Source organism: Pilimelia columellifera subsp. columellifera, from assembly GCF_039532605.1.
GTDB lineage: Bacteria > Actinomycetota > Actinomycetes > Mycobacteriales > Micromonosporaceae > Pilimelia > Pilimelia columellifera.
The window spans coordinates 282,432-338,094 of sequence record NZ_BAAARY010000005.1; the positions used below are offsets into that span (position 1 = coordinate 282,432).

The window sequence follows — 55,663 nt, forward strand, 5'->3', positions numbered from 1 at the left end:
CCCGCGACGGACCCCGCGAACCCGCAGCCGGGCGCCGCCTCGCATAATTCTGTAGAGGAGTTCGCGGCATGAGCACGCGCGACGGTCTGCCCATCGAGGTCCTGCTGGTCGAGGACGACCCGGGCGACGCGCTCATGACGCAGGAGGCGTTCGAGCACAACAAGGTCAACAATCGGCTGACGGTGGTCGCCGACGGCGCCGAGGCGCTGGCGTACCTGCGCCGGGAGGGCGAGTACGCGGACGCCGCCCGGCCGGATCTGGTGCTGCTCGACCTCAACCTGCCCCGCCGCGACGGCCGCGAGGTGTTAGCCAGCATCAAGGAGGACCCCGCGTTGCGCAGCATCCCGGTGGTGGTGCTGACGACCTCGCAGGCCGACGAGGACATCGTGCGCAGCTACCAGTTGCACGCCAACGCGTATGTGACCAAGCCGGTGGATTTCGAGCGGTTCATCGAGGTGGTCCGCCAGATCGACGAGTTCTTCGTCAGCGTGGTGAAACTGCCGCCGAAGGCGTGAGCGTGCTCGCCGAGGTCGCCCCCCTCATCAGACGCACCGCCCAGGCGGTCGTGCTGCCGTACTACCGGCGGCTGGCCGCCGCCGACATCCGGGCCAAGGGCGTCGGGGACATCGTGACGGTCGCCGACCATCTCGCCGAGCGCATGCTCACCGACGGGCTGCGCGAGATCCTGCCGGGGTCGCGGGTGGTTGGCGAGGAAGCTGTGTCGGACGATCCGACCGTCCTGGACGCCCTGCGCGGCGCCGGCCCGGTGTGGTTGGTGGACCCGGTGGACGGCACCGCGAACTTCGCCGCCGGCGCGGGCGCGTTCATGATGCTCATCGCCCTCCTGCGGGCGGGCGCGCCGGAGCAGGCGTGGCTTTTCGACCCGCTGACGGATGCCATGGCGACGGCCAGCCGCGGCGGCGGCGCGTTCGTGGATGAGGCCCCGGCGCGGGTGGCCCCGGTGTCCGCGTCCAGCCTGCGGGGCGCGGTGTCGGCGCGGTCGTTGCCGTCCCGGATCGTGGCCCGGGCACGGGCCGGGGGCCTGGGCGAGCTGCTGCCGGGGCTGCGCTGCACCGGGCGCGAGTACCCGGACATCGTCAGCGGCGCGCAGGACTTCGCGATGTTCTGGTGGACCCAGCCGTGGGACCACGCGGCCGGTTCGCTGTTCCTGGCCGAGGCGGGCGGGGTGGCCCGGCGCCTGGACGGCGCCCCGTACGACCCGACTGACAACCGGCAGGGGCTGTTGGCCGCGGCGGACGAGACGGTGTGGCGGAGGGTGCGGGACGTCGTCGCCGACGAGGTGGGTCAGGGCCGTCCGAAGCCGTAGATCGGGGCGTAGCTCATCGGGTCGGTGCGCACGTTCTGGCCGAAGGTCGGGGCGTGGACGATCCGTCCGCCGCCGACGTACATGCCGACGTGCGAGATGCCGTCGTAGTAGAAGACCAGGTCCCCGGGGCGTAGCTGGGCGCGGCTGATCCGGGTGACGCTGTTCCACTGCCGGGCTGAGTTGTGCGGCAGTCCCCGCCCGCCACGGCGCCAGGCGGAGCTGGTGAGACCAGAGCAGTCGTACTGGTGGGGGCCGGCGCCGCCCCAGCCGTACGGCTTGCCGATCTGGCTCAAGGCGAAGCGGACGGCCGCCCCGGCGGCGCCGGCGGCGTGGACGCGCATGACGGCCGGGGCCGACTCGGCACGCTGGGCGCGGGGCGCCCGCCGTTCGGCCGCGACGACGGCCGGGGTGAGCCTCTGGATCTCCTGCTCGATGTGCCGACGCTTGGCGGCGAGTTGGGCGCGTTGCTTGTTCTGGGTGGCGGCCAGCGTGGCGAGCTGCCGCTGGGCCTGGAGGAAGTCGCGTTGGGAGCGGGCCAGCGCGTCGATGGCGCGTTCGCGTTTGTCGGTGAGGTGTTGGACCATGATGAGCCGCTCGGTGAGCTGGCCGGGCTCGGGGTCCGACAGCAGCGCGCCGACCCGGTAGCTGGCGGCGGATCGGTAGGTGCTGGCGGCGAGCTGGCCGACCTGGAGTCGGCGTTGGTCGATGGCGGCGCGCATCGGGGCCAGTTGTGGCGCGAGCGCGGCCAGCCGGGCGCGGGTGGCCGCCAGGTCCTCGCGGACCTCGTTGTGTTCCTCGACGACGACCTCGAGCCGGTGTCGGGCCCGGGTGAGCTGCTCTTCGGGAGTGGCCTGGGCGGCGAGTGCCGGAGTAAGAGTGGCGCAGGCCAGCGCTGATCCGGCGGCTACGGCGAGAAGGGGGCGTAGGCGGCGCGCGGCGTCAGTCATAGGCACACCTGTTCAACGACCTAAAATAGGAAATAGTTACTGAATTAGGGCATTTGTATCATGACGTCGGCGGTCCACCCACGGCGCGACACACCGGCCTCGGACCACGCCGATCACGCGGCTACGCTCGTCAGGTGGCGCAGAACGTGACGCAGGACCCGACCGACCCGTCGCCGCAGGCGCCGACGGGGCCGCCGACGCCTGCCCAGACCCGAGCCGCCGACCGCACCGCGCTCCGCACCGCCGGCATCATCGGCGGGCTCATCGCCGCGCTGCTCCTGGGCTTCACGCTCGGTCGCACCGCGGCCGTCCCGGCCGCCGCACCGGCGAGCCTCCCCGACGACCACCCGCACGCCCTCGGCGCGCCCTCCCACGGGCACGGCGGCACCGCCGGCGTCAACGGGGAGGCTGTCGTCGGCGGCGTCGCCGTGGGGATGGCCGCTACCGCGGTCGGGTTCCGGATGGCGCCGGCCAGCACCGAGCTGCCCGCCGGGCGGGACGCGACCTTCCGGTTCCAGATCCGCGGCGCCGCCGGCGCCCCGGTCACCAGCTTCGTCACCGTCCACGAGAAGCCGCTGCACCTCATCGTGGTGCGCCGCGACCTCACCGGCTACCAGCACCTGCACCCCACCATGGCCGCGGACGGGACGTGGAGCGTGCCGCTGCGGCTGCCCCAGCCCGGCGTCTGGCACGCCTACGCCGACTTCACCGCGACCGACCCGGCCGGCCAGCAGGTCCCGCTCACCCTCGGCGTCGACATCACGGCCGCGGGCGCCTACCGACCGGAGCCGTTGCCGGCCCCGACCAACGCCGTCGCCATCGACGGATACCAGGTCAGCCAGGAGGGCACGCCCCGCGCGGGGACGATCCAACCGTTACGGTTCCGGGTCACCCGGGCCGGGTCACCGGCCTTCCTCGACCGCTATCTCGGGGCGTACGGGCACCTGGTGGTCATCCGGGAGAACGACCTCGGCTACGTGCATGTCCACGCCGACGTCACCATGGCCGCCGACTCCGTCCAGTTCTGGCTGTCGCCCCCCAGCCCGGGCCGGTACCGGATGTTCCTGGACTTCCAGACCGGCGGCAAGGTCCGCACGGCGGCGTTCACGCTCGTGGTGGGCTGACCGCCAGCAACCCCGCCAAGGCCGGCACGACCCGCCACGCGGCCACCAGCTCCTCATACTCGGCCGCCGCGGCGGCCGAAGCCTCGGGCCCGGCGTCCGCCGCCGGACCCCGTCGCGCCCGCAGCAGCGTGTTACGCGGAGTGTGGGCGGAGTCGATGAAGTCCACGACCTCCACCTGGTACCCGGCGCGGCGTAGCAGCGCCGCGCGCATAGCGTCGGTCAAGGTGTCCGCCAGCCGTTCGCGCAGGATGCCGTGGCGGGTCAGCGGCGTGGCGGGCAGCGCCCGCAACTGGCTCGCCAGGTCGTGGTGGCAGCACGGCGCCGCCAGCACCCAACGGGCCCGCCAGCCCAGCGCCCGCGCCAACGCCTCGTCGGTGGCGGTGTCGCAGGCGTGCAGCGCCAGCGCCACCTGCGGCGCCGGGTCGACGACCGCGTCGGCGATCGAGGCGGCGACGAAACGGACCTGATCGGCCACGCCCAGCCGCTGGGCCAGCGCCGTGTTCCGGTCCCGCTGATCCTCCCGGACCTCCACCCCGGTCACCAGGACGGTGTGGCCGCGCCCGGTGAGGTAGCGGTGCGCGGCGAACGTCAGGTACGCGTTGCCGCAGCCGAGATCGACCACCCGGAGCGGGTCCGGCAGGCCGTCGGCGGGCAGCGTCGCGGCGAGGGCGCGCAGGAACGCGTCCACCTGACGGCGTTTGGCCGCTCCACCGCCGATGACGTCGAATAGCGGGTCGCCGGGGTCGAGCAGGTGCTGCCTGGGGCGGTCGTGGCTGGTGTCGACCGCCGCCACCGCCGCCCGGCCCGCCCGGTGCAGCTGGGCCAGACCCCGCTTGGTCACCCGGACCTGTAGGACCGTGTCGACGGTCTCGACGTGCCAGTTGCCGTGCGGCCTGGCCAGCAGCCCGTCGACGGCCGACGGCAGCTCGTCGGCGGACAGGTTCCTGGTGGTGGGTCGGACGCCGTCGGTGGTGACGAGCTGGACGAGCCGGCCGCCGCGGCCGACGACCGGCCGCAGCTCCGCCCGATCCGGCGTGTCCTGGCCCCGCCGCCGGCCGGCTGCCACCGCACGCACCAGATCAGGACACAACAACAGCGCCCGCACCTCGGCGAGCGCCTCGGTGAGGGTGAGCGGCACGGTCAGCCCGCGTTCGGCGGCGTGGCCGACTCGCCCTGCCCGCCTCCGCCGCTGCGGCGCCGGCGACGGCGCGGCTTGCGGGTCGCGTCCCCGCCGGTGTTCGGGTCGCTCGGGGTGGCCGGGCCGCCCGTCGGCGCCGGGCCGCCCTCGGCGGCGACGACCTCGCCAGCCCTGCGCCGGCGCCGGGGCCGCGACGTGCGGGAGCTGTCGGCGTCCGGGATCTCGGTCTCGGCGGTGTCGCTGCGCCGGGCGTCGCCGGAACGTGCGCCACGGCCCTCCGAGCGTCCGCTGTCGCGACCGCCCCGGCCTTCGGGGCGTCCACCGGAACGGCCGCCGTCACGGTCGCGCCGGGGGCGATCGGAGCGTCCGCCGCTGGAGCGTCCGCCGAGGTCCTCCTCGACCTCCGCGCCCAGGCCGGCGCGGGTCCGCTCGGCCGAGGGCAGGGTGCTGCTCACGTCGGTGGGGATGTCGAGGTCGGTGAACAGGTACGGCGAGGTGTGGTAGGTCTCCGGAGGTACGGGCAGCTCAAGACCCATGTGCTTGTTGATGATCGCCCAGCGGGGCATGTCCTCCCAGTCGACGAAGGTCACCGCCACCCCGGTGGCGCCAGCGCGACCGGTGCGGCCGATCCGGTGGGTGTAGGTGTCCTGGTCCTCCGGGCAGTCGTAGTTGATCACATGCGTGACGCCGGAGACGTCCAGACCTCGGGCGGCGACGTCGGTGGCGACCAGCACGTCGATCTTGCCGTTGCGGAAGGCGCGCAGCGCCCGTTCCCGGGCGCCCTGGTTGAGATCCCCGTGGACGGCGGCGACGGCGAAGCCCCGGAAGTCCAGATCCTCGGCGACCCGGTCGGCGGCCCGCTTGGTCCGCGTGAAGATCATCGTCAGGCCACGGTCGTTGGCCTGCAGGATCCGCGACACCACCTCGATCTTGTTGAGCGGGTGGGTGCGGTAGATGACCTGCTTGGTCAGCGGCGACGGGCCCGTCTCGGCGCTGTGCCCGGCGTGGATCGTCACCGGGTGCTTCTGGAACCGGCGGGCCAGGCCGACGATCGGGTCGGGCATGGTGGCCGAGAAGAGCATCGTCTGACGCTCCTCCGGCAGCATCGCCAGGATCCGCTCGACATCGTCAAGGAAGCCCAGGTCGAGCATCCGGTCCGCCTCGTCCAGCACCAGAGCCCGGACCTCGGTCAGCTTGATCTTCTTCTGCTTGGCCAGGTCAAGCAGTCGACCCGGCGTGCTGACCAGGATCTCGACGCCAGCGGCTAAAGCTTCGACCTGCGGCTCATAGGCCACGCCGCCGTACAGCGCCAACACCCGCACCCCGCGCAGCCGGCCGGCCAGCGCGAGGTCCTTGGCGACCTGGATGCCAAGCTCACGGGTCGGAACGATGACCAGCGCCTGGGGCAGACCGGTGCCGCCCTCGGATGGCGCCAGCGACCGGTCGACCAGCGGCAGGCCGAAGCCGAACGTCTTACCCGTGCCGGTGGGCGCCTGACCGATGAGGTCGGTTCCGCGCAGCGCGATCGGCAGCGCGTACTCCTGGATGGCGAAAGCGTGGACGATGCCCGCCTCGGCCAGCGCCGCCACCGTCTCCGGCCGGGCGCCAAGCTCCGCGAAGGTCGGCGAGTCGGTCCGGGCTGGCGGGCGCTGGCCGATCTCGGCGGGCGCGGCTGAAGTGTTGTGCAAGTCGCTCATGGGGTTGTCAGGGGTGCCTCTCGTGGGTGCGCCCCGTCACCAGCAGAGGGCGCGATCGGTGTCGCGGGCCGCACGCGGATATCGTTCCGCGGGCCGCGCGTGCGCGGTAGCACGTCCTCCGCCCCACGCTCCGGATCTCCTCGGGGAGAGCGGGCCATCGAGTGGGTTGCTACCAGCAGCTTCTTGCTGGCCATCGTACCTGACAGGCCAGCGCCGACAGCTCGGCGTGTCGCGTGCGCGCTCGCGCGTGACGTTCCGCCGGGTACATTCCGAGCCGTGCCTGACCAGTCCCGATTCCAGCCCGCCGCGCCGCCCGACGGGAACCGCTCCGCCGACCCGACCCGCGCGGAGGGATTCGCCGATCTGCTCGGCCTGCTGGCGATGGGCGCGCTGTTGGCGTTCGACCGGATCGCCGCCGACGCCCGGCTCGCCCCGGACCTGGCCCGCCGGGCCGCTCTCAGCGAGATGGCCGCCGCGGAGGTCGAGGTCTACCGGCGGCTCGCCGGGCAGCTCGAAGCCCTGGGCGTCGAGCCGGAGGCGGTCATGGCCCCCTACCTGCCGGCGCTTGAGGCGTACCACGCCCGCACCGTCCCCACCGACTGGTGGGAGGCGTTGACGAAGGCGTACGTCGGCAACGGCATCGCCGACGATTTCCACCGGGTGGCCGCCGGGCGGCTCGACCCTGCCGGCCGGGATGCCGTCCTGTCGGCTCTGCACGCGTCGGCGTACCAGCAGTACGCCGCGGTCGAGATCAGAACGGCCATCGACGGGTCCCCGGAGCTGGGCAGCCGGCTGTCGATGTGGGCGCGTCGGCTCGTCGGGGAAGGGCTCTCGCAGGCGCAGAGCGTCGCCGCCGGGCAGCCCGCGCTGGCCCGCCTGGTCCTCGACGGCGACCCGACCCGCCTCGTTGAGCTGCACCGGCGCCTGGTGGCCCGGCACAGCGACCGCATGGCGGCGGTCGGTCTGAGCAACTGAAACGGCCCCGGGGCGAGTGCCCGGGGCCGTTTCAACGGCTATCGGCCGAAGCCCACCGCGCGGACGCTCGCCTCGGCGATCTCCACGTAGGCGAGCTTGCCGACCGGGACGAGGACCCGGCGGCCCTTCTCGTCGGTGAGGGCGAGCACGCCGGTGTCACCGCTCATGGCTTCGGTGACGGCACGCTCCACCTCGTCCGGCGACTGGACGCTGTCCACGACGAGTTCCCGCGGCGCGTACTGGACGCCGATCTTGACCTCCACGTTGCCTCCCTTGGCGGTGACGCTGGCTCGGCGAAAGCCTACCGGGCCGACCGGTCCGAGACCGACAAGCGGCGTAGGCGGCTTCAGCTCACCGCGCTCCCTGCTCGCCCTGGGGCGGGAAGCTGGCGATGCCCCGCCACGCCAACGCCGCCAGCAACGCCTCGGCCTGCTCCTTCGGCACGGCGCGCCCGCCCGCCAGCCAGAACTGCGCGGCCGTCTCGGCGGCGCCGACCAGGCCGGAGGCCAGCAGCTCGGCGCGGGGGCGGTCGACCCCGGTGTTGCCGATGATGGTGTCGGTGATCGCCGCCACGCAGCCCGCCTCGACCCGGTCGACCCGTTCGCGGACCGCCGGATCGTTACGCAGGTCCGAGTCGAAGACGAGCCGGAACGCCCCGCTCTCGTGGTCCACGAAGTCGAAGTATGCCCGTACCGCGCCCCGGACCCGGTCCTTGTTGTCGTCGGCGACGTCCATGGCGGACCGGACCGCCGCCACGATCGCATCGCAGTGGGTGTCCAGCAACGCCAGATAGAGGTCGAGTTTGCCGGGGAAGTGCTGGTAGAGCACGGGTTTGGAGACCCCGGCGCGTTCGGCGATGTCATCCATGGCCGCGGCGTGGTACCCCTGGGCCACGAAAACGTCCTGCGCCGCGGCGAGCAGCTGCTGACGTCTCGCTGACCGGGGCAGTCGGGTGGACCGACCGGCCGCCCGCGCCTCGTCGACAGAATCCATCGGGTACCTCCATGCCCTGGGCCGCTCGCTGGACGGCGGCGTCGCGCCGGTGGCTCCGCGATTGGCGCGTGTCGCCATCCTGACCCACGCACACGGTAGCCTCAACGCAGGTGACCGAGGAGCGCACGGTGGACGAATCAGGTCAGCCCGCAGCGGGCCGCGCCCGGGCGGGCCACGTTGGCTGGGACCCGTCCGAGGACGGGCGGTCCGGCGTGCCTGGCGCCGGCGAGGTCATGGAGGTCAACGGCTACTGGCCGCCGTCGGACGGCCGCCCCCGCAACGGCAACACCCGGCCGGTCGACAATGGGCGGCCGTTGTCGACCGACCCCACCCGGTGGTGCGCGCCCCCGCCGTTCGGAGCGTCCAGCGCCCGGTCGTCCCACTCGACCGATAGCGCCGCCCGTCCGTCACCCAGCGGCGCGGCGCTCAACGGCAGCGTCGTGACGCCGGCCCCCGCCGCGGCGGTTCTCGTCGCGCCGGACGGATCGGCGGTGGTCCGTCCGGTTCTCCCGCACCGGGTACCGGCCTCGGCCGAGCCGGCCACCGCGCTCGCCGTCCCAGCCTCCCCGGCGCAGACCCCGGAGCTGGCCAGAATCGCCACCCACCTGCGTCGCGACGAGTTCCCCGCCACGCCCGGCGAGCGCCCTGAGGGGTTCGACGTCGACGCGGTCCTCACCGCCGTCCGCGGGGTCGCCGGGGTCCAGGACGCCTCGCTGCGCAGCACCGCCGCCGGAGCGCACAACCTGCGACTGGACCTCGCCGAGGGCGCCGACGCCGCTCACGTGAGCCGCGAGGTGGCCCGGTTGCTGCAGGAACGGTTGGGCCTGGCCGCGGCCCCCCGGTCGACCCTGCCACGGACGGCCGAGACGGGGCCCCCGGCACAGGCGTGGATTCCGCAACAGGCCACGCCCGGCCGCCGCCCGGCCCACGCCGCCGCCGACACTGTGACCGCTGTGGACACCGTGGTCGCCGCCGATCCGGTCGCGGACGCCGTCGGGCCGGTGGCCAGAGTCGGCGCGGATAACGCCGCCGCGACGGCCCGCGCCGGGACCGACGAGCGCGGACGGCGCGGACGGCGCCGCGCCAACGACGACCCCGAGCCGCCGCCGGTCCTCGTCCGTCCGCCCGCGGAAGATGTGGCCGGGAGGCGGCAGAAGTCCGCCTGGTGCGCCGACGAGCGTCCGGGGCGGGTGCTCATCGAGCATGTGCGCGTCAGCTCGGCCGGGCAGGAAGCCACCGTGGAGGTGCGCCTGGGCGTCGGCCCCCGGACGGCTACCGGGGTGGCCACCGGTCCGGCCGTCGACTCCTACATTCTGCGGCTGTGCGCCGTGGCCGCCGCGTCCGCCATCGGGGACCTGGTCGCCGAGGCACGTCCCGGCTCGGACCCTGGCCGTTGCTTTGTTGAGCACGTCACCACCGTCACCTTCGGCGCCTGCGAGGTTGCCGTCGTCGTGGTCCTGCTCGTCTGCGACGGCTGGGTGGAACAGCTCGCCGGCTCCGCGTTGGTCCTGGGCGACCCGCACCACGCCGCGGTTCGGGCCACCATGGCCGCGGTCAACCGCCTGCTGGACGCCCTCCTCTGACCCAGGGCAGCCGGGGCTTCCGGACCCGCGGCGGCACGTAGCCTGGAACCGCCGGCGGATCATCACCCGATGGCGGTACGCCGTTCGGGGCTCGGCGCCCCGCCGATCGTGGAAGGCTGAGTCAGCGATGGTCACGCCCGCCCGCCCCCGCTCCCGCCCGGACTCGGTCGACCGACCGGTCCGACAAGGCGCCGAGCCGCCGGACTGGCACGGCCCGACGCCGGCCGGCGGCGTCCCGCTCAGCGGGCGTCGCGAACATCAGCGGCCCCGGGCGTTGCGGGGCCGGCTCACCCCAGCGGGCCGGGCCGCCCTGGACGCGGCGGAGGCCGTCGAACATGTGGTCCGCCCGGGGGCGGGTGGCTCGTCGGCGATGCGCGACGCGCGCCGTCGGTTCGCGCTCCGCCGCCGGATGCTGACCCGCCGGCGGCGCTCACTTCTACTGCTGCTTCTGGTCCTGGCCGCCGGTCTCATCGTCGTCGATGTGGTGCGGGGGCCGGCGGAGAAGCCAGCCGGGCCGGGCGCCGGGACGGCGCCGGCGCCCGACCCGGTCAGCGAGCCGCCGTCGCCGGCCCAGACGGCCCCACGGGCGGCGGCTTTCCCCGGGAGCGGATCAGGACGTTTCGGCTGGGTCGGCCGCACCGGTCCGGTCCACGGTCGGGCTGGTCAACTGCTGCGGTACCGGGTGGCGGTGGAGCTCGGCGCGGGTCAGAACGGTCCGGAGTTCGCCGCCGAGGTCGGGCAGATCCTGGGCGACGCCCGCGGCTGGAGCGCCTCGCGCGTCTTCCGGTTCCAGCAGGTCAGCGCCGCTGTGCCGGCACAGTTCACGGTGTACCTGGCCACGCCGGCGACCTCGGAGCGGATGTGCGCCGCCGCTGGCCTGCGCACCCAGCGGTACACCAACTGCCGCCTCGCTGGAAAGGTCATCATCAACATGGCCCGGTGGTGGCAGTCGGTGCCCGGCTACGGCGCACCGCTGGCGGAGTACCGCGCCTACGCGGTCAACCACGAGGTGGGTCACCAGCTTGGCCGGGGCCACGAACGCTGCCCCGGCCGGGATCGACTCGCGCCGGTGATGCAGCAACAGACGCTCGGCCTGGCCGGCTGCAAGGCCAACGCCTGGCCGTACTACCGGGGACGCCGGTACGCGGGCCCAGCGGTCGGCTGACCGGGCCCGCAGGCGGAGCTGCCCGAACCGTGGACCCGGACGAGTACGTCGAGGCGGTGCTGTCGTTGGTGGAGCGCGTCCCCCCGGGATGCGTCGTCACCTACGGGGCGGTAGCGGACGCGCTCGCCGAGGCGTCCGGCCGTTGTTCAGCCCGGCAGGTCGGCACGATCATGGCCCGGCACGGCGGTGGCGTGCCGTGGCACCGGGTCGTCAACGCCGCCGGACGGGTGGCGCCCAGTCAGCCCGCCGAGGCCCGTCGCCGGCTGCTGGCCGAAGGCGTTCCGATGCGCGGCGAGGCCGTGGACCTGCGCCGCTGCGCCTGGCCGCCGTCGTAGCAGCGTTGGGCGTCGGGGCCGGTAGGGTGGCCGGCATGGCGGGCTTGCCGGGCGTTCTGGGGGAGCCGATCCGGTTCGTGCTGAACTGGGGTCGGCGCTACTCGCTGTGGGTCTTCAACTTCGGGTTGGCCTGCTGCGCGATCGAGTTCATCGCCAGCAGCATGGGCCGGCACGATTTCATGCGCCTCGGCGTCATTCCGTTCGCCCACGGGCCCCGGCAGGCCGACCTCATGGTCGTCTCGGGCACCGTCACCGACAAGATGGCCCCGGCCATCAAACGGCTGTACGACCAGATGCCGGAGCCCAAGTACGTCATCTCGTTCGGCTCGTGCTCCAACTGCGGCGGTCCCTACTGGGACTCGTACTCGGTCACCAAGGGTGTTGACCAGCTCATTCCCGTTGACGTCTACGTCCCTGGCTGCCCGCCGCGGCCTGAGGCCCTGCTCCACGGCATCCTGCGGCTCCAGGAGAAGATCGCCGCCGAGCAGGCCGGTCTGGGCGGCGTCGACCGGACCGACCCGCTCGCCGCGCCCGACGTCGCCGCCCTGACCGCCCCGCCGGTCCGGCCCCCGGCCGCCGATCGCTAACGCCGCAGCCCGGCTCCCGCCCGGGCGTTACGCTGCGCGCATGACTGACGCCCGGCGGCGCTCCGGCGCCATCATCGAGGCCCTCACCACGGAGTTCGGCGAGCACATGGCCGCCGACCCCGCGGCGTTCCGCCGCAAGTTCCGCAAGATGGCGGCCTCGCCGTTCGCGTTCTACCGGGGCAGCGCCTGCCTGTTCTACGCCGACCTCACCAGCGAGCACGCCGACGAGGCCTACCTCGACGAGCGCACCAGCCGGGTCTGGATCCACGGTGATCTGCACGCCGAGAACTTCGGCACGTACATGAACGATTCCGGCCAGCTCGTGTTCAACGTCAACGACTTCGACGAGGCGTATGTCGGCCCGTTCACCTGGGATCTCAAACGCTTCGCCGCCAGCGTCGCCCTGCTGGGGTTCGCCAAAGCGCTGTCGGACGACATCATCAGCGACCTCATCCGGCGGTTCGCCCGCGCCTACCTGTCCGAACTGCGGGCCATCGCGGCCGGCGGCGACGACGCGATCGGCTCGATCACCCTCGAAACGGCCACCGGTGTGCTGCGCCGGGTGCTCCAGAAGGCCCGACTCAACACCCGGGTATCGCTGCTGGCCGAGCAGACCACGATCGACAACTACGACCGACGGTTCTCGCTCAGCGACGGTGTCTTCGAGGTCGACGCCGGGGACCGCAAGAGGGTCATCGACTCATTCGGCGGGTACCTGGGGACGCTGCCGCCCGGCTCGGCGCACCTGCGCCCGTTGTCAGCGCAGGTCAAGGATGTGGTGCTCCGTAAGGGCGTCGGGATCGGCTCGGCCGGGCTGCCGTCGTACAACCTGCTGCTGGAGGGCCACACCCAGGCGTTGGAGAACGACGTCGTCATCTACATGAAGCAGGCCCAGTCGCCGGCCGTCGCCCGGCATATCGTCGACTCCCGGGTCCGTGGCTACTTCCGGCACCAGGGGCACCGGACGGCGGAGTCGCAGCGGGCGTTGCAGGCGCACGCCGACCCGTGGTGCGGTTTCACGGAGTTCGACGGCGTCGGCCAGGTCGTCGCCGAGGTTTCCCCGTACGCGGCGGACCTGGACTGGTCGGACGTCAACGAGCCGGCCGATCTGGCCGGCGTCACCACTGACCTTGGTCGGGCGGTGGCCCGGATGCACTCCGTGGCGGACGACGAGTCCGCCCACGACCTCGTCGACTTCTCTACTGAGGAGGCGATCGCCACCGCCGTCGGCGGGGACGACGCCCGGTTCGTGGGCATGCTCGTCGACTTCTCGCACCGTTACGGGGCCCGCGCCCGCGACGACCACCAGCTGTTCGTCGATCTGTTCCGCAACAACCGCCTGCCCGGGCTCTGAGCACCCACAGCCTCGGCGGCCATGTCGGTGGCCGGCCGACCGGGCGCCCATACTCACGTCGCTCCGCTCAGGCGCTGCTCGCCGCCGCGCGGGGAGACCACGCCGCGGAGTTGGCGCTCGGTGTCTCCGGCGCCGACACTGCGTTGCGGCGTCTCCAGGCAGCCATCAACCGCGCGTCGTAGGAGGACCGATGCCTCAGGCGCGGGCGCCGTGACGTTGGCGGGCAGGCAGCCGGGGCAGGTGAAGCAGCGCGAATCCGGACAGGGTGATCGCGACGGCGCCCAGGGCCGTGATCCTCACCCCGAGGAGGATCGCGGTGTGTCCGGAGACCGGCCCCGCCAGGCCGACCACGGACAGGCCGAGCACACCGACGGCGCCGAACGCCATGCCGATCGCGGCGGCAACGCCCGCACCCTGTCCGGCCAGGCCCCCGCCGGGCGCCCGCAGGGCGTCGAACCGTCGGAAGAGCAGCGTGAAGAGCGCGGTGACGACCAGTAGAGCGACGATCCAGACGGGTCGGGACAACCACCACGTCAGTGAGCCCACCGGGGGGAGCAGATCGAACCGGATCGCCAGCCCCGCGACGACGAACAGCGCGGTGAGATGCCACAGGAACACCGTCATCGCCAGCCCGTTCGCCACGATTACGGCGGTCCAGACCCGCGGCCGGTCCAGCCAGCGTTTCACCGGCGCGCGTAGCAGCAGCACCAGACCGATCAGCCACACGCCGTGGACGAACAGCGCCACCGTGGGCGGCGACATGTTCGACACCTTCGCCCCGGGCATTCCGACCATCGACACCGGGTACGGCCCGAACACCGTCAACCCCAGCACCGCCGTCAGGCCGCCGGCGGCCATGAGCGCGGCTGCGCGGCGGCCACCCCGCGTCAGGGTGCCGTCGGCGTAGGCGAAACCCAGCTGGTGCAGGGCCAGCCAGACGAGCAGCAGGTTCAGGCTGCCGACCGCGGGCAGGCCGAACCCCAGTCGCAGCACGTCGACCAGACCGGCCGCGCCGACCAGTCCCGCTGTCGCCCACAGCCCCCACCGCTGGTGGAGCAGACGCATCGGCGGCGCCAGGGCCACGACGGCCAGGTAGACCCCGACGAACCACAGCGGCTGCGCCACCGTGCGCGCGGCCATCCGCAGCGCGCCCGTGTTCTGGCCGGCCAGGTCAATGGCGACCGCCGCCAGCAGCCACACGGCGACGAAGGCCGCCGTCGGCCGCAGCAGCCGGGTGGCCCGGCTCCGCACGAACGCTGTGTAGCCGTCATAACGGGAGGAACCCAGCGCGACGGCGTGCCCGAAGCCCCCGACGAAGAAGAACACCGGCATCACCTGTAACAGCCAGGTCACCGGCTGGAGCGCCGGAAGCGCTGCCAGCAGGTTGGTCGCCGTCACCGTGCCTCGGGCGTCGACCTCGATCACCGCCATGATCCAGTGGCCGAGCACCACGACGGCGAGCGAGGCGACCCGCAGCAGGTCCAGGTAGCGGTCCCGGCTCGCGGGCGTGGCGGCGGCCAGGGCGGTTGCGGTCATAGCCTCTACCTTCGGGAATCCCTGCCAGAACCGCATGAGCCCCGGTACTCACCACGTCGACTACGGGAGAGCGCAGAAGCGATGGATCACCAGGCCCGGTGACCCCGGCGGCCCGGCCCGGCCCAGCGGGCGCCGCGGCCCGGTCCCGCCCAGCGGGCGGCAGGAGTGGTGAGCCGCGGGGTGGGCACAGTGTCGAGTCGGTATGGCACAGTTGTCCTCTCGTCGTCCTGATAGGTCTGACCGGGCGCGCCCGGCGCCAGGCGCGCACAGCAAAGCTTTGGAACCGCTCTGGGCGGGGCCGCCCGGGTGCTGCCCGGACGTCCCCGACTGGTGTTGATTCTTCCGTCCCGGTACGACATTCCGGCCGTCCCCGGTCACGGAGAATGACGCGTCAGCGCGGCGGAAGGTTGCGCCGCGAACGCCCCGGACCTTCCGCTGCTTAGGATCAGGCCCATGACTGCCCAGGAGATCGGCGAACGGCTGGCGTCCCTCATCGAGGGCGCCTCGACGAGCGTCTCCGGAGGGCAGACGTTCGCTCGCGCCGTCGTCGACGTGCCCGCCGAGCGTTGGGCGGACGCGCTGCGCGCGGTCCGCGATGACCCCGAGCTGTCCGGTGACTTCTTCGACTGGCTCAGCGCCGTCGATGAGGGCGCCGAGGGGCTCGCCCTGGTCGCGCACCTGTGGTCCACCCGCCGCCGGCACGGCCTGCTGGTGCGGACCACGACGCCGGTCGGCTCACCGGTCGTCGACTCGGTGGTGACGATCTACCCGGGCGCCGCCTGGCACGAGCGGGAGACCCACGAGATGTTCGGGTTCGACTTCCGCGGGCACCCGGGCGGGCTGCGGCCGTTGCTGCTGCCGCCGGAGTTCGAGGGGCAGCCGATGCGCAAGGACTTCGTGTTGGCCTCGCGGGTCGTCAAGACATGGCCCGGCGCCAAGGAGCCGGGCGAGTCCGAGGGCGGGGCGCCGTCCCGCCGGGCCCCGGCCCGCCCGCCGGGCGTCCCCGACCCGGCGCTGTGGGGGCCGGCGGCCCGACCGGCCGGGGAGAGCTGATGCCGACCTGGGCCGAGCTGGCGTTACGGGTCGGCGCGGTGTTCGTGGCGTTCCTGACTCTGCCGCTGATCGTCGGGCAGACCGAACACAAGGTCATGGCGCACATGCAGGCCCGGCTCGGGCCGATGTACGCCGGCGGGTTCCACGGCTGGGCGCAGCTCCTCGCCGACGGCGTGAAGTTCGCGCAGAAGGAGGACCTCACCCCACGCGGGGCGGACCGTCCGGTGTTCCGGCTCGCGCCCGCGGTTGCCCTGCTGCCGTACCTGCTGGTCCTGCTCGTGATCCCGCTGGGCCCGGGCGACCTGGTGGCCCAGCCGCTGGACATCGGACTGTTCTTCGTCCTGGCCGTCCTCGGCCTCGGCGTGGTGTCGCTGCTCATGGCCGCGTGGTCGTCGGCGAACAAGTACAGCCTCATCGGCGGGCTGCGCGGCGCGGCGCAGCTGCTCGGGTACGAGCTGCCGCTGGTCCTGGCGGCCGCGTCCGTGGCGATGGCCGCCGGCACCCTTTCCCTGACCGGGATCATCGAGGCGTGGCGCCCCTGGTGGCTGCTGTGGCAGCTGCCCGCGCTGGCGGTGTTCTTCGTCGCCGGGCTGGCCGAGATCCGCCGCCCGCCGTTCGACATGCCGATCGCCGACTCCGAGCTGGTGTTCGGCTACCTCACCGAGTACACCGGGCTTCGGTTCGCGCTGTTCCTGTTGGCCGAGTACGTGGGAATCGTGGTCATCGCGGCGCTGACGGTGGTGCTGTTCCTCGGGGGCTGGAAGGGCCCGTTCGCGGATGCCGAGCTGGGGTGGCTGTGGACGTTGCTCAAGGTGTTCGCCGTCAGCTTCGTGATCATCTGGGTGCGGGTGGCCTTCCCGCGCCTGCGCGAGGACCAGCTCCAGCGACTGTGCTGGCTGGGTCTGGTCCCGGTCGCGCTCGGCCAGCTCGTGCTGACCGCCGGCGTCGTGGTGGCCTGACCGCCGCCCGCCCCCCGGGCCGCGCCGATCGGACGGGGGCGCTCGCGCTGGACCCCGCCGACACGGCAGGATGCCACCATGGGCACCTTCCCCGGGTCCGGGCTGGCCAAGGGTCTGGCGATCACCGCCAAGACCCTGACCCGCCGCGCGGACACCCAGCAGTACCCGGACGTCGCTCCGCAGTTGCCGCCCCGCTCCCGCGGGGTGATCGCGCTGCGGGAGGAGAACTGCACCGTCTGCATGCTGTGCGCGCGCGAGTGCCCCGACTGGTGCATCTACATCGACTCCCACAAGGAGGAGGTGGTGACGCCCGGGGCCGCCCGGACCCGCCAGCGCAACGTGCTGGACCGGTTCGCCATCGACTTCTCGCTGTGCATGTACTGCGCGATCTGCATCGAGGTGTGCCCGTTCGACGCCCTGTACTGGACGCCGGAGTTCGAGTACGCCGAGCACGACCTGCGCGACCTGCTGCACGAACGCGACCGGCTCGGCGAGTGGATGGCGACCGTCCCGCCGCCGCCGGCGCACGACCCCAACGGCGAGCCGGCCAAGGAGGAACAGGCCGCCGCCCGGCGGGCCACCCAGGACCTGCGAAGTCCTGGCGGGACGGACGGGTGAACGCCGCCGACTGGTTGCTCGCCGCCCTCGGCGTGGTCGCCCTCGGGGCGGCCTGGCGGGTCGTCACGACCACCCACCTGGTCCGGGCCGGGCTGCACCTGGTGCTGTGCCTGGCGTCGGTCGCCGGAATGTTCCTGGTGCTCACCGCCGAGCTGCTGGCATGGGTACAGGTGCTCATCTACGTCGGCGCGGTCGTGGTGCTGCTGCTGTTCGCGGTCATGCTGACCCGGGCGCCGATCGGCCCGTCCGACGACCTGGACCGCGCCGGTCCGGCCGCAGTCCTGGTCGGCGGCGGCGCCGGGCTCGGCCTGGCCGCGCTGCTCATCGACGCCTACCGCTGGTCGTCCGTGCCGCTGCCGCAGGCCGGCGACGCCACCAGGCTGGGGGAGCAGCTCTTCCGCTCCTGGGTGCTGCCGTTCGAGCTGGTGTCGGTGCTGCTGCTGGCGGCTCTGGTGGGCGCCATCGTGGTGTCCCGGCCGGTCGGGGAGCGCGGCTGATGCGACCGGTCATCCCGTACCTGGTGTCCGCCGGGCTGTTCGGTCTCGGCGTTTTCGGTCTGCTGCGGCGCCGGAACGCCGTGTTGCTGCTCATGGCCGTCGAGCTGATGCTCAACGCGGTGAACCTGCTGCTGGTCACCGCCGACACGACGGTGCGGGCCGCGTTGCCGCACAGCGGGCAGGTCTTCGCGCTGTTCGTCATCGTCCTGGCGGCCGCGGAGGTCGGTGTGGGGTTGGCGATCGTGCTGCGCCTGTTTCGGCTGCGCGCGGACATCGACGTGGACGCCATCGCCCTGACCGGGCCCGACGCGACTGTCGCCCTGGCAGCTACCAGCCCGAGTTTGACCAGCCCGACCTGTGGGACGCCGTCGGCCACGCCCGGGGCGGCCCAGTGATCGCGGCCGTGGCGTTGCCGGTGGTTCCGGCGGCCGCCGGTCTGCTGGGGCTGCTCGTCCCGGCGTGCCGCCGGCGGGTCGCCGCCGCCTTGGCGGTGGGCGCCACCGCGGCGGCTTTGGCGCTCGCCAGCTGGCTCGTCGCCGCTGACCGTCAGGTCGGATGGTCGACGTCCTGGTTGGACGTCGGCGGCGTCGACATCACGGCCGGGGTGTGGGTGACGCCCACGGCGGCGCTGTTGGCTGTCGTGGTCGCCGCGGTGGCGCTGGCCGTGCAGGTCTACTCACCGGGCTACCTGCGCGGGGACGACCGCTACGGCCCGTACGCCGCCCAGGTGAGCCTGTTCACCGGCGCGATGCTGCTGGTCGTGGTCGCCAGCGACCTGTTCCTGCTCCTGGTCGGCTGGGAGGTGATGGGGCTGTGCTCGTATGTGCTCATCGCCCACGACCGCCGGCTGGCCGAAGCGCCGCGGGCTGCGGTGAAGGCGTTCCTGGTTACCCGGATCGGCGACGTGGGTTTCCTGCTCGGCGTGGTCCTGTTGGGGGTCGGCGCCGGTAGCTTCCGCATCGCCGACGTCCTGGCCCACACCTACGATCCGGCGACCCTCACCGCGGCCGGGCTCCTGCTGCTCGCGGGCGTCGCCGGCAAGAGCGCCCAGTTTCCGCTGCACACCTGGCTCCCGGACGCGATGGCCGGCCCGACCCCGATCTCCGCGCTCATCCACGCCGCGACGATGGTCGCCGCCGGCGTGTACGTGCTGGCCAGGTTGTTCCCGCTGTTGGCCGGCTCGGCGACGACGATGGCGGCGTTGGCCGTGGTCGCGGCGGCGACGCTGCTGCTCGGCGCGTTCGCGGCGACCGCACAGGACGACATCAAGCGGGTGTTGGCCTGGTCGACAGTCTCCCAGCTCGGCTACATGACCGGGGCGTTGGCGGTGGCCGCGCCGGCGGCGGCGATGTTCCACCTGGTGACCCACGCCGCGTTCAAGGCGCTGCTGTTCCTGGCCGCCGGCGCGGTGATCCACGCAGTCGGCGGCAACCTGATGCCGGGCGGGCTCCGCAGGGCGATGCCGGTGACGTTCGCGGTGTCGGCGGTGGGCCTGGGCGCGTTGGCGGGCGTGCCACCGCTGTCAGGATTCTTCAGCAAGGAGGGCGTGCTGGTCGCCGCCGCGGCCGCCCCCGGCTGGACGGGTTGGTTGGTGTGGTCGGCGATGCTGCTCGGTGTTCCGGTGACCGCCTGGTACGCCACGCGCCTGCTGCTCCTGACGTTCTTCGGACCAGCCAGAACAGACCCACCGGGGCCTGAGACGACGCCACCTACGGCCACGGTCGGCCGGACCGCCAACGATCCTCCGTGGTCGATGCGGGGGCCGATGCTGGCGCTGGCGGCGCCGGCGGCCGTCCTGGGTCTGGCGGTGTTTGCCGCGCCGTGGCGCTCGCTCCTGGGTCTGGCGCCCCCGCACCTGGACGCTGCCGTGGCGCTCCCGACCCTCCTCACCGTGCTCGGCGCCGCCGGGGCGTGGTGGGGTTGGCGGCGGTCGCGGGCGGGCGACCCGGCGGTGGCGCTGGGCCGGCTGCGGCCCTGGCTGGCCGTCGGGTTCGGTGTCGACGCCGTCCAGTCCGCTGTTGTCGTCCGCCCGGTGACGGCGTTGGCCCGGGCGACCCGGAACGCCGACGCTGTCCTCGTCGGCGGCACGGTCGCCGGGGTGGGCCGGGCGGTGTCCCGGCTCGGCGTCGGCCTGCTCGCCGCGCACCGGGCGTCCCTGCCCCGGGCCACGACCTTCGCCCTGGCCGGTGTGCTGCTGCTGACGTTGGCGCTGGCCGTCGGCGGCGTCCGGTGACCGCCGGCCAGGAACACTCCCGAGGGGAGTCCCGCTGATGCTGGGACCGGTCTTGCTCGTCGCGCTGCTCGCCGTTCCGGCCGTCGGCGCGGCGCTCGTCGCGTTGCTCCCGGCCCGGCACGACCGGGCCGGCGGGGCCGTGGCGACGGGCTTCGCGGCAGTGGCCCTGCTGGTCAGCGTCCTGCTGTGGTGGGGACGTGATCCAGGTTCGGCTCACGCCGACACCGCGGCGTTGACGGCCGGGCAGCCGCCAGCCGCGGCGTGGCACCGCGTCGACGTGGCCTGGGCGCCCGACCTGCACCTGCGGTTCACCCTCTCCCTGGACGGTTTGTCGTACCCGTTGGTGCTGCTCACCACCGTGTTGACGCTGCTGTGTTGCCTGCACGCCTGGCGCCGGCCGCCCGGCGACCGGTCCGCGGTGCTGGCGGCGCTGCTGCTTGTCATCGAGGTCGGCGTGCTGGGCGTCTTCCTCGCCGGCGATCTCATCGTCTTCTTCCTGTTCTTCGAAGTCGTGCTGCTGCCGATGTACGCGGTCATCGCCGGCTGGGGCGGCCCGGACCGGCGGCGGGCGGCCCGGCTGTTCGCGTTGTACTCGCTGTTCGGGTCGGTGCTCCTGCTGGTCGGCGTCCTGGTCGTTGTCAACGCCGCCGGCTCGGCCGACCTCGCCACGCTTACCGGCGGCGGCGCGCTCCCACGCAGCGTGCAGCTGGCGGCGTTCACGCTGTTCGCGGTGGCGTTCGCGGTGAAGGCGCCGCTGTGGCCGCTGCACAGCTGGCTGCCGGCGGCGCACACCCAGGCCCCGACTGTCGGCAGCGTGCTGCTCGCCGGGGTGATGCTGAAAACGGGAACGTACGGGCTGATCCGGGTCGGACTCGGGGTCACCCCGGAGGGTCTGCGCGCCGCCGCGCCCTACCTGGGCGTCCTGGCCGTCGCGGCGATCATCGTCGGTTCGTTGGTGTGTCTGGCGCAGACCGAGCTGAAATCGCTCATCGCCTACTCCAGCGTCGGACACATGGGCTTCGTCATCCTCGGGATCGCCACCGCCACGCCCACCGGCCTCAACGCCGCCGTGCTCGGCAATATCGCCCACGGCGTCGTCACCGGTCTGCTGTTCTTCCTGGCCGGCGCGATCAAGGAACGGACCCGGACCGGGGAACTGACCAGCCTCGGCGGGCTGCGCGAGCCAGCGCCCCGCCTGGCCGGGCTGCTGGGCTTCGCCGCGGTCGCCTCCCTCGGTCTGCCCGGACTGGCCGGTTTCTGGGGTGAGGCGCTCGCGGTGGTCGCGGCGGCGCAGCTGGGTGGACCGTTGTGGTTGACGTTGGCGGTGCTCGCCGCCGTCGGCGGGGCCCTCGCGGCGGCGTACTTTCTGCGGATGCTCCGCAAAGTCAGCCACGGCGACCCAGGGCCGGCCGTGTCCGACATGGACGGACGGGCCGCACGGGTCGAGTGGACGACCTGGGCGCCGCTGGCGGCGCTGACCCTGACGTTGGGGCTGGCGCCGGCGCTGGTCACCGAACCCGCCCGCGACGTGGTGGCCGAGCTGACCGCGGAGGAGGCCAGATGACCGTCGACCACCTGGCGCTGCTGCCGCTGTACTGGGCCGCCGGAACCGCCGTGCTGGCGCTCCTCGTCGACCTGCTGGCGGGGCGGCGGGCGGTCACCGTCGCCGTCACCGCGTCCGGGGCGGCGCTCACCGGGGCGGCCGCGCTGTGGGTGGGCGCGGGCCCGGACCGGGCGTCGCTGTGCTTCGACGGCTGCTCGTACCTGGCCACCCCGTACGCGGGGCTCATGGCCACCCTGTTCGCGCTGCTCACCGTCGGGGCGTTGGGGTTGGCGGCGCCGATGTTGCGCGACGGCCCGCCGCCGGGGGAGTTCTGCTTCCTGCTCGCCTGCTCGATGACCGGCGGCGTGGCCCTGGGCTATGCGGGGGATCTCGTCAGCCTCATCGTCGCGGTCGAGACCCTCACCCTGCCGCTGTACGTGCTGGTCGGGTTGCGCGGCCGGCGGACGGCCGACCGCGCTGCGGCCGAGGGTGCGGTGACGTTCTTCGTGGTCAGCGTCGCCGCCACGGCCGTCGCGCTCCTCGGGGCGGCCTTGACGTACGCAGCCACCGGCAGTCTGCGCCTGTCGGCGTCGTCGGCGGCGGTCTCGACGATCCTGTTCCCGGACGCGACGGCGCCGCTGGCCGCCGTCGGGGCGACGCTCCTGCTGGCCGGTCTGGCGTTCAAAGTAGCCGCCGTCCCGCTGCACGCCTGGGCTCCGGCCACCTACGACGCCGCCCCGCTGCCGGTGGCCGCCTACCTGTCCACCGCCTCCAAGCTCGGCGGGGTTGTCGCGCTGGTGGCACTCTGGCGGACCCTCCCGGCGGAACGGACCGGTTGGACCCTGGCGGTCCTCGCCGCGGTGACGATGACGGTGGGGAATCTCGGGGCCCTCCGGCAGACCCGGATGGTGCGCCTGCTCGCCTGGTCGTCGGTGGCCCAGGTCGGTTATTTGCTCGCCCCGCTGGCGGCCCTGGCCACCGCAGCCGGACGCGCGGACGCCGTCGCAGCCCAGGCCCGGGCGGCCGCCATCGCGTACACGATCTTCTTTCTGGTCATCGAGTTCGGGGCGTTCGCCGCGGTGACCGCGCTACGCGGGCCTGGCCGCGACGGCGGCGACATCGCCGGGTACACCGGCGTCGCCCGAACCCGTCGCGCCCTCGGCGCGGCGCTGGCGTTGGCCCTTGTCGGGCTGGCCGGGCTGCCGCCCGGCCTGGCGGGCCTGTTCGGGAAGGCCACTGTGATCCGTGCCCTGCTCGACGGCGGTCTGGCCTGGCTAGCCCTGCTACTCGCGCTCAATGTGGTGATCGGTCTCGCCTACTACCTCCGGCTCGTCACGACGCTCTACCTCCCGCCGCCTGCCCCCGCCGACGCTCCAGCGGCGACCGCGCCAGTCGTCGCCTGGTCGGTCTCGGCGGCGATCGTCGTCGCGACCGCCACGGCTGTGGCGGTGGGTTTCGCCCCCCAACTGGTGTTCGACCTGGCAGCCCTGACCTGACCTGCTCCGGCCGTTGCCGGCCCACCGGGCCGCCCGCAGCCGGTGTGACCGGACGCACCCCGAAACGCGATTCAGCGCGCCAGCGTCCGGCCGTAGGGTTCAAGGGCTCTGACCTGGTCCGGGTCATCACCCGCAGCGGCCCGGCGCCGCCCGGACGCCAAAAGGTGGGCGACATGACGGCCTTTCGGCAGTACCAACAGGTGTGGCGCATTCCCGGCGCGCCCAACCTGCTGCTCGGCGGCGTCATCGCGCGGCTCGGCATCGGCATCACCCCGCTCGCGATGCTCGTCCTCGTCCAGCAGGCCACCGGGCGGTTCGCCTACGCCGGCATCGCCGACGGCCTGTACGCGCTCGCCAGCGCCGCGGTCAGCCCCGTACTGGGCCGGCTCGCCGACCGGATCGGGCCCCGGCCGGTCCTGCTGGTCACCGGTGTCACCCACCCGCTCGCGCTCGCGGGCCTGCTCTGGGCGCTCGGAGGGGGCGCCGACGCCCTCCCGCTCATCTACCTCATGGCCACCCTCGCCGGCGTCACCTTCCCGCCCGTCACCGCGGCCGTCCGCGGCGCCTGGAACGACCTCACCGAACCCCACACCGGCCGGACGTCGCTGCGGCCCGCGGCGCTCGCCGCCGAGACGTCCCTGTTCGAGGTCGTGTTCATCCTGGGGCCGTTGCTGTTCGCCGCCTGCACCCTGCTCGCCGGCGCCCGGTCCGCCCTGGTCACCTCAGCGGTCGTCACCTTCGTCGGCACTCTCACGCTGGCCGGTGGCCGGGTGCTGCGCCACTGGCAGCCGCACCCCTCGGGCGTCCGAACCCGGGGCTTGGGCGCGCTCAGCGTCCCCGGCTTCCCCAGCCTGCTCGCCTCGGTCGGCCTGCTCGGCATGGCATTCGGGGCGATGGCCGTCAGCATTCCCGCCTACGCCACCGCCCACAGCGGCCCAGGCGCCGCCGAAGGACTCGCCGGAATTCTGCTGGCGGTGTGGGGCATCGGCAGCGCCGTCGGTGGTTTCTGGTACGGGGCGCGGCGGCCGGCGCGGGCGTTGGCACGCCAGTTCGCCCTGCTGGCGTTCGGCGTCGCCGGTAGTTTCCTCATCCTCATCGCGATGCCCAACGCCTGGGCGCTCGGCATCGCCCTCGTCGTCGGCGGCGTGACGGTCGCGCCCGCGCTCACCGTGCAGAACACCATGGTCGGCAAGTTCGTGCCCGGGTCCATGCGGACCGAGGCCTACACCTGGGCGACGACCGTCGCCCTCGGCGCCAGCGCGGGAGGCGGGGCGCTCGCCGGCGCCGTCGCCGACCTGCCCGGCGGCGCCAGTTGGGCGTTCCTCATCGCCGGGATGGCGGTGACCGGCGCGGCGGTCCTGGCGGCGCCGCCGTCCTGGGCGATCGCCCGAGCCGACGCCGGCGCGGACGCCCGGCCAGCCGGGCCGCTCGTGCCACGAACGGCCGTCGAGCCTGCCTGCTGACCGGCTCCCAGGTCCGCGCCGCCCGCTGGCGCGCTCAGCGCAGGCCACGGTGGCGCGGAACCTCGGGAAGGCGCTTACCGGTAATTCGTAAACTGCAGCGCGATGCCGAAGTCCGACTGCTTCAGCAGCGCGATGACGGCCTGGAGGTCATCGCGCTTCTTGCCGGTGACCCGAAGCTGGTCGCCCTGGATCTGCGCCTGGATTCCCTTCGGGCCCTCATCCCGGATTTTCTTGCTGATCGACTTGGCCTTCTCCTGGTCGATCCCCTGGACGATCTTGCAGTCGATCTTCGCGGTCTTGCCGGAGATCCGCGGCTCGTCGGCGTCCAGAGCCTTCAATGAGATGTCCCGCTTGATCAGCTTCTCCTTGAACACGTCCAGAGCCGCCTTGACCCGGTCCTCGGTCTCCGACTGCAAGGTGACCGCCTCCTCCCCGGCCCAGGCGATCTGCGTGCCCGTGCCACGGAAGTCGAACCGGGTGGACAACTCCTTGTCCGCCTGCCGGAGAGCGTTGTCGATCTCCTGCCGGTCGACCTTGCTGACGATGTCGAACGACGGGTTGGCTGCCATGCATGCTCCTGCGGTGTGACCGAAACAGTGGGTTTCCTCGCGTCGTGCCCGGTTCCGCCCGGTCCCGACACCCCCGAACGCTACCCGGTTGCGCCCCGCGGCGTTGATACCGCTATCCTGGCTGTCGCCACCGCGGCAGCGGAGGTGTGAGTTCCGGAGTTTTCGCGGCGCTCGCGAACCATCCCAGGCGGGTTGCCCGAGCGGCCAATGGGAGCGGACTGTAAATCCGTCGCGAAAGCTTCAGAGGTTCGAATCCTCTACCCGCCACCACAGCATGTGAGAGGTCCTTGTGCCGGCCGAGACGCCGGTCGAGGGCCTCTTTCGTTGGCGTGCGGGCGTGGTCGCGGACCGCCATCGCCCGCTGGCGGTCCGCGAGATCATTGCCATCGCGGCGGTGGCACGGCGACGCGCCAGCGCCCGGCGGTCCTACCGCGATGTGGCGCGGCCCAGCGCCCCCGCTGTCTCCGACGGACCGAACCGCCCGAAGGGTTCAATGCGCCACGACTTTGATGACCGCCAATATGTCCCTTCGGGACGCAGATGCCCCTCGACGGGCATCGGCCGATCGGACAGACTTGCCAACGCGGGGGCGGGATGGCCTGCTATGCCTCTGGGGCAGGGCCAACTCGTGTGGCAGCATCAGCCTGGCCATTCTCTCGCCCGTCAAGACGTGACCCGCGCCGCGCGGCGTCACCGGAACTACAGCGGCCGACCGGAAACGACAAGGAGTCAGGATGCGTTCTCGCAGGTTCGGCTTGGCCGCCGGCAAGATCGTTGCCGTCGCCGCCGTAGCGCTCACGATGACCGCCGCCAGCGTTGTCATCGCCCATGCCGACTCGGCTGGACCGCCCGGCGCGCCAGCGCCCGGTAGTGTGAGCAGCACTGGCGCTGGTGAGGGCAACGGGCTGCCGACCCCGTCGCCGACGGCCTCGCCCGAACCGCTCAGCGACGTCATCTGGCAGTAGTCGGGCCGGGCCCGGATGCGATGCAGCCGGCGGCCCCTTTGGTCGGTGGTCGGAGGTGGATGATGGCCTACCCTCGAGCCGTCATCGCCAGGTCTCCGGCGCTCGCCTGGTTCGTGACGGTCCCGTTGGGACTCACCGCGGTCATCGTCGCTTTCTACCTTCAGCCGACCCTCGACCTGCTTGTCGACAACTGGGTGATGATCGCGATCTATTTCGCGCTCTTCGTCGCGGCTGACGCGACGCGCCTGCGGGTAGAGGTACGACGGCAGGCCTTCACCCTGACGCTCGTCGAGATTCCGCTGTTGCTGGCCTTCTTCTACCTTCCGGCGCCGATGGTGCCGTTGGTCCGCTTGGCCGCCGCGGTGTGCGCCCAGGTCGTCTCATGGCGACGTGGCCAGAGCGCTATCAAGAGCTGGTTCAATGTCGCGGCGCAGTTCGCCTCGACCAGCCTGGCTGCGCTCATCGTCGCAGGCAATCAGCCGCTGGTGGCGGACCAGCTGGAGACGTGGCTGATTCTGGGTCTTTCGGTCGCGGCCAACTTCGTGGTCACCATGGTCAGCGTCACCCTCGTTATCGGTCTGGTCCAGGGCTGGATGTCCGGGGCTGACCTCGCCCGCACGGTGACGCCGAGTCTCGCTGTGACGACGGTGAACATCACGGTTGGCCTGGTGATTCTTCTGGTGCTCCAGCAGAATCCATGGGGTGTCGTTCTGCTGGCCTCGCTCCTGATATTTTTCGTGATCGCGTACCGGTCGTATTCGCAGTTCATGCGGCAGCATCACACCCTGCAGGAGCTGTACGACCTCACCGCGAGCGTCCGCGACACCCGCCACGAGGCGACCCTCTACGACCAGATCCTGCACGGCACCCGCCGCATGCTCAGCTCTGAGCACGCCACCCTCTGGCTACCCGAGACCGGTCGTCACCCCGAGGTGTTGTTGACGTCGAAGGCTGAGACGGCAGGTTTGCTCGACCTGCCCGGCACCCCGGACCTCATCCGCCGCAGGGTGTTCGCGGGCGGCCGCACCGTGGCGGTCGGCGCCCATCTGGGCGACGAGCTGCGAGCAGACCTGCGCGCCGCCGGCGTCAAGGACGCCATCGCCGTGCCGTTGACCTCGGGCCAGGTCACCATCGGCTGTCTGGAGGTCGCCGGCAGGCTCGGCGACACCGCGTCCTTCCAGCCCGAGGACGTGCGGTTGTTGGAGACGGTCGCCGCGCATGTGGCGGTCGCGGTCGAGAACGCCCGGCTGGTCGACAGGCTCCGCTTCGACGCGTACCACGACGCTCTGACCGGTCTGCCCAACCGCCGTCGGCTGCTTCAGGCGCTGGAGGAGTCGGTGCGGGTGCGGGCGCCTGGCGAGGTCGTCGCAGTGTTGTTGTTCGATGTCGACGGCCTGCGGGATGTCAACGATTCACTGGGTCATGCCGCTGGCGACACCCTGTTGGCCGAGGTGTCGCGCAGGCTGCGGGGTCTGGCTCCGGCAGCGGCGCTGGTGGGTCGGGTTGGCGGCGACGAGTTCGCCGTGACGCTGCGCATGGAGAACGCCGAGGCGGCGCTTGTGCTGGCGGCGCGGCTACGCGAGGAGCTTCGCGTGCCGATGGAGTTCGGCACCCTGACTCTGGATGTCGACACCGCGGTCGGCGTCGTGGTCCATCCGGATCATGGGAGCGATCCGGCGGCGCTGTTGCAGCGGGCGGATGTCGCGGCCCGGGCGGCGGAGCTGCTGCCGTCGGCCGTTCAGTCGTTCCACCCGTCGCTGGAGTCGCGTTCGGTCCGGCGGCTCGGTCTCGCCAACGACCTGCGCCGGGCGATCGACAATGACGAGCTTGAGATCTACTTCCAGCCTCAGGTGTCGCTGGGGGACCGGCACCTGGTCGGGGTGGAGTGCCTGGCCCGCTGGGAGCATCCGACGCACGGCGCGGTGGCTCCGCAGGACTTCGTGGCGGTCGCCGAGCACACCGGCCAGCTGAGCCGGCTCACCGAGGCGGTCCTCAGGGAGGGGCTGCGCAGGTGCAAGCAGTGGGTAGACGCCGGGCGCCCGTTGAACGTCGCGGTCAACCTCTCGTCCCGCACGTTGGTGGACGCCGCCTTCCCGGACCGGGTCGCGGCGTTGATCCGCGAGTTCGGCGTTCCGCCGGAGCGGGTCACGTTCGAGATCGCCGAGGACGGTGTGGTGGGGGCTCCGGACCGGCCGCTGCCCACGCTGCGGCGCCTGCACGACATCGGCGTCCGGCTGTCTGTTGATGACTTTGGGACGGGGTATTCGTCGTTGTCGCAGTTGCGCCGGCTGCCGGTGCAGGAAGTGAAGATCGATCGGACGTTTGTGCAGGGAATGGCGACCGACGCCGGAGACCTGGCCATCGTGCGAGCTGTGGTGGACCTTGCCCGGCATTTCGGACTCACTGTCGTTGCCGAGGGTGTGGAGAGCGAGTTGACGCTCGACCTTCTGCGGGAGATCGGTTGCGACACCGGCCAGGGCTTCCTGTTCAGCCGACCGTTGCCGTACGAGCGGCTGGAGGCGTGGCTTCGGCAGCAGACCGAGGCCGCGCCGTCGACGTCGGGCGAGGTTCGTCGGCTTCGGGCGGTGCCGTAGGGTCTCCCGCGCGTTCCGGGGATCCGGTTTCACCTGCCGGCCGCCGCCGTGTACTCTTACCTCTGCGCGATCGCGTCTGGGGTATTCAGGCGCTATTCACGTGCCCCCTTAGCTCAGTCGGCAGAGCGTCTCCATGGTAAGGAGAAGGTCTACGGTTCGATTCCGTAAGGGGGCTCCAACCGGGTTCGAGCGGCAGGTGAGCCTGGGCCACGGCGGTGTAGCTCAGATGGCAGAGCAAGCGGCTCATAATCGCTGTGTCGCCGGTTCAAATCCGGCCACCGCTACCACTCGTAGCAATTTGACAGTGCGGCGATGACCATTGCGATGGGTCTGGCGTGCTGCGTGACTCCGCAACACTTGCATTCAGGCGTTGTCAGCATCTAGGCTGACGCGCCGTTAGTTCAGCATTCTTAGCGAGGAAGGCACACCGTCGTGGCCAAGGCGACCGACGTCCGTCCCAAGATCACCATGGCGTGTGTGGACTGCAAGGAGCGGAACTACATCACCAAGAAGAACCGCCGTAACGACCCGGACCGCATTGAGCTGAAGAAGTTCTGCCCCCGTTGCGGCAAGCACACGGCGCACCGAGAGACCCGCTGACGCGGTCCTGAATCGTTCTGCTGCCCCCGGTCACCGGCCGGGGGCAGCAGTCTTTCTGATCTCATCACGTTGCCGGTCAGCGGACGCGGTGGCGGCGGGCGCTCGTGGCGACCACTGGCACGAGTCGCTTCGGCCGGCGTCGCGAACCTGCCGGACGCTGTGAACGTCTACGGTCCCGGTAAAGTGTGCTGCCATGCCATTGGATCAGTCGTTCGTCGGCCGGTCGTTGCCGCCGGCTACTCCGTACCAGGTCGGCCGCGAGAAGGTCCGGGAGTTCGCCGCCGCGATCGGCGCCGTTGACGCGGCCCACCATGACCTGGACGCCGCTCGCGCCGCCGGCCACCGTGACGTGGTGGCGCCGCCCACGTTCCCGATCGTCATCTCCGGGGCGGCGCTGGCGGGCCTCTACGCCGATCCGGCGTTTGGCCTCGATTTCAGCCGGGTCGTCCACGGCGAACAGCGCTTCGAGCACCGCCGGCCGATCGTCGCCGGCGACGAGATCGTCTGCGTCAACACCGTGGAGGAGATTACCTCCCGTGGTGGGAACGAGTTCCTCAGCACCCGCTCCGACCTGGCGACCACGGCGGGCGAGCCGGTGGCGACGGTGTTCGCCAAGCTTGTCGTCCGTGGCGAGGGGTGAGATGAGCGAGCTACCGACTCAGACCTACCGGGTCACCCGCGCCGACCTGGTCCGGTATGCCGGAGCCTCCGGCGATTTCAATCCGATCCACTGGAGCGACCGGGTCGCTGCCGAGGTCGGTCTGCCAGGGGTGATCGCCCACGGCATGCTCACGATGGCGCTGGCCGGTCGTGCGGTCAGCGTCTGGGCGGGGCGGGTTGACGCGATCACTGAGTTCGGGGTCCGGTTCGCCCGCCCGGTGGTGGTTCCTGACGACGCCGTTGGCGCCGAGATCTCGGTCGCCGGGATGGTCAAGGGGATTGTCGACGGAGGTCTCACCCGCATCGATCTCACCGTCACCTGCTGCGGCGAGAGGGTTCTGGCCCAGGCGAGGGCGTTCGTGCGGCTGCCGGGCGACACCGGCGCCGGCGCGTAACATCGTCCCGGTTGGGAAACTCCGGCCTGGACACGTACACTGATCCGCCGTGGGGTTCATCCCCTGTCCCGTCATGCATCGAGCGCACTGGACGAGTCCGGCGCGCGCTCGACGGGCAGGTTGTGATCCTCCTAGGGGTGTGGCGCAATTGGCAGCGCAGCGGTCTCCAAAACCGCAGGTTGCAGGTTCGAGTCCTGTCGCCCCTGCGCCTAGGGCCTCCGACGGCCTGGGGTGCTCACAGCCTCAGCGATGAGGTCGGAGCGACCCGTCGGTCGTCGCGGGGCAGCCGTCGTTGCTGCCCCGCACCGCGCGTCACGGCCCGCTATCGTCAGGCGGGCGGCCGGCGTGGCAGCGCGACCAACCACCCCGTGACGGAAGAGGGCGAAGTGGCCGAGAACGAGCGGCGCGGCGAAGAGCCCGCGGACGAGAACGGCAACGAGCAGACGGACGCCGCTGGCGCCGAGCCTGCTGCCGAGGACACCACGGTCGAGAAGACCGAACGTGCCAAGCGGGACACCGAACGTGGCGGCCCGATCGGGCGCGTCGGTCGGTTTTTCCGTGAGGTCGTGTCCGAGATGCGTAAAGTCATCTGGCCGACCCGTAAAGAGCTGGTCACCTATACGGTCGTCGTGATCGTGTTCGTGACGATCATGACTTCGATCGTCGCCGGACTGGACTACGGCTTCGGCAAGGCTGTCCTGGCCGTCTTCGGCGACGAGAAGTAACAGACGGAAGTGAGCAAGCGTGCCTGAGTACGACGAGACCGTCACCCCCGGCGACGACGAGTCGACGGCGACGGTTGTCGCCAAGGCGACGCCGCCGTCGGCTGACGTGGAGTCTTCGGCTGACGTGGCCGCCCCCGAGCCGGCGGCCGAAGGCGCGGACGAGCCAGGAGCGACCGATTCCCCGGCCGCCGATCCTGATGCGGCCGACGGCGACGAGGTCGAATCTGGCGCCGTCCAGGTCGTGGCCACTGCCGACGCCGCGTCGGACGACGAGGACGACTTCGACCCCGTCGCGGCTCTCCGGCAGAAGCTCCGGTTCGCCCCGGGCGAGTGGTATGTCGTTCACTCGTATGCCGGCTACGAGAACAAGGTGAAGACGAACCTCGAGACCCGAATCACGAGTCTCGACATGGAGGAGTACATCTACCAGGTGGAGGTGCCCACCCGGGACGAGATCGAGGTCAAGAACGGCAAGCGCCTCCAGGTGCAGAACAAGGTTTTCCCTGGTTACCTGCTCGTCCGGATGGACCTGTCGCCGGAGTCGTACTCCTGCGTCCGGAACACCCCTGGCGTCACCGGCTTCGTCGGCGCCACCGACCGGGTTGACCGGCCGGCCCCGCTGAGTCTCGACGAGGTTCTCAAGTGGCTGGTTCCGGCGGTTGAGGCTGAGGCTAAGAAAGCCAAACCTGAGATCCGGGTGCTCGACTTCGAAGAGGGCGACTCCGTCACCGTCACCGACGGCGCGTTCGCCTCGATGCCGGCCACGATCAGTGAGATCAACGCTGACCAGCAGAAGCTCAAGGTTCTGGTTTCGATCTTTGGCCGGGAGACTCCGGTTGAGCTGAACTTCAACCAGGTCGCCAAGATCTAGCGTCGACGCATCGGCCGGTCCACGGATTTCGGGGCCGGCCGCGGGTAACGTCGCGGCCTGCGATAGATTGGAACGTCCGGTCTGCCCGTACGTCCGTCGTGCGCGGCTCCCGGTCGGTCAGCGGCGCCAGCCGGCGCCGGCCACGGCGGCGCCCCCGCCGCGTGGCCCAGCCCAGAACACTCATCAGGACAGGGACATGCCTCCGAAGAAGAAGAAGCTGGTCAAGACCTTCACGCTTCAGCTGCCGGCGGGCCAGGCCACCCCGGCGCCGCCGGTCGGTCCCGCGCTCGGTCAGCACGGCGTGAACATCATGGAATTCTGCAAGGCCTACAACGCGCAGACCGAATCGCAGCGGGGGGACGTCGTCCCCGCTGAGATCAGCGTGTACGAGGACCGCAGCTTCACGTTCGCTCTGAAGACGCCGCCGGCCGCCCGTCTGCTGATCAAGGCGTCGGGTGTGGCGAAGGGCTCTGGCGTTCCGCACAAGGAGAAGGTCGGCTCGGTCACCCGCGCTCAGCTGCGCGAGATCGCCGAGCGCAAGATGGCCGACCTCAACGCCAACGACCTGGACCAGGCCGAGAAGATCATCGCGGGCACCGCCCGCTCGATGGGCCTGACCGTCAGCGACTGATCCACCCCTAGAGACCGTTTGTGGGAGGGCGCGCGTTCGACGCGGCCCGCCATCGACCACAGGAGTTCTGAACATGCAGCGCAGCAAGAGCTACCGCAAGTTTGCGGAGCGGATCGACCGGGACAAGCTCTACGTCCCGGCTGAGGCGATCTCCCTCGCCAAGGAGTCCACCACCGCCAAGTTCGACGCGACCGTCGAGGTCGCCATGCGTCTTGGTATCGACCCGCGCAAGGCGGACCAGATGGTCCGCGGCACGGTGAACCTCCCGCACGGCACGGGCAAGACGGCCCGCGTCATCGTCTTCGCGGGTGGCGCGAAGGCGGACGAGGCCAAGGCCGCCGGCGCGGACGAGGTGGGAACCGACGAGCTGGTCGCCAAGATCCAGGAGGGGTGGCTGGAGTTCGACGCGGCGATCGCCACGCCGGACCAGATGGCCAAGATCGGCCGGATCGCGCGGATTCTGGGCCCGCGCGGCCTGATGCCGAACCCGAAGACCGGGACGGTCACGATGGACGTCACCAAGGCGGTGTCGGACATCAAGGGCGGCAAGATCACCTTCCGGGTGGACAAGCACGCCAACCTCCACTTGATCATCGGCAAGGCATCTTTCACCGCCGACCAGCTCGTTGAGAACTACGCCGCTGTGCTGGACGAGGTGCTGCGGGCCAAGCCGTCCGCGGCCAAGGGCACCTACCTTCAGAAGGTCACCGTCGCTACGACGATGGGCCCCGGTGTTCCGATCGACCCGAAGGTCGTCAAGAACCTGCGCGGCGAGAGCGACGCCTGAGCCGCAGACCGGTGAGCTAACGGATGAGGAAGGGCGCCACGGCTCAGCCGTGGCGCCCTTCGATGTCTGTGTGCCGGGTGTGGAAAGTCCTCGTGCCGGGCGAGCAAGCTCCCGGGCCAGGTTGGGGGCCGATGCGGGGCGGAGCCGCCGCGGCGTGTAACCTCGTCATCGTAGTTCCACCCAGAGACCGCTGGTTGTCGAGGGGCGCGTGAGCGCCCCGAGGCCGAAGGCCCCGCAGAGGCGGGCGGCCCGCGCAGGGGAGAACGGAAGCGAATGTCTCGCCCCGGTGGCTTCGGCCCCGAGTGTTGATTCCGCCCCGTGCGCCCCCGCGCCGGGGCGTCTGTCGTTTCTGCGGGCGATGGCTCCCCCCGGAGCGACCAGCCTGGAGTAACGAGAGAGGAGGGACATGGCGGACAAGCCTGTGCGGTCCGATAAGGCCACCGCTGTCGCCGAGCTGACGGATGACTTCCGGAACTCGCCGGCCACCCTGCTGACGGAGTACCGCGGTCTGACCGTCGCCCAGCTCACTGAGCTGCGGCGTGCGCTCGGCCGGGAGACCAGGTACTCGGTCGCCAAGAACACGCTGGCGAAGCGGGCGGCTACCGATGCTGGCATCGCGGGCCTCGACGAGCTGTTCTCCGGTCCTACCGCGCTCGCCTTCGTGTCCGGCGACCCGGTCGAGGCAGCGAAGGGCCTGCGCGATTTCGCGAAGACCCACCCGCTGCTCGTGATCAAGGGCGGCGTCTTCGAGGGCAAGGCGATCTCGGCCGATGAGGTCAAGAAGATCGCTGACCTGGAGTCCCGCGAGGTGCTGCTGGCCAAGCTGGCCGGCGCGATGAAGGGCAACCTGAGCAAGGCCGCGGCCCTGTTCCAGGCGCCTTTGTCGAAGACCGCCCGTCTGGCGGCGGCGCTGCAGGACAAGCGCGCGCAGACCGAAGGCGGCGAGGGCTGACTCACCTGGTGAGTCAATCTGTTCGCTGCTGACCGACCATCTTTATCTGAAGCTAGGAAAGGACGCCTGACATGGCGAAGCTGAGCACTGACGAGCTGCTTGACGCGTTCAAGGAAATGACGCTGATCGAGCTGTCCGAGTTCGTCAAGCAGTTCGAAGAGGTCTTCGAGGTCACCGCGGCGGCGCCAGTCGCCATCGCCGCGGCCGGTGGCGGCGGCGGTGGCGCCGAGGCTGTTGTCGAGGAGAAGGACGAGTTCGACGTCGTCCTCGAGTCTGACGGCGGCAAGAAGATCCAGGTCATCAAGGTCGTGCGTGAGCTGACCGGGTTGGGCCTCAAGGAGGCCAAGGACGTCGTCGAGGCTGCCCCGAAGGCCATCCTGGAGAAGGCCAACAAGGAGACCGCGGAGAAGGCCAAGGCCAAGCTCGAGGCCGAGGGCGCCAAGGTCACCCTGAAGTGATCTGACGCTACGCGTCCGTGTGTGGGCGGAAGGCCGACGGCCTTCCGCCCACACACGTTTCCGGCCGTCAGCTGCTGTGACCGATCGTGGATCAGCGGGCTGTCACGCGCTCCTCGGTGGGGGCATCTGGACGATATATCCGTTTCTACGCCGAGTTACCGGGTCGTAACGCCATCTGGCGACAGCAACCGGCGGTGAGGTCTTGACTGAGCCACAGCGGCCAGGCACGCTGGCATGCGTACAGCTCCTTCCGGTTCCAGCGCTGGCCATGCGTCACGCCGGACGGCAGGGTCACGGAAAGTATGCCGCTGAGTCTTCGGCGGATGTTCCGGCCCGGTCGTCCGTCGCGAGATGTGGTCAGTAGCCAGTCTGTCCCGCTCCGCCCAGCTCGTCTGCCACGCGCCGGTGACCTGCGGCAAGGTGAGGAATTAGCGCCCGGTGTCTTGTCGCCGCCGGGCCGCCGAGAGGCCGTGTCACCCTTCTGCGGGGCCGGTCGTTCGATGGCTGCTGGACAGCGGTTAGCCGCTCGGCTACACTGCTAGTTTGCGCTGCCTTCCGACTGTTTCCCTGCCTGTCCGCCTGTGTTCCGCTGGCGTTGTTGAGCAGGGCCCGTCGGGGTGCGCGTGAAACGGCCGTTTGCAGCACCGGTCCTCGGAAGGACGCATCTTGGCAGCTTCCCGCCCTGCGAAGACCAGTCGTACGTCTAGCGCATACGCTCCCCGCCGGATCTCGTTCGGTAGAATCACCGAACATCTTGAGGTCCCCAACCTGCTCGCGATCCAAACCGAGTCCTTTGACTGGCTCGTCGGCAATGAGGCCTTCCAGGTCCGTACCGCCGACGCTCCGCATCTGCGGTCGGGCCTCGCCGAGATCCTCGACGAGATCAGCCCCATCGAGGACTTCTCCGGCACGATGTCCCTGTCGTTCTCCGCGCCCCGCTTCGACGAGGTCAAGGCCTCTATCGAGGAGTGCAAGGAGAAGGACCTCACCTACTGCGCCCCGCTGTTCGTGACCGCGGAGTTCACCAACAACACCACTGGCGAGATCAAGAGCCAGACCGTGTTCATGGGTGACTTCCCGATGATGACGCCCAAGGGCACCTTCATCATCAACGGCACCGAGCGGGTCGTCGTCTCGCAGCTCGTCCGTTCGCCGGGCGTGTACTTCTCCAAGGAGCCGGACAAAACCTCCGACCGGGACCTCACCAGCGTCAAGGTGATCCCGAGCCGCGGCGCCTGGCTTGAGTTCGACATCGACAAGCGTGACACCGTCGGCGTCCGGATCGACCGCAAGCGTCGGCAGGCCGTCACCGTCCTCCTCAAGGCCATCGGCTGGAGCGACGAGCGGATCCGCGAGCGGTTCGGCTGGTCCGAGCTGATGATGACGACGCTAGAGAAGGACCACATCGGCGGCCAGGACGAGGCGCTGCTCGACATCTACCGCAAGCTCCGCCCCGGCGAGCCGCCGACGCGGGAGAACGCCCAGAACCTCTTGGACAATCTGTTCTTCAACCCGAAGCGGTACGACGTCGCCAAGGTTGGTCGGTACAAGTTCAACAAGAAGCTTCTGGTCGATGTCCCGATCACCACCGGGGTGCTCACCGAGGATGACGTCGTCGCCACGGTGGAGTACCTGTGCAAGCTGCACACCGGTGAGGAGCCTGACGAGCGTCAGGTCTACGAGGCCGACGACATCGACCACTTCGGCAACCGTCGTCTACGCACCGTGGGCGAGTTGATCCAGAACCAGGTCCGGGTCGGTCTGTCGCGGATGGAGCGGGTTGTCCGCGAGCGGATGACCACGCAGGATGTCGAGGCGATCACGCCGCAGACTCTGATCAACATTCGCCCGGTGGTGGCGGCGATCAAGGAGTTCTTCGGCACGTCGCAGCTCTCGCAGTTCATGGACCAGACCAACCCGCTCGCGGGTCTGACCCACCGTCGGCGCCTGAGCGCCCTCGGCCCGGGTGGTCTGTCCCGTGAACGCGCCGGCTTCGAGGTCCGGGACGTCCACCCGTCGCACTACGGTCGGATGTGCCCGATCGAGACGCCCGAAGGCCCGAACATCGGTCTTATCGGCGCCCTGTCGACGTTCGCCCGGGTCAACCCGTTCGGTTTCGTCGAGACCCCGTACCGCAAGGTCGTCGAGGGTCGGGTCACCGACCAGATCGACTACCTCACCGCGGACGAGGAGGACCGGTTCGTCAAGGCGCAGGCCAACGCGCCGCTCGCCAGCGACGGTCACTTCGCCGAGGACCGGGTCCTGGTGCGTCGTAAGGGCGGCGAGGTCGACTTCGTGACGCCGGCGGCCGTCGACTACATGGACGTCTCGCCGCGGCAGATGGTCTCCGTCGCGACCGCGATGATCCCGTTCCTTGAACACGATGACGCCAACCGCGCCCTCATGGGCGCGAACATGCAGCGTCAGGCGGTGCCGCTGGTGAGGGCCGAGGCCCCTCTGGTCGGCACGGGTATGGAGTACCGCGCCGCGGTCGACGCCGGCGACGTGGTCGTGGTCGAGGTCGCCGGCGTGGTCGAGGATCTGTGCGCGGACTACATCACCGTGCTGCAGGACGACGGGCACCGTCGTACCTACCTGCTGCACAAGTTCCGTCGCAGCAACGCGGGCTCCTGCGTCAACCAGAAGCCGGTGGTCTTCGAGGGCGACCGGGTCGAAGCCGGCCAGGTCATCGCCGACGGGCCCTGCACGGACGACGGCGAGATGGCGCTCGGACGCAACCTGCTGGTGGCGTTCATGTGCTGGGAGGGCCACAACTACGAGGACGCGATCATCCTGTCGCAGCGCCTCGTCCAGGAGGACGTCCTCACCTCGATCCACATCGAGGAGCACGAGGTCGACGCCCGCGACACCAAGCTGGGTCCGGAGGAGATCACCCGGGACATCCCGAACGTCTCCGAGGAGATGCTGGCCGACCTCGACGAGCGCGGCATCATCCGGATCGGCGCCGAGGTCGTTCCCGGTGACATCCTGGTCGGCAAGGTCACGCCGAAGGGCGAGACGGAGCTGACCCCGGAGGAGCGGCTGCTTCGCGCGATCTTCGGTGAGAAGGCGCGTGAGGTCCGGGACACCTCGCTGAAGGTTCCGCACGGCGAGACCGGCACGGTCATCGGGGTGCGCACCTTCTCGCGTGACGATGGCGACGAGCTGTCGCCGGGCGTCAACGAGCTGGTCCGGGTGTACGTGGCACAGAAGCGGAAGATCCAGGACGGCGACAAGCTCGCCGGCCGGCACGGCAACAAGGGCGTCATTTCCAAGATCCTTCCGGTCGAGGACATGCCGTTCCTGGAGGACGGGACCCCCGTCGACATCGTGCTCAATCCGCTGGGCGTGCCGTCGCGAATGAACATCGGCCAGGTGCTCGAGACGCACCTCGGCTGGCTCGCCAAGACCGGCTGGAAGGTCGAGGGGGAGGACGCGGAGTGGAAGAAGTCGCTGCATGCGATCGGCGCCGCCGAGTCCGAGCCGAACACCAATGTGGCCACGCCGGTCTTCGACGGCGCCAAGGAAGCGGAGATCACCGGTCTCCTCGACAGCACCCTGCCCACCCGTGACGGCGTCCAGCTGGTCGACGGCTCCGGCAAGGCCCAGCTGTTCGACGGTCGCTCCGGCGAGCCGCTTCCGGACCCGATCGCTGTTGGCTACATCTACATCCTGAAGCTGAACCACCTGGTCGACGACAAGATCCACGCTCGGTCGACCGGCCCGTACTCGATGATCACGCAGCAGCCGCTGGGTGGTAAGGCGCAGTTTGGTGGCCAGCGGTTCGGGGAGATGGAGTGCTGGGCGATGCAGGCGTACGGTGCCGCGTACGCGCTCCAGGAGCTCCTGACGATCAAGTCCGACGATGTCGTTGGGCGGGTCAAGGTGTACGAGGCCATCGTCAAGGGCGAGAACATCCCCGAGCCAGGCATTCCGGAGTCCTTCAAGGTTCTGCTGAAGGAGCTCCAGTCGCTGTGCCTCAACGTTGAGGTGCTCAGCAGCGACGGCGTCGCGCTGGAGATGCGGGAGACCGACGACGAGGTGTTCCGGGCGGCCGAGGAGCTGGGCATCGACCTGTCTCGCCGGCCCAACGAAGGCGCAATCACCGTCGACGAAGTCTGACAACGAGCGGAGCGGATGCCGGCAGCGGCAACGGGCAGAACCACGGCCCGGTGGAACTGCCGGCATTCGCGCCCGAGAGCGAGTGAGAAGGAATCCGGGGCCGTCCCGACCGCGTAGGGATCGCACCCGACCGCTGGCAGGCGGGCGGCCCCGGGTTCCGGACCACGGGTCCCGACCCTGAGGACCACCCCGGTCCGGCAGAGACGGACACCTTAAAGACGACGAAAAACCGGCACCACCCGACTCGAGGGATAACGAATGCTCGACGTCAACTTCTTCGATGAGCTGCGCATCGGCCTGGCCACCGCCGACGACATCCGGCAGTGGTCGCACGGCGAGGTCAAGAAGCCTGAGACCATCAACTACCGCACTCTGAAGCCGGAGAAGGACGGGCTCTTCTGCGAGAAGATCTTCGGTCCGACCCGTGACTGGGAGTGCTACTGCGGCAAGTACAAGCGGGTCCGGTTCAAGGGCATCATCTGTGAGCGCTGCGGCGTCGAGGTGACCCGGGCGAAGGTCCGCCGTGAGCGTATGGGTCACATCGAGCTGGCGGCGCCGGTTACCCACATCTGGTACTTCAAAGGCGTCCCCTCCCGGCTGGGTTACCTGCTGGACCTGGCCCCCAAGGACCTCGAAAAGATCATCTACTTCGCGTCGTACGTGATCACCAGCGTCGACGCCGAGGCGCGTCACCGGGATCTCTCGACGATCGAGAACGAGATCTTCGCCGAGAAGCGTCAGTTGGAGAACGGCCGTGACTCGGCCATCGAGAGCCGGGCCGCCAAGCTTGAAGCCGACCTCGCTGAGCTTGAGGCCGAGGGCGCCAAGGCCGATGTCCGGCGCAAGGTCAAGGAGTCCGGAGAGCGCGAGATGCGCCAGATCCGGGACAAGGGCCAGCGCGAGATCGACCGGCTGGAGGAGGTGCTCGACACCTTCCGCAAGCTGGACGTCAAGCAGCTGGTCACCGACGAGCTGCTCTACCGCGAGTTGCGGGACCGGTTCGCCGACTACTTCACCGGCAGCATGGGCGCCGAGGCGATCAAGTCGCTGGTCGTCAACATGGACCTCGAGGCTGAGGCCGAGAGCCTGCGTGAGACCATCCGCACCGGCAAGGGCCAGCGCAAGATCCGGGCGCTCAAGCGCCTCAAGGTCGTCGCGGCGTTCCTCAACACCCGGAACTCGCCGGCCGGCATGGTGCTCGACTGCGTCCCGGTGATCCCGCCGGACCTGCGGCCGATGGTCCAGCTCGACGGTGGCCGCTTCGCCACTTCGGACCTCAACGACCTGTACCGCCGGGTCATTAACCGGAATAACCGTCTCAAGCGTCTCATCGACCTGGGCGCGCCCGAGATCATCGTGAACAACGAGAAGCGGATGCTCCAGGAGGCCGTCGACGCGTTGTTCGACAACGGCCGCCGTGGCCGCCCGGTCACCGGTCCGGGCAACCGTCCGCTCAAGTCGCTGTCCGACATGCTCAAGGGCAAGCAGGGCCGATTCCGGCAGAACCTGCTCGGCAAGCGCGTCGACTACTCCGGTCGTTCCGTCATCGTCGTCGGCCCGCGGCTCAAGCTGCACCAGTGCGGGCTGCCGAAGCAGATGGCGTTGGAGCTCTTCAAGCCGTTCGTGATGAAGCGTCTGGTCGATCTCAACCACGCGCAGAACATCAAGTCCGCGAAGCGGATGGTCGAGCGGCACCGCCCGGTGGTCTGGGACGTGCTCGAGGAGGTCATCGGCGAGCACCCCGTGCTGCTCAACCGTGCCCCCACCCTGCACCGTCTGGGTATCCAGGCGTTCGAGCCGCAGCTGGTCGAGGGCAAGGCCATCCAGATCCACCCGTTGGTCTGCACTGCGTTCAACGCCGACTTCGACGGTGACCAGATGGCGGTCCATGTGCCGCTGTCGGCTGAGGCGCAGGCCGAGGCGCGGATTCTGATGCTGTCGTCGAACAACATTCTCAAGCCCGCTGACGGCAAGCCGGTCACCATGCCGACCCAGGACATGGTCATCGGCCTGTACCACTTGACGCACCTCACCGACGGCGCGAAGGGCGAGGGTCGCGCCTTCAGCTCGGACGCCGAGGCGCGGATGGCGTACGACAACGGCGAGCTGCACCTGCAGGCCAAGGTTCGGATCCGGTTGGCGGGCGTGATCGAGGTCGACAACGGCGCCGGCGGCGCGGGCTGGGCGGCGCCCGAAGGCTGGGTGCCGGGCGAGCCGCTCATCGTCGAGACGACGCTCGGCCGGGTCCTGTTCAACGAGACCCTCCCGCCGGGCTACCGCTTCGTGAATTACGAGATCCGCAAGGGCCAGCTGTCGGCGATCGTCAACGACCTCGCCGAGCGCTTCCCGAAGGTCGCCCTGGCGGCCACCCTGGACGCGCTCAAGGAGGCCGGTTTCCACTGGGCCACCTGGTCGGGCGTGACGATCGGCGTCGGCGACGTCATCGCGCCGCCGCGCAAGTGGGAGATCCTCGAAGGCTACGAGAAGGAAGCCGAGAAGATCGACAAGCAGTACCAGCGCGGCCTCATGACGGCTGAGGAGCGCCGCGGCGTCCTCATCGAGATCTGGACGAAGGCGACCGCTGAGGTCTCCAAGGAGATGGAGTCCGCGCTGCCGCGTGAGAACCCGCTCTGGAAGATGATCAACTCCGGCGCCCGGGGCAACCTGCTGCAACTGCGGCAGATCGCGGCGATCCGTGGTCTGGTGGCCAACCCCAAGGGCGAGATCATCCCGCGTCCGATCAAGTCCTCGTACCGTGAGGGCCTGTCGGTGCTGGAGTACTTCATCTCCACGCACGGCGCCCGTAAGGGTCTGGCTGACACCGCCCTGCGTACCGCCGACTCGGGTTACCTGACCCGACGGCTGGTGGACGTGTCGCAGGACGTCATCATCCGCGAGGAGGACTGCGGCACCGACCGCGCCATCCCGATGGCGATCGGTCAGCGCGGTGAGGACGGCGTCCTGGCCGTGCACGAGTTCGCCGAGACCGGCGGCCACGCCCGGACGCTCGCTGACGACATGTCGGACGCGTCGGGCGTCCTGGTGGCGGCCCGCGGCACGGACCTCAACTCGATCATCATCGACCAGATGGTCTCGGCCGGTATCGCGGACGTCCGCGTCCGTTCGGTCCTGACCTGCGAGTCGAAACTGGGCGTCTGCGCGGCCTGCTACGGCCGGTCGCTGCCGACCGGCAAGACGGTCGACATCGGCGAGGCCGTCGGCATCATCGCCGCCCAGTCCATCGGCGAGCCTGGCACCCAGTTGACGATGCGTACCTTCCACACCGGTGGTGTGGCCGGCGACGACATCACCCAGGGTCTGCCGCGTGTCCAGGAGATCTTCGAGGCGCGGGTGCCCAAGGGCAAGGCGCCGATCGCCGAGATGCCGGGTCGGATCCGGATCGAGGACGGCGAGCGTTCTCGCAAGATCATTATCGTCCCGGACGACGGCAGCGAGGAGATCGTGCACGACAAGATCTCCAAGCGGGTGCGGCTCAGGCCGGGCGTGCACGACGGCTCGCACGTCGAGGTCGGCGAGAAGCTCATCGAGGGCACCATCGACCCGCACGAGCTGCTGCGCATCCTCGGTCCACGCGCAGTCCAGGTGCACCTGACCCAGGAGGTCCAGCAGGTCTACCGGTCGCAGGGTGTGCTCATCCACGACAAACACATTGAGATCATCATCCGTCAGATGCTCAAGCGGGTGACGGTCATCGACTCCGGCTCGACCGAGTTCCTACCGGGTGTTCTGGTCGACCGGGCGATCTTCGAGTCGGAGAACCGTCGCTCGGTCTCCGAGGGCGCGGAGCCGGCCGCCGGCCGTCCGATCCTCATGGGTATCACCAAGGCGTCGCTGGCCACCGACTCGTGGCTGTCGGCGGCGTCGTTCCAGGAGACCACGCGGGTGCTGACGGACGCGGCCATCCACGCCCGCAGCGACTCGTTGATCGGTCTCAAGGAGAACGTGATCATCGGAAAGCTCATCCCGGCGGGTACCGGCATCAGCAAGTACCGCAACGTCCGGGTCGAGCCGACCGAGGAGGCCAAGGCCAAGGTGTACTCGATGACCGGCTACCCGGAGGCCGACTACGGCTTCGGCCCGGCTTCGGGCCAGGCGGTTCCGCTGGACGACTTCGACTTCGGGTCGTACCGCTAGAAGGCCAAACGCTGTTCTCGCAGGGCGGCGTGCCTCCGGGCACGCCGCCCTGCGGCGTTGGGCCGTGTCGCCCGTTGGGGCGCCCGGTAGGCGAAGATGGAGAGATGCTCGACAGCGCAGCGGCCGCGAGCCGGCATCCCGACGACCCTGACCCGGTCCGGTCGTCCAAGGCGGTGGCGGCGCTGCTGCTCGCTTCGGTGGCGGTTCCGACCGCGGCGCTGGTCATCGGCCTGGCGCCAGCGACGATCGCGCTGCTGTTGGCGGGTCAGGCTCGCCGGGAGACGTTCGACGCTGGCGGCTATCTCACCGGCGCTGCGCTGCTGACGTGGACCGAGCGCCTGGCGTGGCTGGCTGTGGTGGTGGCCGCGGTGGCGTCGGCGGCCCTGCTGATCGCCTGGGTGCTGTGGGGGGCCGGGGGCCGCGACTTCCCGGCGGAGGTCCAGTAGCGGGAACGTCGACGTCGCCGGCGATGAGGCAGGATGGACGCGCCGTGTCCGCGGTCGTCGTCAGAGGGGGACCCGTGCCAGAGGAGTCTGTGCCAGGGAAGGCCGTGCCGGCGGCGCCTGCGTCGGATGAGGCGGTCGCCGCGCCGCGGGCGGGGTGGGCGCCGGTCCCGGCGCGCCCTGGGCCGATGGCCTCCCCGATGTGGCCGGCTGTGCCGTCCCACCATCCGGGGCCGCGGTCCGGACAGTGGCCGGCCCCGGTCCGGTGGGCGCCGGTGCCCGGGAGTCAGTTCGCGGTCGGCTACCTGCCGCTTCCGCCGGCGGTGGCCGGCGTGGCGGTGGGGGCGCTGGTCGCCGGCGCGGTGTCGGTGCTGGTCATGCTGTTCGCGTCGGCGTTGGGGCTCGCCGGCGCCGAACAGGGCTGGGGCGGCTGGGTCGCGGGCGCCTTCGGCGTCCTGGCATTCCTGCTCGGGGCCGCGGCGGTGTCACTGGGGTCGCTGGGGCTGCGGCAGCTGCGGCAGGCGGCGGCCGTTGGCGAGGCGTCCGGTCCCCTGAAGGGTCGGGGGATGGCCATCTCAGGACTGGTCTGCGGGGCGGTCGGGGCGCTGGGCGCTGTGGCGGCGGTCGTGTTGACGCTGACCCTGCAACTCGGGTAGGGCGTCCTGAGTCGACCGGACGGGTCGGGGTTCTTTGTCGAACCCGTGGCCGGCCCGGCCCGGCCATCGTTAGACTCTCCGTCGGTGCCCATGGGTCGCGGCCGTGACCCCGGTTTTGACCTGGGCGCGCGAGGTGGGTAGTCTTTGCCATCGTGCCCGGGCCTGCCCGGGCCACCTCGTGTGGGCGCTCGTGTGGGTGGACGCAGTGTTCGATTGAGATCGCTGACGACACAACCGGCGCCACAGAGACAACGACACATTCAGAGCATTGCGTTGGCGTGCGCTGGAGACCGTATATCGGGCGACACGCCCGACCGCGGGGGTCGGGCCGCACCAGCCGGACCCCGGCACAACGACTTCGCCTCCCGGCGGGGTCGGCACCACCGTCGCCTGCCCGGACAGCACGGACAGGCGATAGTCGCGTCGCACGTTTGGGACGCGCCAGAGACAGGGAGCGGAGAGACCCGGTGCCCACGATCCAGCAGCTGGTCCGCAAGGGCCGACAGGCGAAGACGAGCAAGACGAAGACGCCGGCGCTGAAGGGAAGCCCCCAGCGTCGTGGGGTGTGCACCCGCGTCTACACCACCACGCCGAAGAAGCCGAACTCGGCTCTGCGGAAGGTCGCGCGTGTCAAGCTCTCCAGCCAGATTGAGGTGACCGCCTACATTCCGGGCGTCGGTCACAACCTCCAGGAGCACTCGATCGTGCTCGTCCGCGGCGGCCGGGTGAAGGACCTCCCCGGTGTGCGGTACAAGATCGTTCGCGGTTCGCTGGACACCCAGGGCGTTCGCAACCGCAAGCAGGCTCGCAGCCGCTACGGTGCGAAGAAGGAGAAGAGCTGACATGCCTCGTAAGGGCCCCGCGCCGCGCCACCCGTTGACCGCTGACCCGGTGTACAACTCGCCGCTGGTCACCCAGCTGGTCAACAAGATCCTGCTCGGCGGTAAACGTCAGCTCGCGGAGCGGATCGTGTACGACGCCCTTGAGGGCTGCCGCGAGAAGTCGGGCACCGACCCGGTGGTCACGCTCAAGCGCGCCATGGACAACGTCAAGCCGACCCTCGAGGTGCGCAGCCGCCGTGTCGGTGGCGCCACCTACCAGGTGCCGGTCGAGGTCCGCCCGGGCCGCGCGGTGACGCTCGGTCTGCGTTGGCTCGTGACCTACTCGCGGGCCCGGCGCGAGAAGACCATGATCGAGCGTCTGATGAACGAGCTTCTCGATGCGAGCAACGGCCTCGGCGCCGCTGTGAAGCGGCGTGAGGACACCCACAAGATGGCGGAGTCCAACAAGGCCTTCGCGCACTACCGCTGGTAATCGCAGCGCGATCACCTGGGTTAGCTAGCACAGCCCGCTGGCGACCGGCATAGCCGGGCGTGACGATCTGAGAGTTAGGGAAGACGACGTGGCCGCCGCAGACGCGCTCGCCAAGGTTCGCAATATCGGCATCATGGCGCACATCGATGCCGGTAAGACCACCACCACTGAGCGGATCCTGTTCTACACCGGTATCACCTACAAGATCGGTGAGGTCCACGAGGGCGCTGCCGTCATGGACTGGATGGAGCAGGAGCAGGAGCGGGGCATCACCATCACCTCCGCCGCCACGAAGTGCGAGTGGAAGGGCCACACGATCCAGATCATCGACACGCCCGGCCACGTCGACTTCACGGTCGAGGTCGAGCGGTCGCTGCGCGTCCTCGACGGCGCTGTCGCCGTCTACGACGGTGTCGCGGGCGTCGAGCCCCAGACGGAGAACGTCTGGCGGCAGGCGGACAAGTACAACGTCCCGCGGATGTGCTTCGTCAACAAGCTCGACCGCACCGGCGCCGACTTCTTCCGCTGCGTGCAGATGATGATCGACCGGCTGAACGCGACCCCGCTGGTGCTGCAGATCCCGATCGGGACCGAGGGCGACCACATCGGCGTCGTCGACCTCATCGAGATGCGGGCGCTGACCTGGCGTGGCGAAACGGCCAAGGGCGAGGACTACGCGGTCGAGGAGATCCCGGCCGATCTTGCCGAGCAGGCCGCCGAGTGGCGCGAGAAGCTCATGGAGACCCTCGCCGACGTCGACGACGCCATCATGGAGAAGTTCCTCGAGGGCGAGGAGATCCCGGTCTCCGAGATCAAGGCCGCCATCCGTCGCGCCACCATCGCGGGCAAGGCGAACCCGGTCCTCACCGGTTCCGCGTTCAAGAACAAGGGCGTGCAGCCCATGCTCGACGCGGTGGTCGAGTTCCTGCCGTCGCCGCTGGACGTGCCGGCGATCGAGGGCACCGCTGTCGACGGGGAGACCCCGCTGCAACGGCAGCCCAGCAACGCCGAGCCGTTCTCCGCTCTCGCCTTCAAGATCGCGGCCGACAAGCACCTGGGCAAGCTCACGTACGTGCGCGTCTACTCCGGCACCCTGGAGTCGGGCACCCAGGTGGTGAACTCGACCAAGGAGCGCAAGGAGCGCATCGGCAAGATCTACCAGATGCACGCGAACAAGCGCGAGGAACGTGCCACGGCGCAGGCCGGCGACATCATCGCCGTCCAGGGCCTTAAGCAGACCACCACCGGTGACACTCTGTGTGACCCGGCGAACCAGGTCATCCTCGAGTCGATGACCTTCCCCGAGCCGGTCATCTCGGTCGCTATCGAGCCTAAGACCAAGTCGGACCAGGAGAAGCTCGGCACCGCGATCCAGCGCCTGGCCGAGGAGGACCCGACCTTCCGCGTCAAGAACGACGAGGAAACCGGCCAGACGGTCATCTCCGGCATGGGCGAGCTGCACCTGGACATCCTGGTGGACCGTATGCGCCGGGAGTTCAACGTCGAGGCCAACGTCGGCAAGCCGCAGGTCGCCTACCGTGAGACCATCCGCCGCGTGGTGGACAAGGTCGAGTTCACGCACAAGAAGCAGACCGGTGGCTCGGGTCAGTACGCCCGGGTCATCATCGGCCTTGAGCCGCTGCCGTTGGAGAACGACGCTCCGACCTACGAGTTCAACAACAAGGTCACCGGCGGTCGCATCCCGAAGGAGTTCATCCCTTCGATCGACGCTGGCGCCCAGGACGCCATGCAGTACGGCATCCTGGCTGGCTACCCGCTGGTGGGCGTCAAGCTGAACCTGCTGGACGGTCAGTACCACGAGGTCGACTCGTCTGAAATGGCGTTCAAGATCGCCGGTTCGATGGCGTTGAAGGAAGCGGCCCGCAAGGCCGATCCGGCGCTGCTCGAGCCGATGATGGCCGTGGAGGTCACCACTCCTGAGGAGAACATGGGTGACGTCATCGGCGACCTGAACTCCCGCCGTGGCATCATCCAGGCCATGGAGGAGCGCGGCGGCGCCCGGCTCGTTAGAGCACTGGTGCCGCTGTCGGAGATGTTCGGCTACGTCGGCGACCTGCGGTCGAAGACCCAGGGCCGGGCGAGCTACAGCATGCAGTTCGATTCCTACGCCGAGGTTCCTTCGAACGTCGCCAAGGAAATCATCGCTAAGGCCACCGGAGAGTAGTCTCTCTCAAGGTCATGGCGGGCTAGAGCCCAACCGGGCCTGACGGCCGCAAAACCGGATTCCTCCGGCGAGATTCTTCGTCGGAGGGGACCGTCGACAGAGTCTCGAGCGTCACCACAACGCGCGGGGCGTACGAATTAGAGAGTCCACAGGAGGACCCAGTGGCGAAGGCGAAGTTCGAGCGGACTAAGCCGCACGTCAACATCGGCACCATTGGTCACATTGACCACGGGAAGACGACGCTGACCGCGGCCATCACGAAGGTGCTGCACGACAAGTACCCGGACCTCAACCCGTACACGCCGTTCGACGAGATCGACAAGGCGCCGGAGGAGAAGGCTCGTGGTATCACGATCTCCATCGCGCACGTCGAGTACCAGACCGAGAGCCGGCACTACGCGCACGTTGACTGCCCCGGTCACGCCGACTACATCAAGAACATGATCACCGGCGCGGCGCAGATGGACGGCGCCATCCTGGTTGTGGCCGCGACCGATGGTCCGATGCCGCAGACGCGTGAGCACGTCCTGCTCGCTCGCCAGGTTGGTGTTCCCTACATCGTCGTGGCGCTCAACAAGAGCGACATGGTCGATGACGAGGAGCTCCTGGAGCTCGTCGAGCTCGAGGTGCGCGAGCTGCTCTCGGCTCAGGAGTACCCGGGCGACGATCTTCCGGTCGTCCAGGTCTCGGCGCTGAAGGCGTTGGAAGGCGACGCCAAGTGGAGTGAAGCCCTCATGAAGCTCATGGACGCCGTCGACACCGCGATTCCGCAGCCGGTTCGCGAGACCGAGAAGCCGTTCCTCATGCCGATCGAGGACGTCTTCACGATCACCGGTCGGGGCACCGTTGTCACGGGTCGTGCCGAGCGGGGCATCCTCAAGCCGAACGAGGAGGTCGAGATCGTCGGTATTCGTGAGAAGTCGACGAAGACCACCTGCACCGGTATCGAGATGTTCCGCAAGCTCCTCGATGAGGCTCGCGCTGGCGAGAACGTCGGTCTGCTCCTGCGTGGCATCAAGCGCGAGGACGTCGAGCGCGGCATGGTCGTGGTGAAGCCCGGCACCTCTACTCCGCACACGGAGTTCGAGGCGACGGTCTACATCCTCTCGAAGGAGGAGGGCGGTCGTCACACGCCGTTCTTCCAGAACTACCGTCCGCAGTTCTACTTCCGTACCACGGACGTCACCGGCGTTGTCACGCTGCCCGAGGGCACCGAGATGGTCATGCCGGGCGACAACACCGCGATGACGGTCAAGCTGATCCAGCCGATCGCGATGGAGGACAACCTCCGCTTCGCGATCCGTGAGGGCGGCCGCACCGTCGGCGCCGGTCGGGTCACAAAGATCATCAAGTGAGTCACGGCGCCCGCCCCTGGTGACGGGGGCGGGCGCCGGGCCTCGCCTCACAGCGAGACCCCGATTTCACTGCGCCGACATCGTGCGGCATAATAAACAGGTTGCGTTGCGGGCAATTCGTTTCAGGTCGCTGCCGGATAGCTCGGAATCCATTGTTGATGGGCGTCCGGGTCGGTAGTGCCAGGCGGATCGTCACGCGCGGCGTCTGAAGGCCACCGGTCTTCATGTCGCCCTACTCCCGCAGGTCAGGTCAGCCCAGTTCTGGTGACTGGGGTGTGGCGCGTGCGGTGACCGTAGATTCTGGATTTCCAGATCTGTGGCCACCAAAGAGCGCGACACGCCCGACCGCGGGGGTCGGACAAGGTCGGTGCGTCGGCGCTCGTGCCGGCGAGGATCGCAGAAGAGAAGGAACAGAAGCCACCATGGCGGGACAGAAGATCCGCATCCGGCTCAAGGCCTACGACCACGAGGTCGTCGACTCCTCGGCGCGCAAGATCGTCGAGACGGTCACGCGTACCGGTGCGCAGGTGGCGGGTCCGGTGCCACTGCCGACGGAGATCAACCGCTACTGCGTGATCCGCTCGCCGCACAAGTACAAGGACTCGCGCGAGCACTTCGAGATGCGTACGCACAAGCGGCTCATCGACATCATCGACCCGACGCCCAAGACCGTCGACTCGCTCATGCGGCTCGACCTTCCGGCCGGCGTTGACATCGAGATCAAGCTGTAGGGACTGCGAACTCATGGACAGGCAAGTGAAGGGCATCCTGGGCGCCAAGCTCGGCATGACCCAGGTCTGGGACAACAACCGCGTTGTCCCGGTGACCGTGGTGCAGGCCGGCCCGTGCGTCGTGACCCAGGTCCGCGCCGCCGACAAGGACGGCTACTCCGCGATCCAGATGGCGTACGGCGCCGTCGACCCGCGGAAGGTCAACAAGCCGGAGTCCGGCCACTTCGCCAAGGCGGGCGTATCCCCGCGGCGGCACCTGGTCGAGCTTCGCACCGTTGACGCCGGCGATTACGAGTTGGGCCAGGAGATCTCGGCCGACACGTTCGCAGCCGGCACGGTGATCGATGTGACCGGAAAGACCAAGGGCAAGGGCTACGCCGGTGTCATGAAGCGGCACGGCTTCCACGGCCTGCGCGCCAGCCACGGCGTCCAGCGCAAGCACCGCTCGCCGGGCTCGATCGGTGGCTGTGCCACCCCGGGCCGGGTTTTCAAGGGCGTGCGGATGGCTGGCCGGATGGGTGGCCAGCGGTTCACCGTCCAGAACCTCACGGTTCAGGCGGTCGACGTTGAGCAGAACGTGCTGCTGGTCAAGGGCGCCATCCCGGGCCCCAAGGGCGCGCTGGTGCTGATCCGCACGGCGGCGAAGGGTGGTGCGAAGTGAGTTCTGTCGACGTCATCGACGCGACCGGCGCCAAGTCCGGCGCGGTCGAGCTGCCGGCCGACATCTTCGACGTGCAGGCGAACATCCCGCTGATGCACCAGGTCGTCGTGGCTCAGCTCGCCGCGGCCCGCCAGGGCACGCACAAGGTCAAGACGCGGGGCGAGGTCGCCGGCGGCGGCAAGAAGCCCTACAAGCAGAAGGGCACCGGTCGCGCCCGTCAGGGCTCGATCCGCGCGCCTCAGTTCGCCGGCGGCGGCGTGGTGCATGGGCCGGTCCCGCGCGACTACTCGCAGCGGACCCCCAAGAAGATGAAGGCGGCCGCGCTACGGGGCGCCCTCTCCGACCGGGCCCGCGCGGGCGTGCTGCACGTCGTCGACGCCTTCGTCGCCGACGAGACCCCCTCGACCAAGGCCGCGCTGGCGACCCTACGTCGGGTCACCGACGCGCGTCGCGTGCTCGTGGTCCTCGGCGTCGAGGACGAGATCAACTGGCTCTCGCTGCGCAACCTGGCTGGCGAGGGAGTCCACCTGATCGAGTCGGGCCAGCTCAACACGTACGACGTGCTGGTGGCCGACGCCGTGGTCTTCACCCGCGAGGCCCTGGACGAGTTCCTGGGCATTCCGGCGGCCGCGACCAGCGAGGAGGCTGCGAAGTGAGCACCATCGCCGACCCGCGGGACGTCATCGTCGCGCCGGTGATCTCGGAGAAGAGCTACGGGCTCCTGGACGGGAACTGGTACACGTTCCTGGTCGATCCGGACGCCAACAAGACCGAGATCAAGATCGCTATCCAGCAGATCTTCAATGTGCGCGTCCTGACCGTCAACACGAACAACCGTGAGGGCAAGCGCAAGCGGTCCAAGACCGGTTGGGGCCAGCGGAAGTCGACGAAACGAGCGATCGTCAAGCTCGCCGACGGCGACCGTATTGAGGCCTTCGGCGGCCCGGTCAGTTGAGGGGTTGAGTAGACATGCCTATCCGTAAGTACAAGCCGACGACGCCGGGCCGTCGTGGCTCCAGCGTCGCGGACTTCGCGGAGATCACCCGGTCAACGCCGGAGAAGTCGCTGCTGCGTCCGCTGCCGAAGAAGGGCGGCCGTAACGTCCACGGCCGTATCACCGCACGCCACCATGGTGGTGGCCACAAGCGCCAGTACCGCTTGATCGACTTCAAGCGGCTGGACAAGGACGGCGTGCCGGCCAAGGTCGCGCACATCGAGTACGACCCGAACCGCACCGCGCGGATCGCGTTGCTGCACTACGCCGACGGCGAGAAGCGCTACATCCTCGCGCCGAAGGACCTCAAGCAGGGCGACCGGGTCGAGTCGGGCGTTGGCGCCGACATCAAGCCGGGCAACAACCTCCCACTGCGCAACATCCCGGTGGGTAGCACCATCCACTGTGTGGAGCTGCGTCCGGGCGGCGGGGCCAAGATGGCCCGCTCGGCCGGCGTCGGCATCCAGCTGCTGGGCCGGGAGGGGGCGTACGCCACCCTTCGGATGCCGTCGGGCGAGATCCGCAGGGTCGACGTCCGTTGCCGGGCGTCAGTCGGCGAGATCGGCAACGCCGACCAGTCGAACATCAACTGGGGCAAGGCCGGCCGGATGCGCTGGAAGGGCAGGCGTCCGACCGTCCGCGGTGTCGCCATGAACCCGGTCGACCACCCGCACGGTGGTGGTGAGGGTAAGACCTCTGGTGGTCGTCACCCGGTGAACCCGCAGGGCAAGCCTGAGGGTCGTACCCGCCGTAAGGGTCAGGCCAGCGACAAGCTGATCGTCCGCCGTCGTTACGCAACCCGGAAGCGGGGTTAACCCGAGATGCCACGCAGTCTGAAGAAGGGTCCCTTCATCGACGACCACCTGCTCAAGAAGGTGGAAGTTCAGAACGAGAAGGGCTCCAAGAACGTCATCAAGACCTGGTCGCGTCGCTCGACGATCATCCCTGAGATGCTCGGGCACACGATCGCCGTGCACGACGGGCGCAAGCACGTCCCGGTCTTCGTCTCCGAGGCGATGGTCGGCCACAAGCTCGGCGAGTTCGCCCTGACCCGCACGTTCAAGGGTCACGAGAAGGACGACCGCAAGAGCCGTCGTCGGTAACGACCGTATTTCGAGGATCAAGGGGTTACAGCGATGCCAAGCAAGGGCGACGCACCGGCGCTGCCAGGCGCCCGGGCGATTGCGCGTCACGTGCGCATCTCGCCGAACAAGGCGCGCCGGGTGATCAACCTCGTCCGCGGTCTTCCCGCGAAGGAGGCTCTCACGGTGCTCCAGTTCGCGCCGCAGACCGCGAGCGAGCAGGTCTACAAGGTTCTCGCCAGCGCGATCGCGAACGCGGAGAACAACGAGCGGCTCGACCCGGACGCCCTGCTGGTCAGCGAGGCGTTCGTGGACGAGGGTCCGACGCTGAAGCGGTTCCGGCCGCGGGCGCAGGGTCGGGCGTTCCGGATCCGCAAGCGGACCTGTCACATCACCGTGGCGGTCGAGGCGGTCGCTCCGGCGACGGCGCCGGCCAAGCGGGCGAACAAGACCACCAAGCCGGCCGGGCAGCCGAAGGCTGAGACGCCGAAGGCTGAGCAGGCGCAGGCCGAGGAGGGGACCGAGTAATGGGTCAGAAGGTACACCCGCACGGGTTCCGGCTCGGCATCTCGACCGACTGGAAGTCCCGCTGGTACGCGGACAAGCTCTACAAGGACTACATCGCCGAGGACGTCAAGATCCGTCGGATGATGTCCAAGGGCCTGGAGCGCGCCGGTATCGCCAAGGTCGACATCGAGCGGACCCGTGACCGGGTGCGGGTCGACATTCACACCGCCCGGCCGGGCATCGTCATCGGTCGGAAGGGCGCGGAGGCGGACCGGATCCGTGGCGAGCTGGAGAAGCTCACCGGCAAGCAGGTCCAGCTCAACATCCTCGAGGTGAAGAACCCCGAGTCGGACGCGCAGCTCGTCGCCCAGGCGGTCGCCGAGCAGCTGTCCAGCCGGGTCAGCTTCCGTCGGGCGATGCGCAAGTCGATGCAGTCGGCGATGAAGAACCCGTTGGTTCGTGGAATCCGGGTTCAGGTCTCCGGTCGTCTCGGCGGCGCCGAGATGAGCCGGACTGAGTTCTACCGCGAGGGTCGGGTCCCGCTGCACACGCTGCGCGCGAACATCGAGTACGGCTTCTTCGAGGCCCGCACGACGTTCGGCCGGATCGGCGTGAAGGTCTGGATCTACAAGGGCGACGCCGTTCCTGGTCGTGAGCCTGTCGCCGAGGCGGCCACTGGCCGTCCGCGTCGGGAGCGCGCGGAGCGTCCGCGTCGTGGCGGCCGTTCGGGCTCGTCGGGCACCACTGCCGGCGGCACCGAGGCTGGTCGCGCGGCTGCCGCCCAGGCCACCGACACCCCGGCCGGGGAGTCGATCGACAGCGCGGCGGTCGCCGTCGCGCCGGCTCCGGCCGAGACCCCGCAGGAGGGCTGACACATGCTGATGCCGCGTAAGCCCCCGAAGGGCTTCCGCAAGCCGCACCACCCGGACCGCCATGGCGCGTCCAAGGGCGGCAACCGGGTGGTGTTCGGTGAGTTCGGAATCCAGGCTCTTGAGCCCGCGTACGTGACCAACCGTCAGATCGAGTCCGCTCGTATCGCGATGACGCGTCACATCAAGCGTGGCGGTAAGGTCTGGATCACGATCTTCCCGGACCAGGCGCTGACGAAGAAGCCGGCCGAAACCCGCATGGGTTCCGGTAAGGGTTCTCCGGAGTGGTGGGTCGCGAACGTGAAGCCGGGACGGGTGCTCTTCGAGATGTCCTTCCCGAACGAGGCTATCGCGCGAGAGGCGATGCGTCGCGCGATCCACAAGCTCCCGATGAAGTGCCGCATCGTGACACGCGAAGTGGGTGACAACTGATGGCAGCGGGCGTTAAGGCCGAGGAGCTGCGTGAACTCTCCGAGGAGGAGCTGGTCACGAAGCTGCGGGAGGCCAAGGCGGAGCTGTTCAACCTCCGCGTGCAGGCTGCGACCGGGCAGCTCGACAACAACCGTCGGCTGCAGGTCATCCGTCGGGATATCGCCCGGATCTACACGATCATGCGCGAGCGCGAGCTGGGGCTCTCGGCCGCGCCGACTGAGGTGACTGCGTAATGACTGAGGCAACGACTGAGGTGCGGTCCCGTCGCAAGACGCGCGAGGGGCTCGTGATCAGCGACAAGATGGACAAGACCATCGTGGTCGAGGTTGAGGACAGGGTGAAGCACGCGCTGTACGGCAAGGTTCTGCGCCGTACCCGCAAGCTCAAGGTCCACGACGAGCAGAACGCGTGTGGCATCGGCGACCGCGTGATGATCATGGAGACCCGTCCGCTGTCCGCGACCAAGCGGTGGCGGCTGCTGGAGATCCTCGAGAAGGCCAAGTAGGCGAACGGCCCCGGCGGGCTCACGGGCCCGCCGGAGCCGTCGTCTCACGTCGATGGCAGCCCGCGCCTGGCGCGGATGACGCAGTGCAATTCGCGCGCAAGCGCGGAGGGTTCTTCCAAGCTCCGGCACGCCGGAGGACTGGCAGACATAGGAGAGAGACGTGATTCAGCAGGAGTCGCGACTGCGGGTCGCTGACAACACGGGCGCCAGGGAAATCCTGTGCATCCGGGTTCTCGGTGGCTCCGGTCGGCGCTACGCGGGCATCGGTGACGTCATCGTGGCCTCCGTCAAGGAGGCGATCCCCGGCGCGGGTGTGAAGAAGGGCGACGTCATCAAGGCGGTCGTCGTCCGGACCGCGAAGGAGAAGCGGCGTCCGGACGGCTCGTACGTCCGGTTCGACGAGAACGCCGCCGTAATCATCAAGGACGGTGGGGACCCGCGCGGCACGCGCATCTTCGGCCCCGTCGGGCGTGAGCTGCGGGACAAGCGGTTCATGAAGATCATCTCGCTTGCGCCGGAGGTGTTGTAAGCCGTGAAGATCAAGAAGGGCGACACGGTGATCGTCATCACCGGTCGGGACAAGGGCCAGAAGGGCAAGGTGCTCGCCGCCTACCCTCGTCTGGGCAAGATCCTGGTCGAGGGTGTGAACCGGGTCAAGAAGCACGAACGCATCAGCACGACGCAGCGCGGCGCCCAGAACGGTGGCATCGTCACGCAGGAGGCGCCGATCCAGGTCTCCAACGTGGCGTACCTGGAGGACGGCAAGCCGACGCGGGTCGGCTACCGCTTTGGCGAGGACGGCCGCAAGGTTCGCATCTCGCG

58 protein-coding genes and 4 tRNA genes (2 of these 62 only partly in view) are annotated in these 55,663 nt (G+C 69.9%); 55 read left to right on the plus strand and 7 right to left on the minus strand.

The annotated features are described in order from the left end of the window. The 3 genes in view from ABD287_RS08020 to ABD287_RS08030 are tightly spaced (at most 2 nt apart) and all read left to right on the plus strand, a layout consistent with a single transcriptional unit that may run on beyond the window. Positions 1–72: the 3' portion of a sensor histidine kinase gene (locus ABD287_RS08020; protein ID WP_344170576.1), read on the plus strand. It extends 1,557 nt beyond the left edge of the window; only the last 72 of its 1,629 coding nucleotides appear in the window; its start codon lies beyond the left edge, outside the window; its stop codon occupies positions 70–72. Beyond that, entirely contained in the window at positions 69–515 is a 447-nt protein-coding gene (locus ABD287_RS08025) for a response regulator (protein WP_344170579.1), read from the plus strand. The genes ABD287_RS08020 and ABD287_RS08025 overlap by 4 nt, the downstream gene beginning before the upstream one ends. Positions 516–517: 2 nt before the next feature. After that, positions 518–1,327, plus strand: a complete 810-nt coding sequence (locus ABD287_RS08030; RefSeq protein WP_425565524.1) for an inositol monophosphatase family protein — start codon at positions 518–520, stop codon at positions 1,325–1,327. On the opposite strand, the gene ABD287_RS08035 is transcribed toward ABD287_RS08030, so the two are convergent. Continuing rightward, entirely contained in the window at positions 1,306–2,274 is a 969-nt protein-coding gene (locus ABD287_RS08035) for a C40 family peptidase (RefSeq protein WP_344170585.1), read from the minus strand. The two genes, ABD287_RS08030 and ABD287_RS08035, sit on opposite strands and share 22 nt — an antisense overlap. A gap of 134 nt (positions 2,275–2,408) precedes the next feature. Between ABD287_RS08035 and ABD287_RS08040 the strand changes: the two genes are divergently transcribed. Further along, positions 2,409–3,398, plus strand: coding sequence for a hypothetical protein (locus ABD287_RS08040; protein ID WP_344170588.1), 990 nt, complete (start codon positions 2,409–2,411; stop codon positions 3,396–3,398). Here ABD287_RS08040 and ABD287_RS08045 read toward each other — a convergent pair. Both ABD287_RS08045 and ABD287_RS08050 read right to left on the minus strand, forming a co-directional pair. Continuing rightward, positions 3,379–4,536, minus strand: a complete 1,158-nt coding sequence (locus ABD287_RS08045; protein WP_344170591.1) for a class I SAM-dependent methyltransferase — start codon at positions 4,534–4,536, stop codon at positions 3,379–3,381. The genes ABD287_RS08040 and ABD287_RS08045 overlap by 20 nt on opposite strands. Before the next feature lie 2 nt (positions 4,537–4,538). Then, the gene (locus ABD287_RS08050; protein ID WP_344170593.1) at positions 4,539–6,233 is read right to left on the minus strand and encodes a DEAD/DEAH box helicase; all 1,695 of its coding nucleotides are present in this window, start codon (positions 6,231–6,233) and stop codon (positions 4,539–4,541) included. Between the two features lie 276 nt (positions 6,234–6,509). Between ABD287_RS08050 and ABD287_RS08055 the strand changes: the two genes are divergently transcribed. Then, positions 6,510–7,208, plus strand: a complete 699-nt coding sequence (locus ABD287_RS08055; protein ID WP_344170596.1) for a ferritin-like fold-containing protein — start codon at positions 6,510–6,512, stop codon at positions 7,206–7,208. A gap of 38 nt (positions 7,209–7,246) precedes the next feature. Here the strand turns inward: ABD287_RS08055 and ABD287_RS08060 are convergent, their stop codons facing one another. Continuing rightward, positions 7,247–7,471, minus strand: coding sequence for a DUF3107 domain-containing protein (locus tag ABD287_RS08060; protein WP_344170599.1), 225 nt, complete (start codon positions 7,469–7,471; stop codon positions 7,247–7,249). A gap of 88 nt (positions 7,472–7,559) precedes the next feature. Continuing rightward, positions 7,560–8,201 carry a TetR/AcrR family transcriptional regulator gene (locus ABD287_RS08065; RefSeq protein ID WP_344170602.1) on the minus strand — a complete coding sequence of 214 codons (642 nt, stop codon included), beginning with the start codon at positions 8,199–8,201 and terminating at the stop codon, positions 7,560–7,562. 110 nt (positions 8,202–8,311) lie between these two features. Between ABD287_RS08065 and ABD287_RS08070 the strand changes: the two genes are divergently transcribed. The 5 genes from ABD287_RS08070 (at position 8,312) to ABD287_RS08090 (ending at position 13,225) form a co-directional block, all read left to right on the plus strand. Beyond that, positions 8,312–9,784, plus strand: a complete 1,473-nt coding sequence (locus ABD287_RS08070) for a hypothetical protein (protein ID WP_344170605.1) — start codon at positions 8,312–8,314, stop codon at positions 9,782–9,784. A gap of 127 nt (positions 9,785–9,911) precedes the next feature. Continuing rightward, entirely contained in the window at positions 9,912–10,949 is a 1,038-nt protein-coding gene (locus ABD287_RS08075) for a DUF3152 domain-containing protein (RefSeq protein WP_344170607.1), read from the plus strand. A 29-nt stretch (positions 10,950–10,978) separates the two neighbouring features. Then, the gene (locus ABD287_RS08080) at positions 10,979–11,284 is read left to right on the plus strand and encodes an MGMT family protein (RefSeq protein WP_344170610.1); all 306 of its coding nucleotides are present in this window, start codon (positions 10,979–10,981) and stop codon (positions 11,282–11,284) included. 35 nt (positions 11,285–11,319) lie between these two features. Next, entirely contained in the window at positions 11,320–11,871 is a 552-nt protein-coding gene (locus ABD287_RS08085; protein ID WP_344170613.1) for an NADH-quinone oxidoreductase subunit B, read from the plus strand. A 40-nt stretch (positions 11,872–11,911) separates the two neighbouring features. Continuing rightward, positions 11,912–13,225 (plus strand): DUF2252 domain-containing protein, encoded by a 1,314-nt coding sequence (locus ABD287_RS08090; protein ID WP_344170616.1) that lies wholly within the window; start codon positions 11,912–11,914, stop codon positions 13,223–13,225. A 195-nt stretch (positions 13,226–13,420) separates the two neighbouring features. Here the strand turns inward: ABD287_RS08090 and ABD287_RS08095 are convergent, their stop codons facing one another. Beyond that, entirely contained in the window at positions 13,421–14,761 is a 1,341-nt protein-coding gene (locus ABD287_RS08095) for an acyltransferase family protein (RefSeq protein WP_344170619.1), read from the minus strand. Between the two features lie 453 nt (positions 14,762–15,214). On the opposite strand from ABD287_RS08095, the gene ABD287_RS08100 reads away from it, so the two are divergent. The 9 genes from ABD287_RS08100 to ABD287_RS08140 all read left to right on the plus strand — a co-directional run bounded on the left by ABD287_RS08100 (position 15,215) and on the right by ABD287_RS08140 (position 24,623). Then, a complete protein-coding gene (locus tag ABD287_RS08100; RefSeq protein ID WP_344170622.1) occupies positions 15,215–15,814 on the plus strand; it encodes an NADH-quinone oxidoreductase subunit C in 600 nt (199 codons plus the stop codon). Then, positions 15,814–16,773: a complex I subunit 1/NuoH family protein gene (locus ABD287_RS08105; protein ID WP_344170625.1), complete on the plus strand. Its 960-nt coding sequence runs from the start codon at positions 15,814–15,816 to the stop codon at positions 16,771–16,773. Before ABD287_RS08100 ends, ABD287_RS08105 begins: the two co-directional genes overlap by 1 nt. A gap of 78 nt (positions 16,774–16,851) precedes the next feature. Then, a complete protein-coding gene (locus ABD287_RS08110; protein WP_344170628.1) occupies positions 16,852–17,391 on the plus strand; it encodes a NuoI/complex I 23 kDa subunit family protein in 540 nt (179 codons plus the stop codon). Further along, complete coding sequence (locus tag ABD287_RS08115; RefSeq protein ID WP_344170631.1) at positions 17,388–17,888, plus strand: NADH-quinone oxidoreductase subunit J family protein; 501 nt, start codon at positions 17,388–17,390, stop codon at positions 17,886–17,888. The genes ABD287_RS08110 and ABD287_RS08115 overlap by 4 nt, the downstream gene beginning before the upstream one ends. Continuing rightward, positions 17,888–18,283 carry an NADH-quinone oxidoreductase subunit NuoK gene (gene nuoK / locus ABD287_RS08120; protein WP_344170634.1) on the plus strand — a complete coding sequence of 132 codons (396 nt, stop codon included), beginning with the start codon at positions 17,888–17,890 and terminating at the stop codon, positions 18,281–18,283. Before ABD287_RS08115 ends, nuoK begins: the two co-directional genes overlap by 1 nt. Next, entirely contained in the window at positions 18,280–20,121 is a 1,842-nt protein-coding gene (locus tag ABD287_RS08125; RefSeq protein ID WP_344170637.1) for an NADH-quinone oxidoreductase subunit 5 family protein, read from the plus strand. Before nuoK ends, ABD287_RS08125 begins: the two co-directional genes overlap by 4 nt. 37 nt (positions 20,122–20,158) lie before the next feature. Next, the gene (locus tag ABD287_RS08130) at positions 20,159–21,685 is read left to right on the plus strand and encodes a complex I subunit 4 family protein (protein WP_344170640.1); all 1,527 of its coding nucleotides are present in this window, start codon (positions 20,159–20,161) and stop codon (positions 21,683–21,685) included. Further along, the gene (locus tag ABD287_RS08135) at positions 21,682–23,160 is read left to right on the plus strand and encodes an NADH-quinone oxidoreductase subunit N (protein WP_344170643.1); all 1,479 of its coding nucleotides are present in this window, start codon (positions 21,682–21,684) and stop codon (positions 23,158–23,160) included. The genes ABD287_RS08130 and ABD287_RS08135 overlap by 4 nt, the downstream gene beginning before the upstream one ends. Before the next feature lie 173 nt (positions 23,161–23,333). Beyond that, on the plus strand, positions 23,334–24,623 hold the full coding sequence (locus ABD287_RS08140) for an MFS transporter (protein WP_344170646.1): 1,290 nt from the start codon (positions 23,334–23,336) through the stop codon (positions 24,621–24,623). Between the two features lie 74 nt (positions 24,624–24,697). Here the strand turns inward: ABD287_RS08140 and ABD287_RS08145 are convergent, their stop codons facing one another. Then, complete coding sequence (locus ABD287_RS08145; protein WP_344170649.1) at positions 24,698–25,192, minus strand: YajQ family cyclic di-GMP-binding protein; 495 nt, start codon at positions 25,190–25,192, stop codon at positions 24,698–24,700. A gap of 186 nt (positions 25,193–25,378) precedes the next feature. On the opposite strand from ABD287_RS08145, the gene ABD287_RS08150 reads away from it, so the two are divergent. The 36 genes from ABD287_RS08150 to rplX form a co-directional block, all read left to right on the plus strand. Continuing rightward, positions 25,379–25,462: transfer RNA gene (locus ABD287_RS08150), tRNA-Tyr, on the plus strand. 464 nt (positions 25,463–25,926) lie between these two features. Next, complete coding sequence (locus tag ABD287_RS08155) at positions 25,927–26,157, plus strand: hypothetical protein (RefSeq protein WP_344170652.1); 231 nt, start codon at positions 25,927–25,929, stop codon at positions 26,155–26,157. 62 nt (positions 26,158–26,219) lie between these two features. After that, the gene (locus ABD287_RS08160) at positions 26,220–28,751 is read left to right on the plus strand and encodes a putative bifunctional diguanylate cyclase/phosphodiesterase (RefSeq protein ID WP_425565525.1); all 2,532 of its coding nucleotides are present in this window, start codon (positions 26,220–26,222) and stop codon (positions 28,749–28,751) included. 102 nt (positions 28,752–28,853) lie between these two features. Then, positions 28,854–28,929: transfer RNA gene (locus ABD287_RS08165), tRNA-Thr, on the plus strand. 33 nt (positions 28,930–28,962) lie between these two features. Beyond that, positions 28,963–29,038 (plus strand) — tRNA-Met (locus tag ABD287_RS08170). A 145-nt stretch (positions 29,039–29,183) separates the two neighbouring features. Beyond that, a complete protein-coding gene (gene rpmG, locus ABD287_RS08175; protein ID WP_018347744.1) occupies positions 29,184–29,351 on the plus strand; it encodes a 50S ribosomal protein L33 in 168 nt (55 codons plus the stop codon). Between the two features lie 193 nt (positions 29,352–29,544). Then, positions 29,545–29,991, plus strand: a complete 447-nt coding sequence (locus ABD287_RS08180; protein ID WP_344170661.1) for an FAS1-like dehydratase domain-containing protein — start codon at positions 29,545–29,547, stop codon at positions 29,989–29,991. Position 29,992: 1 nt separating this feature from the next. Next, positions 29,993–30,406: a MaoC/PaaZ C-terminal domain-containing protein gene (locus ABD287_RS08185; RefSeq protein WP_344170664.1), complete on the plus strand. Its 414-nt coding sequence runs from the start codon at positions 29,993–29,995 to the stop codon at positions 30,404–30,406. A gap of 133 nt (positions 30,407–30,539) precedes the next feature. After that, positions 30,540–30,612, plus strand: a tRNA-Trp gene (locus ABD287_RS08190). Between the two features lie 180 nt (positions 30,613–30,792). Next, on the plus strand, positions 30,793–31,131 hold the full coding sequence (secE, locus tag ABD287_RS08195) for a preprotein translocase subunit SecE (RefSeq protein ID WP_344171009.1): 339 nt from the start codon (positions 30,793–30,795) through the stop codon (positions 31,129–31,131). A gap of 19 nt (positions 31,132–31,150) precedes the next feature. Continuing rightward, on the plus strand, positions 31,151–32,002 hold the full coding sequence (gene nusG, locus ABD287_RS08200) for a transcription termination/antitermination protein NusG (protein WP_425565526.1): 852 nt from the start codon (positions 31,151–31,153) through the stop codon (positions 32,000–32,002). A gap of 196 nt (positions 32,003–32,198) precedes the next feature. Beyond that, positions 32,199–32,633 (plus strand): 50S ribosomal protein L11, encoded by a 435-nt coding sequence (gene rplK, locus ABD287_RS08205; protein WP_344170667.1) that lies wholly within the window; start codon positions 32,199–32,201, stop codon positions 32,631–32,633. Between the two features lie 73 nt (positions 32,634–32,706). After that, positions 32,707–33,420 (plus strand): 50S ribosomal protein L1, encoded by a 714-nt coding sequence (gene rplA, locus ABD287_RS08210; RefSeq protein WP_344170670.1) that lies wholly within the window; start codon positions 32,707–32,709, stop codon positions 33,418–33,420. A gap of 406 nt (positions 33,421–33,826) precedes the next feature. Beyond that, positions 33,827–34,372 carry a 50S ribosomal protein L10 gene (rplJ, locus tag ABD287_RS08215; RefSeq protein ID WP_344170673.1) on the plus strand — a complete coding sequence of 182 codons (546 nt, stop codon included), beginning with the start codon at positions 33,827–33,829 and terminating at the stop codon, positions 34,370–34,372. A gap of 71 nt (positions 34,373–34,443) precedes the next feature. Further along, positions 34,444–34,830 (plus strand): 50S ribosomal protein L7/L12, encoded by a 387-nt coding sequence (gene rplL / locus ABD287_RS08220; protein ID WP_344170676.1) that lies wholly within the window; start codon positions 34,444–34,446, stop codon positions 34,828–34,830. Positions 34,831–35,496: 666 nt separating this feature from the next. Then, positions 35,497–38,952: a DNA-directed RNA polymerase subunit beta gene (rpoB, locus tag ABD287_RS08225; RefSeq protein ID WP_344170679.1), complete on the plus strand. Its 3,456-nt coding sequence runs from the start codon at positions 35,497–35,499 to the stop codon at positions 38,950–38,952. Positions 38,953–39,210: 258 nt separating this feature from the next. Continuing rightward, positions 39,211–43,107, plus strand: a complete 3,897-nt coding sequence (locus ABD287_RS08230) for a DNA-directed RNA polymerase subunit beta' (protein WP_344170682.1) — start codon at positions 39,211–39,213, stop codon at positions 43,105–43,107. 104 nt (positions 43,108–43,211) lie between these two features. Further along, on the plus strand, positions 43,212–43,553 hold the full coding sequence (locus ABD287_RS08235; RefSeq protein ID WP_344170685.1) for a hypothetical protein: 342 nt from the start codon (positions 43,212–43,214) through the stop codon (positions 43,551–43,553). Positions 43,554–43,825: 272 nt separating this feature from the next. Then, complete coding sequence (locus ABD287_RS08240) at positions 43,826–44,206, plus strand: hypothetical protein (RefSeq protein WP_344170688.1); 381 nt, start codon at positions 43,826–43,828, stop codon at positions 44,204–44,206. Positions 44,207–44,673: 467 nt separating this feature from the next. Beyond that, positions 44,674–45,048 (plus strand): 30S ribosomal protein S12, encoded by a 375-nt coding sequence (gene rpsL / locus ABD287_RS08245; RefSeq protein WP_014440718.1) that lies wholly within the window; start codon positions 44,674–44,676, stop codon positions 45,046–45,048. A gap of 1 nt (position 45,049) precedes the next feature. Beyond that, positions 45,050–45,520, plus strand: coding sequence for a 30S ribosomal protein S7 (gene rpsG, locus ABD287_RS08250; protein WP_344170691.1), 471 nt, complete (start codon positions 45,050–45,052; stop codon positions 45,518–45,520). Between the two features lie 88 nt (positions 45,521–45,608). After that, positions 45,609–47,705, plus strand: coding sequence for an elongation factor G (gene fusA, locus ABD287_RS08255; protein ID WP_344170694.1), 2,097 nt, complete (start codon positions 45,609–45,611; stop codon positions 47,703–47,705). A 161-nt stretch (positions 47,706–47,866) separates the two neighbouring features. Then, on the plus strand, positions 47,867–49,060 hold the full coding sequence (gene tuf / locus ABD287_RS08260; RefSeq protein WP_344170697.1) for an elongation factor Tu: 1,194 nt from the start codon (positions 47,867–47,869) through the stop codon (positions 49,058–49,060). A 422-nt stretch (positions 49,061–49,482) separates the two neighbouring features. Beyond that, the gene (gene rpsJ, locus ABD287_RS08265; protein WP_018347762.1) at positions 49,483–49,791 is read left to right on the plus strand and encodes a 30S ribosomal protein S10; all 309 of its coding nucleotides are present in this window, start codon (positions 49,483–49,485) and stop codon (positions 49,789–49,791) included. A gap of 13 nt (positions 49,792–49,804) precedes the next feature. After that, entirely contained in the window at positions 49,805–50,452 is a 648-nt protein-coding gene (gene rplC, locus ABD287_RS08270) for a 50S ribosomal protein L3 (RefSeq protein WP_344170700.1), read from the plus strand. Further along, positions 50,449–51,108: a 50S ribosomal protein L4 gene (gene rplD / locus ABD287_RS08275; protein WP_344170702.1), complete on the plus strand. Its 660-nt coding sequence runs from the start codon at positions 50,449–50,451 to the stop codon at positions 51,106–51,108. The genes rplC and rplD overlap by 4 nt, the downstream gene beginning before the upstream one ends. Continuing rightward, entirely contained in the window at positions 51,105–51,407 is a 303-nt protein-coding gene (gene rplW, locus ABD287_RS08280) for a 50S ribosomal protein L23 (RefSeq protein WP_344170705.1), read from the plus strand. Before rplD ends, rplW begins: the two co-directional genes overlap by 4 nt. Before the next feature lie 14 nt (positions 51,408–51,421). Beyond that, positions 51,422–52,261, plus strand: a complete 840-nt coding sequence (rplB, locus tag ABD287_RS08285; protein ID WP_344170708.1) for a 50S ribosomal protein L2 — start codon at positions 51,422–51,424, stop codon at positions 52,259–52,261. 6 nt (positions 52,262–52,267) lie between these two features. Further along, positions 52,268–52,549, plus strand: coding sequence for a 30S ribosomal protein S19 (rpsS, locus tag ABD287_RS08290; protein ID WP_344170711.1), 282 nt, complete (start codon positions 52,268–52,270; stop codon positions 52,547–52,549). A 33-nt stretch (positions 52,550–52,582) separates the two neighbouring features. Next, complete coding sequence (gene rplV / locus ABD287_RS08295) at positions 52,583–53,056, plus strand: 50S ribosomal protein L22 (protein ID WP_344170714.1); 474 nt, start codon at positions 52,583–52,585, stop codon at positions 53,054–53,056. Next, the gene (gene rpsC, locus ABD287_RS08300; protein ID WP_344170717.1) at positions 53,056–53,907 is read left to right on the plus strand and encodes a 30S ribosomal protein S3; all 852 of its coding nucleotides are present in this window, start codon (positions 53,056–53,058) and stop codon (positions 53,905–53,907) included. Before rplV ends, rpsC begins: the two co-directional genes overlap by 1 nt. A 3-nt stretch (positions 53,908–53,910) precedes the next feature. After that, positions 53,911–54,336: a 50S ribosomal protein L16 gene (gene rplP, locus ABD287_RS08305; protein ID WP_344170720.1), complete on the plus strand. Its 426-nt coding sequence runs from the start codon at positions 53,911–53,913 to the stop codon at positions 54,334–54,336. After that, the gene (rpmC, locus tag ABD287_RS08310) at positions 54,336–54,569 is read left to right on the plus strand and encodes a 50S ribosomal protein L29 (RefSeq protein WP_344170723.1); all 234 of its coding nucleotides are present in this window, start codon (positions 54,336–54,338) and stop codon (positions 54,567–54,569) included. Before rplP ends, rpmC begins: the two co-directional genes overlap by 1 nt. Further along, positions 54,569–54,841 (plus strand): 30S ribosomal protein S17, encoded by a 273-nt coding sequence (rpsQ, locus tag ABD287_RS08315; RefSeq protein ID WP_344170726.1) that lies wholly within the window; start codon positions 54,569–54,571, stop codon positions 54,839–54,841. The genes rpmC and rpsQ overlap by 1 nt, the downstream gene beginning before the upstream one ends. 160 nt (positions 54,842–55,001) lie before the next feature. Then, a complete protein-coding gene (gene rplN / locus ABD287_RS08320; protein WP_344170729.1) occupies positions 55,002–55,370 on the plus strand; it encodes a 50S ribosomal protein L14 in 369 nt (122 codons plus the stop codon). Between the two features lie 3 nt (positions 55,371–55,373). Then, positions 55,374–55,663, plus strand: partial view of a 50S ribosomal protein L24 gene (gene rplX, locus ABD287_RS08325; protein WP_344170732.1) — the 5' portion only. 22 nt of this gene lie beyond the right edge of the window; the window shows 290 of its 312 coding nt (coding positions 1–290); it begins with the start codon at positions 55,374–55,376; its stop codon lies beyond the right edge, outside the window.

Coding starts and splice junctions, on each gene's coding strand:
- ABD287_RS08135 (WP_344170643.1), top strand. CDS start 21,682: ATGACCGTCGACCACCTGGCGCTGCTGCCGCTGTACTGGGCCGCCGGA.
- ABD287_RS08160 (WP_425565525.1), top strand. CDS start 26,220: ATGGCCTACCCTCGAGCCGTCATCGCCAGGTCTCCGGCGCTCGCCTGG.
- ABD287_RS08145 (WP_344170649.1), bottom strand. CDS start 25,192: ATGGCAGCCAACCCGTCGTTCGACATCGTCAGCAAGGTCGACCGGCAG.
- ABD287_RS08050 (WP_344170593.1), bottom strand. CDS start 6,233: ATGAGCGACTTGCACAACACTTCAGCCGCGCCCGCCGAGATCGGCCAG.
- nuoK (WP_344170634.1), top strand. CDS start 17,888: ATGCGACCGGTCATCCCGTACCTGGTGTCCGCCGGGCTGTTCGGTCTC.
- ABD287_RS08025 (WP_344170579.1), top strand. CDS start 69: ATGAGCACGCGCGACGGTCTGCCCATCGAGGTCCTGCTGGTCGAGGAC.
- ABD287_RS08075 (WP_344170607.1), top strand. CDS start 9,912: ATGGTCACGCCCGCCCGCCCCCGCTCCCGCCCGGACTCGGTCGACCGA.
- ABD287_RS08035 (WP_344170585.1), bottom strand. CDS start 2,274: ATGACTGACGCCGCGCGCCGCCTACGCCCCCTTCTCGCCGTAGCCGCC.
- ABD287_RS08105 (WP_344170625.1), top strand. CDS start 15,814: ATGCCGACCTGGGCCGAGCTGGCGTTACGGGTCGGCGCGGTGTTCGTG.
- ABD287_RS08155 (WP_344170652.1), top strand. CDS start 25,927: ATGCGTTCTCGCAGGTTCGGCTTGGCCGCCGGCAAGATCGTTGCCGTC.
- rplV (WP_344170714.1), top strand. CDS start 52,583: ATGCCAAGCAAGGGCGACGCACCGGCGCTGCCAGGCGCCCGGGCGATT.
- rpsG (WP_344170691.1), top strand. CDS start 45,050: ATGCCTCGTAAGGGCCCCGCGCCGCGCCACCCGTTGACCGCTGACCCG.
- rpsJ (WP_018347762.1), top strand. CDS start 49,483: ATGGCGGGACAGAAGATCCGCATCCGGCTCAAGGCCTACGACCACGAG.
- rpsS (WP_344170711.1), top strand. CDS start 52,268: ATGCCACGCAGTCTGAAGAAGGGTCCCTTCATCGACGACCACCTGCTC.
- rplK (WP_344170667.1), top strand. CDS start 32,199: ATGCCTCCGAAGAAGAAGAAGCTGGTCAAGACCTTCACGCTTCAGCTG.
- ABD287_RS08110 (WP_344170628.1), top strand. CDS start 16,852: ATGGGCACCTTCCCCGGGTCCGGGCTGGCCAAGGGTCTGGCGATCACC.
- ABD287_RS08065 (WP_344170602.1), bottom strand. CDS start 8,201: ATGGATTCTGTCGACGAGGCGCGGGCGGCCGGTCGGTCCACCCGACTG.
- rpsC (WP_344170717.1), top strand. CDS start 53,056: ATGGGTCAGAAGGTACACCCGCACGGGTTCCGGCTCGGCATCTCGACC.
- rplC (WP_344170700.1), top strand. CDS start 49,805: ATGGACAGGCAAGTGAAGGGCATCCTGGGCGCCAAGCTCGGCATGACC.
- ABD287_RS08100 (WP_344170622.1), top strand. CDS start 15,215: ATGACTGCCCAGGAGATCGGCGAACGGCTGGCGTCCCTCATCGAGGGC.
- rpsQ (WP_344170726.1), top strand. CDS start 54,569: ATGACTGAGGCAACGACTGAGGTGCGGTCCCGTCGCAAGACGCGCGAG.
- ABD287_RS08230 (WP_344170682.1), top strand. CDS start 39,211: ATGCTCGACGTCAACTTCTTCGATGAGCTGCGCATCGGCCTGGCCACC.
- ABD287_RS08140 (WP_344170646.1), top strand. CDS start 23,334: ATGACGGCCTTTCGGCAGTACCAACAGGTGTGGCGCATTCCCGGCGCG.
- ABD287_RS08085 (WP_344170613.1), top strand. CDS start 11,320: ATGGCGGGCTTGCCGGGCGTTCTGGGGGAGCCGATCCGGTTCGTGCTG.
- ABD287_RS08090 (WP_344170616.1), top strand. CDS start 11,912: ATGACTGACGCCCGGCGGCGCTCCGGCGCCATCATCGAGGCCCTCACC.
- ABD287_RS08130 (WP_344170640.1), top strand. CDS start 20,159: ATGCTGGGACCGGTCTTGCTCGTCGCGCTGCTCGCCGTTCCGGCCGTC.
- rplL (WP_344170676.1), top strand. CDS start 34,444: ATGGCGAAGCTGAGCACTGACGAGCTGCTTGACGCGTTCAAGGAAATG.
- ABD287_RS08180 (WP_344170661.1), top strand. CDS start 29,545: ATGCCATTGGATCAGTCGTTCGTCGGCCGGTCGTTGCCGCCGGCTACT.
- rplA (WP_344170670.1), top strand. CDS start 32,707: ATGCAGCGCAGCAAGAGCTACCGCAAGTTTGCGGAGCGGATCGACCGG.
- ABD287_RS08095 (WP_344170619.1), bottom strand. CDS start 14,761: ATGACCGCAACCGCCCTGGCCGCCGCCACGCCCGCGAGCCGGGACCGC.
- rpmC (WP_344170723.1), top strand. CDS start 54,336: ATGGCAGCGGGCGTTAAGGCCGAGGAGCTGCGTGAACTCTCCGAGGAG.
- rplP (WP_344170720.1), top strand. CDS start 53,911: ATGCTGATGCCGCGTAAGCCCCCGAAGGGCTTCCGCAAGCCGCACCAC.
- ABD287_RS08235 (WP_344170685.1), top strand. CDS start 43,212: ATGCTCGACAGCGCAGCGGCCGCGAGCCGGCATCCCGACGACCCTGAC.
- rplJ (WP_344170673.1), top strand. CDS start 33,827: ATGGCGGACAAGCCTGTGCGGTCCGATAAGGCCACCGCTGTCGCCGAG.
- ABD287_RS08185 (WP_344170664.1), top strand. CDS start 29,993: ATGAGCGAGCTACCGACTCAGACCTACCGGGTCACCCGCGCCGACCTG.
- rplB (WP_344170708.1), top strand. CDS start 51,422: ATGCCTATCCGTAAGTACAAGCCGACGACGCCGGGCCGTCGTGGCTCC.